Annotated in this window: 56 protein-coding genes (2 of these 56 running past the window's edge); 21 read left to right on the forward strand and 35 right to left on the reverse strand. The window is 70.6% G+C overall.

All coding sequences use genetic code 11. From position 1 onward, the window contains the following. Window positions 1-122 carry the 3' portion of a glutamate--cysteine ligase gene (locus tag R9Z33_RS19595; protein ID WP_318648245.1) on the forward strand. 1,222 nt of this gene lie to the left of the window's left edge, so the window shows 122 of its 1,344 coding nt (coding positions 1,223-1,344); its start codon lies beyond the left edge, outside the window; the stop codon is at window positions 120-122. 64 nt (window positions 123-186) lie between these two features. Then, window positions 187-627: a hypothetical protein gene (locus R9Z33_RS19600; RefSeq protein ID WP_318648246.1), complete on the forward strand. Its 441-nt coding sequence runs from the start codon at window positions 187-189 to the stop codon at window positions 625-627. A 21-nt stretch (window positions 628-648) separates the two neighbouring features. Here the strand turns inward: R9Z33_RS19600 and R9Z33_RS19605 are convergent, their stop codons facing one another. From R9Z33_RS19605 to R9Z33_RS19650, 10 genes are all read right to left on the reverse strand, one after another. After that, on the reverse strand, window positions 649-2,013 hold the full coding sequence (locus R9Z33_RS19605) for an alpha/beta hydrolase (protein ID WP_318648247.1): 1,365 nt from the start codon (window positions 2,011-2,013) through the stop codon (window positions 649-651). A gap of 150 nt (window positions 2,014-2,163) precedes the next feature. Further along, window positions 2,164-3,741 carry an ABC transporter substrate-binding protein gene (locus tag R9Z33_RS19610; protein ID WP_318648248.1) on the reverse strand — a complete coding sequence of 526 codons (1,578 nt, stop codon included), beginning with the start codon at window positions 3,739-3,741 and terminating at the stop codon, window positions 2,164-2,166. Window positions 3,742-3,819: 78 nt separating this feature from the next. Next, window positions 3,820-4,308, reverse strand: a complete 489-nt coding sequence (locus R9Z33_RS19615; RefSeq protein WP_318648249.1) for a F0F1 ATP synthase subunit B family protein — start codon at window positions 4,306-4,308, stop codon at window positions 3,820-3,822. Next, complete coding sequence (locus R9Z33_RS19620) at window positions 4,308-4,805, reverse strand: F0F1 ATP synthase subunit B family protein (protein ID WP_318648250.1); 498 nt, start codon at window positions 4,803-4,805, stop codon at window positions 4,308-4,310. Before R9Z33_RS19620 ends, R9Z33_RS19615 begins: the two co-directional genes overlap by 1 nt. A gap of 103 nt (window positions 4,806-4,908) precedes the next feature. Then, window positions 4,909-5,133, reverse strand: a complete 225-nt coding sequence (locus tag R9Z33_RS19625) for an ATP synthase subunit C family protein (RefSeq protein ID WP_213615086.1) — start codon at window positions 5,131-5,133, stop codon at window positions 4,909-4,911. Window positions 5,134-5,181: 48 nt separating this feature from the next. Further along, entirely contained in the window at window positions 5,182-5,937 is a 756-nt protein-coding gene (locus R9Z33_RS19630; RefSeq protein WP_318648251.1) for a F0F1 ATP synthase subunit A, read from the reverse strand. A gap of 24 nt (window positions 5,938-5,961) precedes the next feature. Beyond that, window positions 5,962-6,261 (reverse strand): AtpZ/AtpI family protein, encoded by a 300-nt coding sequence (locus tag R9Z33_RS19635; RefSeq protein ID WP_318648252.1) that lies wholly within the window; start codon window positions 6,259-6,261, stop codon window positions 5,962-5,964. A 99-nt stretch (window positions 6,262-6,360) separates the two neighbouring features. Next, window positions 6,361-10,302, reverse strand: coding sequence for a chromosome segregation SMC family protein (locus R9Z33_RS19640; protein ID WP_450104029.1), 3,942 nt, complete (start codon window positions 10,300-10,302; stop codon window positions 6,361-6,363). A 74-nt stretch (window positions 10,303-10,376) separates the two neighbouring features. After that, entirely contained in the window at window positions 10,377-10,988 is a 612-nt protein-coding gene (locus tag R9Z33_RS19645) for a DsbA family protein (RefSeq protein WP_318648254.1), read from the reverse strand. Window positions 10,989-11,051: 63 nt separating this feature from the next. After that, complete coding sequence (locus R9Z33_RS19650; protein WP_318648256.1) at window positions 11,052-11,492, reverse strand: DUF721 domain-containing protein; 441 nt, start codon at window positions 11,490-11,492, stop codon at window positions 11,052-11,054. Between the two features lie 29 nt (window positions 11,493-11,521). Here R9Z33_RS19650 and R9Z33_RS19655 point away from each other — a divergent pair, with 29 nt between their 5' ends. Next, a complete protein-coding gene (locus tag R9Z33_RS19655) occupies window positions 11,522-12,556 on the forward strand; it encodes an A/G-specific adenine glycosylase (protein WP_318648257.1) in 1,035 nt (344 codons plus the stop codon). Between the two features lie 38 nt (window positions 12,557-12,594). Here the strand turns inward: R9Z33_RS19655 and R9Z33_RS19660 are convergent, their stop codons facing one another. Continuing rightward, a complete protein-coding gene (locus R9Z33_RS19660; protein ID WP_318648258.1) occupies window positions 12,595-13,482 on the reverse strand; it encodes a cache domain-containing protein in 888 nt (295 codons plus the stop codon). A 334-nt stretch (window positions 13,483-13,816) separates the two neighbouring features. Between R9Z33_RS19660 and R9Z33_RS19665 the strand changes: the two genes are divergently transcribed. Further along, complete coding sequence (locus R9Z33_RS19665; RefSeq protein ID WP_318648259.1) at window positions 13,817-15,964, forward strand: ATP-binding protein; 2,148 nt, start codon at window positions 13,817-13,819, stop codon at window positions 15,962-15,964. Between the two features lie 131 nt (window positions 15,965-16,095). Continuing rightward, window positions 16,096-16,266, forward strand: a complete 171-nt coding sequence (locus R9Z33_RS19670; RefSeq protein ID WP_318648260.1) for an NUDIX hydrolase — start codon at window positions 16,096-16,098, stop codon at window positions 16,264-16,266. A 46-nt stretch (window positions 16,267-16,312) separates the two neighbouring features. On the opposite strand, the gene R9Z33_RS19675 is transcribed toward R9Z33_RS19670, so the two are convergent. Beyond that, a complete protein-coding gene (locus tag R9Z33_RS19675; RefSeq protein WP_318648261.1) occupies window positions 16,313-17,896 on the reverse strand; it encodes an MBL fold metallo-hydrolase in 1,584 nt (527 codons plus the stop codon). Between the two features lie 95 nt (window positions 17,897-17,991). Here R9Z33_RS19675 and R9Z33_RS19680 point away from each other — a divergent pair, with 95 nt between their 5' ends. Next, on the forward strand, window positions 17,992-18,726 hold the full coding sequence (locus R9Z33_RS19680) for an LOG family protein (RefSeq protein WP_318648262.1): 735 nt from the start codon (window positions 17,992-17,994) through the stop codon (window positions 18,724-18,726). 3 nt (window positions 18,727-18,729) lie between these two features. Here the strand turns inward: R9Z33_RS19680 and msrP are convergent, their stop codons facing one another. From msrP to R9Z33_RS19700, 4 genes are all read right to left on the reverse strand, one after another. Then, entirely contained in the window at window positions 18,730-19,674 is a 945-nt protein-coding gene (gene msrP / locus R9Z33_RS19685) for a protein-methionine-sulfoxide reductase catalytic subunit MsrP (protein ID WP_318648263.1), read from the reverse strand. A gap of 82 nt (window positions 19,675-19,756) precedes the next feature. Next, window positions 19,757-21,370 carry a DUF6311 domain-containing protein gene (locus R9Z33_RS19690; protein ID WP_318648264.1) on the reverse strand — a complete coding sequence of 538 codons (1,614 nt, stop codon included), beginning with the start codon at window positions 21,368-21,370 and terminating at the stop codon, window positions 19,757-19,759. A gap of 50 nt (window positions 21,371-21,420) precedes the next feature. Next, window positions 21,421-21,771: a hypothetical protein gene (locus tag R9Z33_RS19695; protein ID WP_318648265.1), complete on the reverse strand. Its 351-nt coding sequence runs from the start codon at window positions 21,769-21,771 to the stop codon at window positions 21,421-21,423. Between the two features lie 247 nt (window positions 21,772-22,018). Then, on the reverse strand, window positions 22,019-22,288 hold the full coding sequence (locus R9Z33_RS19700) for a DUF3297 family protein (protein WP_318648266.1): 270 nt from the start codon (window positions 22,286-22,288) through the stop codon (window positions 22,019-22,021). Window positions 22,289-22,374: 86 nt separating this feature from the next. Here R9Z33_RS19700 and hutU point away from each other — a divergent pair, with 86 nt between their 5' ends. Next, entirely contained in the window at window positions 22,375-24,039 is a 1,665-nt protein-coding gene (gene hutU, locus R9Z33_RS19705) for a urocanate hydratase (RefSeq protein ID WP_318648267.1), read from the forward strand. 11 nt (window positions 24,040-24,050) lie between these two features. Further along, window positions 24,051-25,298 (forward strand): glycosyltransferase family 4 protein, encoded by a 1,248-nt coding sequence (locus tag R9Z33_RS19710; RefSeq protein ID WP_318648268.1) that lies wholly within the window; start codon window positions 24,051-24,053, stop codon window positions 25,296-25,298. Window positions 25,299-25,451: 153 nt separating this feature from the next. On the opposite strand, the gene R9Z33_RS19715 is transcribed toward R9Z33_RS19710, so the two are convergent. Both R9Z33_RS19715 and R9Z33_RS19720 read right to left on the reverse strand, forming a co-directional pair. Then, on the reverse strand, window positions 25,452-26,579 hold the full coding sequence (locus R9Z33_RS19715) for a CaiB/BaiF CoA transferase family protein (RefSeq protein WP_318648269.1): 1,128 nt from the start codon (window positions 26,577-26,579) through the stop codon (window positions 25,452-25,454). Window positions 26,580-26,609: 30 nt separating this feature from the next. Beyond that, window positions 26,610-27,563: a Bug family tripartite tricarboxylate transporter substrate binding protein gene (locus R9Z33_RS19720; protein WP_318648270.1), complete on the reverse strand. Its 954-nt coding sequence runs from the start codon at window positions 27,561-27,563 to the stop codon at window positions 26,610-26,612. A gap of 160 nt (window positions 27,564-27,723) precedes the next feature. Here R9Z33_RS19720 and R9Z33_RS19725 point away from each other — a divergent pair, with 160 nt between their 5' ends. Both R9Z33_RS19725 and R9Z33_RS19730 read left to right on the forward strand, forming a co-directional pair. Continuing rightward, window positions 27,724-28,170 (forward strand): hypothetical protein, encoded by a 447-nt coding sequence (locus R9Z33_RS19725; RefSeq protein WP_318648271.1) that lies wholly within the window; start codon window positions 27,724-27,726, stop codon window positions 28,168-28,170. Further along, window positions 28,167-28,508 (forward strand): RidA family protein, encoded by a 342-nt coding sequence (locus tag R9Z33_RS19730; RefSeq protein ID WP_318648272.1) that lies wholly within the window; start codon window positions 28,167-28,169, stop codon window positions 28,506-28,508. Before R9Z33_RS19725 ends, R9Z33_RS19730 begins: the two co-directional genes overlap by 4 nt. Before the next feature lie 171 nt (window positions 28,509-28,679). Here R9Z33_RS19730 and R9Z33_RS19735 read toward each other — a convergent pair whose 3' ends face one another. The 6 genes from R9Z33_RS19735 to R9Z33_RS19760 all read right to left on the reverse strand — a co-directional run bounded on the left by R9Z33_RS19735 (window position 28,680) and on the right by R9Z33_RS19760 (window position 34,236). After that, window positions 28,680-29,849 (reverse strand): acyl-CoA dehydrogenase family protein, encoded by a 1,170-nt coding sequence (locus R9Z33_RS19735; RefSeq protein ID WP_318648273.1) that lies wholly within the window; start codon window positions 29,847-29,849, stop codon window positions 28,680-28,682. A 51-nt stretch (window positions 29,850-29,900) separates the two neighbouring features. After that, on the reverse strand, window positions 29,901-30,674 hold the full coding sequence (locus R9Z33_RS19740) for an O-methyltransferase (protein WP_318648274.1): 774 nt from the start codon (window positions 30,672-30,674) through the stop codon (window positions 29,901-29,903). A gap of 57 nt (window positions 30,675-30,731) precedes the next feature. After that, window positions 30,732-31,709, reverse strand: coding sequence for a Bug family tripartite tricarboxylate transporter substrate binding protein (locus R9Z33_RS19745; RefSeq protein ID WP_318648275.1), 978 nt, complete (start codon window positions 31,707-31,709; stop codon window positions 30,732-30,734). A gap of 102 nt (window positions 31,710-31,811) precedes the next feature. Next, the gene (locus R9Z33_RS19750; protein ID WP_318648276.1) at window positions 31,812-32,780 is read right to left on the reverse strand and encodes a Bug family tripartite tricarboxylate transporter substrate binding protein; all 969 of its coding nucleotides are present in this window, start codon (window positions 32,778-32,780) and stop codon (window positions 31,812-31,814) included. Window positions 32,781-32,788: 8 nt separating this feature from the next. After that, window positions 32,789-33,745 (reverse strand): Bug family tripartite tricarboxylate transporter substrate binding protein, encoded by a 957-nt coding sequence (locus R9Z33_RS19755; RefSeq protein WP_318648277.1) that lies wholly within the window; start codon window positions 33,743-33,745, stop codon window positions 32,789-32,791. Beyond that, window positions 33,742-34,236, reverse strand: coding sequence for a GlcG/HbpS family heme-binding protein (locus R9Z33_RS19760; protein WP_318648278.1), 495 nt, complete (start codon window positions 34,234-34,236; stop codon window positions 33,742-33,744). Before R9Z33_RS19760 ends, R9Z33_RS19755 begins: the two co-directional genes overlap by 4 nt. Before the next feature lie 173 nt (window positions 34,237-34,409). On the opposite strand from R9Z33_RS19760, the gene R9Z33_RS19765 reads away from it, so the two are divergent. Next, window positions 34,410-35,102, forward strand: coding sequence for a CBS domain-containing protein (locus tag R9Z33_RS19765; protein WP_318648279.1), 693 nt, complete (start codon window positions 34,410-34,412; stop codon window positions 35,100-35,102). Window positions 35,103-35,165: 63 nt separating this feature from the next. Further along, entirely contained in the window at window positions 35,166-35,375 is a 210-nt protein-coding gene (locus R9Z33_RS19770) for a hypothetical protein (protein ID WP_318648280.1), read from the forward strand. Window positions 35,376-35,411: 36 nt separating this feature from the next. Here the strand turns inward: R9Z33_RS19770 and R9Z33_RS19775 are convergent, their stop codons facing one another. From R9Z33_RS19775 to bhcR, 6 genes are all read right to left on the reverse strand, one after another. Beyond that, entirely contained in the window at window positions 35,412-36,617 is a 1,206-nt protein-coding gene (locus R9Z33_RS19775; protein ID WP_318648281.1) for an ABC transporter substrate-binding protein, read from the reverse strand. Next, window positions 36,614-37,570, reverse strand: a complete 957-nt coding sequence (locus R9Z33_RS19780; RefSeq protein ID WP_318648282.1) for a branched-chain amino acid ABC transporter permease — start codon at window positions 37,568-37,570, stop codon at window positions 36,614-36,616. Before R9Z33_RS19780 ends, R9Z33_RS19775 begins: the two co-directional genes overlap by 4 nt. A 4-nt stretch (window positions 37,571-37,574) precedes the next feature. Further along, the gene (locus tag R9Z33_RS19785) at window positions 37,575-38,447 is read right to left on the reverse strand and encodes a branched-chain amino acid ABC transporter permease (protein WP_318648283.1); all 873 of its coding nucleotides are present in this window, start codon (window positions 38,445-38,447) and stop codon (window positions 37,575-37,577) included. 2 nt (window positions 38,448-38,449) lie between these two features. Continuing rightward, window positions 38,450-39,154 carry an ABC transporter ATP-binding protein gene (locus tag R9Z33_RS19790; protein ID WP_318648284.1) on the reverse strand — a complete coding sequence of 235 codons (705 nt, stop codon included), beginning with the start codon at window positions 39,152-39,154 and terminating at the stop codon, window positions 38,450-38,452. After that, window positions 39,144-39,923: an ABC transporter ATP-binding protein gene (locus R9Z33_RS19795; RefSeq protein WP_318648285.1), complete on the reverse strand. Its 780-nt coding sequence runs from the start codon at window positions 39,921-39,923 to the stop codon at window positions 39,144-39,146. Before R9Z33_RS19795 ends, R9Z33_RS19790 begins: the two co-directional genes overlap by 11 nt. A gap of 111 nt (window positions 39,924-40,034) precedes the next feature. Beyond that, window positions 40,035-40,898 (reverse strand): HTH-type transcriptional regulator BhcR, encoded by an 864-nt coding sequence (gene bhcR, locus R9Z33_RS19800; RefSeq protein WP_318648286.1) that lies wholly within the window; start codon window positions 40,896-40,898, stop codon window positions 40,035-40,037. Between the two features lie 159 nt (window positions 40,899-41,057). Here bhcR and gcl point away from each other — a divergent pair, with 159 nt between their 5' ends. From gcl to R9Z33_RS19815, 3 genes are all read left to right on the forward strand, one after another. Further along, window positions 41,058-42,839, forward strand: a complete 1,782-nt coding sequence (gene gcl, locus R9Z33_RS19805; RefSeq protein WP_318648287.1) for a glyoxylate carboligase — start codon at window positions 41,058-41,060, stop codon at window positions 42,837-42,839. An 89-nt stretch (window positions 42,840-42,928) separates the two neighbouring features. Further along, the gene (locus R9Z33_RS19810; protein ID WP_318648288.1) at window positions 42,929-43,882 is read left to right on the forward strand and encodes a Bug family tripartite tricarboxylate transporter substrate binding protein; all 954 of its coding nucleotides are present in this window, start codon (window positions 42,929-42,931) and stop codon (window positions 43,880-43,882) included. A gap of 6 nt (window positions 43,883-43,888) precedes the next feature. Beyond that, window positions 43,889-44,290 (forward strand): VOC family protein, encoded by a 402-nt coding sequence (locus R9Z33_RS19815; protein ID WP_318648289.1) that lies wholly within the window; start codon window positions 43,889-43,891, stop codon window positions 44,288-44,290. 6 nt (window positions 44,291-44,296) lie between these two features. Here the strand turns inward: R9Z33_RS19815 and R9Z33_RS19820 are convergent, their stop codons facing one another. Together R9Z33_RS19820 and R9Z33_RS19825 are read right to left on the reverse strand one after the other, a co-directional pair. Beyond that, the gene (locus R9Z33_RS19820; protein ID WP_318648290.1) at window positions 44,297-45,862 is read right to left on the reverse strand and encodes an ABC transporter substrate-binding protein; all 1,566 of its coding nucleotides are present in this window, start codon (window positions 45,860-45,862) and stop codon (window positions 44,297-44,299) included. A 51-nt stretch (window positions 45,863-45,913) separates the two neighbouring features. Next, window positions 45,914-46,378: an Hsp20 family protein gene (locus tag R9Z33_RS19825; RefSeq protein WP_318648291.1), complete on the reverse strand. Its 465-nt coding sequence runs from the start codon at window positions 46,376-46,378 to the stop codon at window positions 45,914-45,916. A 136-nt stretch (window positions 46,379-46,514) separates the two neighbouring features. On the opposite strand from R9Z33_RS19825, the gene def reads away from it, so the two are divergent. The 3 genes from def to truA are packed head-to-tail and all read left to right on the forward strand — an operon-like array spanning window position 46,515 to window position 48,784. After that, window positions 46,515-47,051 (forward strand): peptide deformylase, encoded by a 537-nt coding sequence (gene def, locus R9Z33_RS19830; protein WP_318648292.1) that lies wholly within the window; start codon window positions 46,515-46,517, stop codon window positions 47,049-47,051. Further along, window positions 47,044-47,964: a methionyl-tRNA formyltransferase gene (gene fmt, locus R9Z33_RS19835; RefSeq protein WP_404830618.1), complete on the forward strand. Its 921-nt coding sequence runs from the start codon at window positions 47,044-47,046 to the stop codon at window positions 47,962-47,964. The genes def and fmt overlap by 8 nt, the downstream gene beginning before the upstream one ends. Window positions 47,965-48,022: 58 nt before the next feature. Next, the gene (gene truA / locus R9Z33_RS19840) at window positions 48,023-48,784 is read left to right on the forward strand and encodes a tRNA pseudouridine(38-40) synthase TruA (RefSeq protein WP_318648293.1); all 762 of its coding nucleotides are present in this window, start codon (window positions 48,023-48,025) and stop codon (window positions 48,782-48,784) included. Between the two features lie 15 nt (window positions 48,785-48,799). On the opposite strand, the gene R9Z33_RS19845 is transcribed toward truA, so the two are convergent. From R9Z33_RS19845 to dapD, 3 genes are read right to left on the reverse strand one after another with little or no spacing between them, the layout of a single operon-like run. Continuing rightward, window positions 48,800-49,378 (reverse strand): hypothetical protein, encoded by a 579-nt coding sequence (locus tag R9Z33_RS19845; protein WP_318648294.1) that lies wholly within the window; start codon window positions 49,376-49,378, stop codon window positions 48,800-48,802. Then, on the reverse strand, window positions 49,366-50,499 hold the full coding sequence (dapE, locus tag R9Z33_RS19850) for a succinyl-diaminopimelate desuccinylase (protein WP_318648295.1): 1,134 nt from the start codon (window positions 50,497-50,499) through the stop codon (window positions 49,366-49,368). The genes R9Z33_RS19845 and dapE overlap by 13 nt, the downstream gene beginning before the upstream one ends. Further along, the gene (gene dapD, locus R9Z33_RS19855; protein ID WP_318648296.1) at window positions 50,492-51,316 is read right to left on the reverse strand and encodes a 2,3,4,5-tetrahydropyridine-2,6-dicarboxylate N-succinyltransferase; all 825 of its coding nucleotides are present in this window, start codon (window positions 51,314-51,316) and stop codon (window positions 50,492-50,494) included. Before dapD ends, dapE begins: the two co-directional genes overlap by 8 nt. Window positions 51,317-51,460: 144 nt before the next feature. Here dapD and R9Z33_RS19860 point away from each other — a divergent pair, with 144 nt between their 5' ends. The 3 genes from R9Z33_RS19860 to R9Z33_RS19870 all read left to right on the forward strand — a co-directional run. Beyond that, the gene (locus R9Z33_RS19860) at window positions 51,461-52,120 is read left to right on the forward strand and encodes an invasion associated locus B family protein (RefSeq protein ID WP_318648297.1); all 660 of its coding nucleotides are present in this window, start codon (window positions 51,461-51,463) and stop codon (window positions 52,118-52,120) included. 63 nt (window positions 52,121-52,183) lie between these two features. Next, window positions 52,184-53,998, forward strand: coding sequence for a CocE/NonD family hydrolase (locus R9Z33_RS19865; protein ID WP_318648298.1), 1,815 nt, complete (start codon window positions 52,184-52,186; stop codon window positions 53,996-53,998). 5 nt (window positions 53,999-54,003) lie between these two features. After that, on the forward strand, window positions 54,004-54,980 hold the 5' portion of the coding sequence (locus R9Z33_RS19870; protein ID WP_318648299.1) for a Bug family tripartite tricarboxylate transporter substrate binding protein. Its footprint extends 4 nt past the window's final position; only the first 977 of its 981 coding nucleotides appear in the window; the start codon lies at window positions 54,004-54,006; its stop codon lies beyond the right edge, outside the window.

Here is a 54,980-nt window from a genome sequence, read left to right on the forward strand (position 1 = left end):
ACCTCACGCCGCTCTGGGAGATCGTGGAAAGCGGCATGACCCAGGCCGACCGCATCCTGGAGATGTTCCACGGCCCCTGGCAGGGCGATGCCCGCCAGGCGCTGCCCTTCACGGAGCTTTGAGGCGGCGCAAGGCCGGGGCGGGCGCCCCGGTCTAGCCTCGGCGGACCCTGCCGAGGAGCCTGCCATGCCCGTCCTGTCCGTCGCCGATCTCTTCGCCGCCAAGGCCGCCGCCCAGGCACGCCGCCAGGCCGAGGAGGAGGCCGCGCGCGAGGCCCACCAGGCCGAGCTCAAGGCCTTCGCCGAGAAGCTGATGACCTATCAGATCACGGAGGACGACAAGCAGCGCGCGCTGACCAAGATCCGCCGCGCCTTCGAGAATGGCGAGAAGGAGGTGATGCTGATCCGCTTCCCCTCCGACATCTGCGAGGACCAGGGCCGGCGCATCAACAACCGGCTGGAGGGCTGGCAGGAAACGCTGCCAGGCGTCCTCAAGCACGTGCATGAATGGTGGGAGAAGGAGCTCGCCCCGGGTGGCTTCACCTTCGGCGCCCGGGTGCTGGATTATCCAGGCGGGATGCCCGGCGATATCGGCCTCTTCATCGGCTGGCCCGACCAGCTGGGCTGATCGGGCCAGTGGGCCCCGGGCCTATTGCAGCTCGGCGCAGCCATTGGGTGCGGCGGTGCCCGCCAGGCGATCGGCCATCCAGCGCAGATACATCGGCTCCGCCACGCCGGGTGTGGTGAAGTGCGACTGCGCGCCGGGCAGCTGCACGCGCGAGACATTGCCGCCCATCCCGCACATCTGCCGCTGATAGGCGGCGCCCATGGCAGGCGGGACGGTCGTGTCATGCGTGCCCCAGTAGATCACCACCGGCGCCACCGGGCGCACCGGCGCCACGCTGCCCGCCACGAAGGCCCGTGCCCAGTTCAGCAGGTTGCCCGGCTGCTCGCTCAGCAGGGAGCGATAGGTGGTGCCATAGGCGAAGTTCAGCGTGTCGCTCAGCACGTGCATGCATTTGCGACGCATCAGGCCATCCAGCACGCGGGCGCCATCGGCCGTGAAGATGTCCGTCATCTGGACGTTCGGGAAGGCGGCCGCGGCGCCCCAGATGCTCATGGACATGTGCGCGAAGTCGAAGATGTTGGAGGAAAAGCCGCTGACCAGGCCCTGCACGAAGGCGGAGGCGCCTGCCTCGGTCATCTCGCCGGGCGGCACGGTGGCCGAGATGACCTCGGGCGCCATGGCCACGAAGCCCTGCATCCGGATGCCGTCGAAGGCCGTGCCGCGCCGGGCGATATAGTCGCCGAGGCTCGCCGCCGCGACAGCGGCGCCGCCGCCCTGAGACCAGCCGTAGATGATCGCCCGCCGATCCGGCCCGGAGAGGCCCATGGCGCCCGCCGCGCGGATGGCGTTGATCGCATCCCGGCCATTGGTGGCCGCGATGGCGTATTGATGCGCCCCCGGCCCACCCTGGCCCTGGTAGTCGGTCGCGACGACGACATAGCCGCGCTGGATCATGGTCTCGACGCCGGGCACGCCGTAGTCGTTCCAGGAATTGCCCGAGGGCATGAAATACTGGTTCAGACCCTGCGCCGGGTCGAGCATCTGCGAGGGGCCGCAATTGGCCGCCGTGCCGGTCGTGCCATGCGCCCAGGAGATGATGGGCCGCCCGGCCTGCGGCATCTGCCCGCGCGGGGTGATGACGAGGGCGGTGGAGATGGTCGGCCGCTCCTGCACGTCGGAGGAGACATAGGCGATGCGCCAGGCCTGGGCATTGGGGATGGAGGTCGCCACCGACTCGCGCTGCAGCACCTCGCCCAGCTTACCGCGCGGGGCCAGGCCCTGGGCGCGCTGGTAGAAGGGAGGAAGCGCCACCGGCAGCGGGACGGCGGGGCGCGCGGCCTGGGCCGGGCGCGGGGTTCGCGCGGGGGCCTCTCCCTGGGCCCAGGCGAGCCCCGGGGCCATGGCGAGAAGCCCGGCCGAAAGCAGGCGGGCGAGCGAGGATGACATGCGGCTTTCCTTCCGGTGATGTGGCGCGGGCCTCCATTCCGGGGGAGGCCTTGCCCGCATCATGCACGGACGGCGCGGCATGCGTATTGTGATTGATCAATCCGCGCGGAACGAAAACCCGCGCCGCCGGTGGGCGGCGCGGGCCGGGCTTCAGTTCCCGATGCGGACCGAGCGCAGCGGGAAGCCGTTATCGGCCTGCTGCACCAGCGTCACGTTGTTGCGCGCCGCCCAGACCACCTGCTGCTGGTGCAGCGGGATATAGGCCACGTCCGACTGCAGCAGGCGCGTCGCCTGGGTGATCAGCTCCTGCCGGCGGGCGGGCACGGTCTCCACGGCGATCTGGTCCACCAGCGCGTCAAAGGCGGGGTTGGAATAGCCGCCATTGTTGAACACGCCGCGGGTGCCGTCCCGCGTGCCGGCCAGGTTGAACAGCGCGTTGTGGGCGTCATAGGTGTTGGGCGTCCAGCCGAGCAGGTAGAAGCTCGTGTTGTAGCGGGGCGCATTCACCTCGGCGAAGAAGCGGGCGCGGGTCTGCGCCGCCAGCGTCACGCGCACATTGATGCGGGCCAGCATGGCGACGACGGCGGTGCAGATCGCCTCGTCATTCACGTAGCGGTCGTTCGGGCAATCGAGTGTCACGCCGAAGCCATTCGGGTAGCCCGCCTCGGCCAGCAGGCGGCGCGCGGCCTCGAGGTCGAGCGGCAGGCGTGTGTCATTCGCCTCCAGGAAGCCGTTCACGCCGGGGCCGAAGATCTGCCCCGCCGGCCGCGCCTGGCCGCGCATCACGCGCGTGGTGATCGCCTGGACATCAATGGCCTGGTAGATCGCGCGGCGCACGCGCACATCCTGGAAGGGATTGCGCCCGCGCACGTCGCTCTTCAGCAGTTCGGCGCGGTTCTGGTCCATGCCGAGATAGATGGTCCGCAGTTCCGGTCCCTGGATGATCCGCATGTTCGGCGTGCGGCCGATGCGCTCCATGTCCTGCGGCGGCACGGTATAGACCATGTCCACCTCGCCCGAGAGCAGGGCGGCCACGCGCGTTGCGTCATTGGCGATGACGTTGAACTCGACGCGCGTCAGGTTGTGCGTCGGCGTGTCCCACCAGAGCGGGTTGGGGGCCAGCACGGTGCGGCGATCGGGCTCCCGGCTCACCAGCACGAAGGGGCCGGTGCCCATGGCGTTGCGGGTGGCGAAATTCTCCTCGCGCGAGGTGAGGTCGGCCACGCGCTGGGCGCCGTGCCGCTCCAGCCAGGCCTTGCTCATGATGCCGAAGCTGGTGAGTTCCTCCGGCAGGATGGGGCTGGGGACGCGGGTGATCAGGTCCACCGTGAAGTCGTCCACGCGGCGCACCTCGGCGACCGCCGCGAAGTAGGAGGTGATGTTGGAGCCGGGGCCGCGCGCGCGGGCAATGGAGAAGACCACGTCATCCGCGGTGAAGGGCGAGCCGTCGGAGAAGCGGACATTGCGGCGCAGGTGGAAGCGCCAGGTCAGCGGGTCCACCTGCTCCCACCGCTCGGCCAGCGCCGCTTCCAGGCGCAGGTTGCGGTCGCGCCGGATCAGCGGCTCGTAGATGTTCGCGTTGAAGGTGAGGAGGAAGGTCTCGGACCGCGTATAGGGGTCCATCGAGTTGACGTCGCCGTCATTGGCCCAGCGGAAAAGATTGGCCTGCGCCGGGGCGAGGCCGAGGCTCACGGCCAGCGCCGCCGCAGCCAGGAAGGGACGGAACATGCAACTCTCCCGAAAACGAAAATGCCGGCACAGGCTAGCCCCGTGCCGGCATCGTGACGAGTGGGAGAGGGCCTGAAATCAGGCGGCGCGGAAGGCCACCGGCAGGCTGGCGACGGCGTTGTCGATCAGCGCAGCATCGGCCGTGGCATCGTGGCGGGCCACGATGATGTCGCGCACGGCGGCGGTCGCGATCTCGGCGGCGGCGTTGCGCACCTCGGTCACAGCGCTCGCCTCGGCGGCGGCGATGCGGTCCATCGCCATGCGCTCGCGGCGCTTGGCGGCGGCCTCGGCCTCGGCGCCCGCGGCCGCGGCGAGGCGCTGGGCCTCGGCCTGGGCGCGCTCGATCATGGCGGCCGCCTCGGCGACGGCGGCCTCACGCTCGGCGGTGGCCTGGGCCAGCATGGCCTCGGCCTCCTCGCGCAGGCGGCGGGCTTCGTCGAGTTCGGCGCGGATGCGCTCGCCGCGGGCGTCGAGCATCGCCGTCGCCCGGCTCCAGGCCATCTTGCCGAAGAGGACGACGAAGATGACGAAGCTGGCGGCAACCCAGAACTTGGGATCTTGCAACATCAGCGGCCTCCCTGGCTCGCGGCGCGGTCCACGGCGGCGGTCACGTCGTTGGCCGGGGCGGTGATGGCGAGGCGGTTGAGCATGGCCGTCGCCGTCTCGCCAGCGACTTCGCGCAGCGCGCCCATCGCCTGGTCTCGCGCGGCGCGGACCTGTTGTTCGGCCTTCGCCACCTGGGCGGCAAGGCGGGCATTGATCTCGGCTGCCTGGGCGGCCGACTTGGTCTGCGCCTCGACCATGGCGGCCGAGATGGCGGCCTGGGCCTCGGCACGGGCGGCAGCGGTGGCCGCCCGGATTTCGGCAAGGGCGGCCTCACCCGCCGCCTGCGCGTCGCGCGCGGCGTCGAGATCGGCCGCGATGCGCGCAGCGCGTTCATCCAGGACCGACGCCACCTGCGGCAGCGCGTAGTTCTTCAGGACGAAGTAGAGGAAGCCAAAGATGATCAGCAGCCAGACCAGCTTGCTCATCATCAGTGGGTTGGCAAAGTCGAGCTGCGGCATGGCGATATCCTGGGGCTCAGAAACCTGGGGCTCGGAAGCCTGGGGCCCTGGGCCCGAAGCAGGGAAACGAAGGGCGGGGCCGCAAAGGCCCCGCCCGACGCGCTCAGGCGAACAGGATGAGGAAGGCGATCAGCAGCGCGAAGAGCGCCACGGCTTCCGTCAGCGCGAAGCCCAGAATGCCGATCGGGAAGACGGCGTCGCGGGCGGAGGGGTTCCGCGCCACGCTGGTGATCAGCGAGGAGAAGATGTTCCCGATGCCCAGGCCAACGCCGAACAGCGCGATGACGGCGATGCCAGCCCCGAGGGCCTTGGCGGCAGCAACTTCCATGTTCTCAATCCTTCTGTTTGCTGAGAAGCAGGTGGGGACGGCCCGTGCTCAGTGCAGGTGCACGGCGTCGTGGAGGTAGATGCAGGTGAGGATCGCGAACACATAAGCCTGCAGGAACGCGACCAGCACTTCGAAGCCGACCAGCGCGACGTTGATCGCGAGCGGCATGACGGCGATGAACGGACCGACCGCGCCCAGGCCCGCCAGCATCACCACGAAGGTGGCGAAGACCTTCAGCATCACGTGGCCCGCCACCATGTTGGCGAAGAGACGGATGGAGAGGCTGATCGGGCGCGAGAGGTAGGAGACGATCTCGACCGGAATGATGATGGGCGCGAGCCAGATGGGCGCGCCCTCGGGGAAGAAGTAGCCCAGGAACTTCTTGCCATGCAGCGAGATCGCGACCGCCGTGATGAGCACGAAGACGATCATCGCCATGACGAAGGTCATGCTGATGTGGCTGGTGTAGGTGAAGGCGTAGGGGAACAGGCCCAGCATGTTCCCGAACAGGATGAACATGAACAGCGTGAACACGAAGGGGAAGAAGCGGCGGCCTTCGTCGCCGATCTGCGCCAGCACCATGTCGTCGATGAAGCCATAGGCGCTTTCCGCCAGGCTCTGCATGCGGCCGGGCACCACGGCGCGGTGCCGCATGCCCCAGGCCATCAGCGCGACGATCAGGGCGCCGGAAATGAGCATGTAGAGGTTGGACTGCGTGAAGCCGACCGAGCGGCCGACGGCACCGAGCGCGGGCGCCAGATCGAACTGACTGAGCGCGTCAATCGCTTTCCCCTCAACGGCCACCGCGCACCTCCAGCTAAAGACAGATCAACCCTTGCGAGCGCCGGACCGGGGATTGAACAGGCGATACACGTTCAACACGCCGGCGGCGGCCCCCAGGACGAAGAACACGAGGAAGAGCCAAGGCCAGGTGCCAAGCCACCGGTCCAGCATGAAGCCAAGCCCCACACCGACCACCAGCGCGGAGACGACCTCCACACCGGCCCGGAGACCAAACCCCCAGGCGGAATTCGGGAGGCCGCCTTGTCCAGCCTCCGGCTTGTCGAGACCTTGGCGGTCCCGTGCGGCCTTGAGGCGACGCTTCAGCGAATCCCGGTTGTCCACCATGGCTCCTTCCCTCAGTTTTCATCTGGAAGGCGAGGCTGCCTCTATGGCGGCGCAGCATGACTGTCAAGCGCGCGCGGCCCCGGAAAGCGACGCCGAAAGCTACCCTTCCGCCATCGCCACGGCCTCGCCCAGGTCCACGGAAAGCAGGCGGGAAACGCCGCGTTCCTGCATGGTGACGCCGAACAGCCGGTGCATCCGCGCCATGGTCAGCGCGTGATGGGTGACGATGAGGAAGCGCGTCCCCGTCTCGGCCATGCTGTCCAGCAGGTCGCACAGGCGCTCGACATTGGCGTCGTCCAACGGCGCATCCACCTCGTCCAGCACGCAGACGGGCGCAGGGTGGCAGCGGAACACCGCGAAAATCAGCGAAAGCGCGGTCAGTGCCTGCTCGCCGCCCGAGAGCAGCGAGAGGGCGGAGAGCTTCTTGCCCGGCGGCTCGGCATAGATTTCGAGCCCCGCCTCCAGCGGGTCCTCGCTGCCGACCAGCGCCAGATGCGCCCGCCCGCCGCCGAAGAGCTTGCTGAACAGCGCCCGGAACTCGCGGTCCACCTGGTCGAAGATGGCGCGCAGCCGCTCCCGCGCCTCGCGGTTCAGGTGCCCGATGGAGCCGCGCAGCTTGGCGATGGCCGAGCCCACCTCCTCGCGGTCGCGCTGGATGCCGGCGATGCGGGCCTCCAGCTCCTCCAGCTCGGTCTCGGCGCGGAGGTTGACGGGGCCCACCTCCTCCCGCTCGCGGATCAGGCGCTCGGCCCGCCTCCGGGCGCGTTCCTCGGCGGCGTCGGAAATATCCTGGGGCGGGGCCGGCAGCTCGGCCGATTCGCCCAGGCGCTCCAGAATGCGGGCCGCCAGCGCCTCGCCGGCCTGCAACGCCGAGTCCCTCGCGGCCTCGGCACGAAGGGCGGCCTCGCGCGCCTGGACCAGCGCGGCCTCGGCGCCGCGGCGCACCTCCTCGCGGGCCCGGGCCTGGCCCTCGGCGCCGTCGAGCTTCGCGCGGGCTTCCGCATGGGCGGTCTCGGCCGCCTCGAGCCGGCGGGCGGCCTCGGCGGCGGCGCCCGCCACCCGCTCGGGCAGGGCCTTGGCGGCTTCGCGGCGGGCGAAGGCCTCGGCGCGGCGCGATTCGAGACCGGCGAGGCGCGCCGCGGCGTCCTGCAGGCGCTGCGCCCAGGCGGCGCGCTCGGCCAGCGCGGCCTCGCGCCGGGCCGCGAGGCCCTCGCGCTCGGCCTTGAGCGCCAGGGCCCGTCCGCGCATCTCGGCCGCCTTGCCTCGGATCCCGGCGAGCGCGAGCCGCGCCTGGTCCACCTGCGCCCGCGCCTCGCCGAGATCGGGCAGGGCCTGGCGGGCGGCGCGGGCGGCGGCCAGCGCCGCATCCGCCTCGCCCGATTCGGCGGCGATCCGCTCCTGCTGCGGGATGAGGGCGGCCAGCTGCGCCTGGGCCGCATTGTGCCGGCTGCGCAGGCTCGCCTGCTCCGAGCGGGCGCGGGCCAGCGCCGCCTCGGCCTGGCGGCGGGCCTCGCGGGCGGCGGATTCGGCGGCGAGCGCACGGCGGGCCGCCTCGGCTTCGGCCTCGAAGCCGACCACGGCGGGGCTGGCCGCCAGCACGGCCTCGGCCTCGGTCAACGCGGCCTGCGCCTCCGCGGCTTCGTCGGCCAGGCGCTGCGCCTGGGCGGCGTGTTCGGCGAGACGGCGCTCGGCCGCGGCGAGCTGGGCGGCGAGTTCGGCGACGCGGGCCTGGGCTCGGGAATGGGCGGGTTCGGCCGCGTTGCGGGCGGTGCGGGCCTGCTCCTCGGCGGCCTGGGCGCGCATCTCGGCCGCCGCCGCGGCAGCGCGGGCCTGTTCGGCGGCGCGGGCGGCGGGGGTGGCCTCCGCCAGCCGCGCCTCGGCCTGCCGCAGCCGGGCCAAATTCTGCAGGCGCGCCGCCCCGGCCTTGGCGGCGCCGGGCGCCAGCACATAGCCGTCCCAGCGCCAGAGCGCGCCGGAACGCGCCACCAGCGCCTGCCCGGGGCGCAGCGCCGCCTGGAGCGCCGCCCCATCCTCGACCAGGCCGATCTGCGAAAGGGCGCGCGCCAGTTCCGGCGGCGCGCCGACCAGCCCGGCCAGGGCCTCGGCGCCCTCCGGCAAGGGCGGCGCGGCTTCCAGGGGCGGCAGGGCGCGCCAGAAGCGGTTGGCGCCGGAACCGCGCCCGCCCTCCAGCCCCTCGCCCAGCGCGGCCCCCAGCGCCGCCTCCAGCCCTTCGGGGATGGTCAGCGTCCGCGCGATCGGCTCGGCCTCGCCCGCCGCATCGCCGGTGGCGGCGCGCAGCCCCTGCAGCTCGGCCTTGAGGCGGGATTCGGCGGCCTGCGCCGTCGCCTCGGCGGCGCGGGCGGCGGCGGCCTCGCGGGCGGCTTGCTCGCGCGCGGTGCGGCCGGCGGCGAGGCGGGATTCGGCCTCGCGCAGCGCCGCCTCGGCGGCGGCGGCGGCCTCGCGCGCGGCGGGCAGCAGGGCGGCATCGGGCATGGGCGGGGCCGCGCGCCGCGCTGCCTCCTCGCGCTGCCGGGCGGATTGCAGCCGCTGGGCGGCCGCGTTGCGGGCGCGCTCGGCCGCCCCGCGCTCGATCTCGGCGGCGCGGGCGGCATCGCGCGCGGCATTGGCGCGGCGCTCCGCCTCGGCCCGGGCGCGCTCCGCCGCCTCGAAGCCGGTGCGGGCCTCCTCCAGCGCGACCTCGGCCGCGGCCAGGGCCGCATCGGCCGCGTCCAGCGCGGCCCCAGGCACGCTCTGCGCCTCGGCCGTCGCGCGCTGGGCCAGGATCTGCGCGAGCTGCTCGGCCAGGCGCCGGGCGCGCTGGTCGCTGAAGGCCAGCTCCGCCGCCAATTGATTGGCCCGGGCGGCGAGCGAGGCGGCCGCCTCCGTCGCCGCCTCATTGGCCGCCTCCGCGGCGGCGAGCTCGCCCTCGAGCCCGGCGGCCTCGGCCTCCGCCGCCTCGATCCGGGCGGGCAATTGCGCCTCGGCCGAGGCGAGGCCCGCCGCCTCGCGCTGGGCGCGGGTCTCGGCGGCGCGGGCATCGCGCTCCACGCCGGCGGCGTCCTCGAGGTCGGCGAGCAGTTGGGCCAGCGCGGCCTCGGCCTCGGCCAGCGCCTCGGCGGCGCGGCCCGCTTCGGCGGCGATGTTCTCCGCCTCGACGCGGCGGCGTTCCAGCAGGGTGCGGGCCACGCCCTCCTCGGCGCGCGGCGCCTCGATGGCCGACAGCGCCGCGGCATGCAGGCGCACCGCCTCCTCGGCCGCGGCCTCGGCATGGGCGAGCGCCTGGGCGCGCCCGGCCTGGTTCTCGCGCGCCGCCTCGATCGCCGCCTCGGCGCGGGCGACGAGGATGGCGAACCATTCGCCCTCCGCATCGCGCACCAGGCCCGAGAGGTTGCGGTAGCGGTTCGCCTGCCGCGCCTGCTTGCGCAGCGCCTCCTGCTGGAGGTTCAGCTGCGCCAGCAGATCCTCGCTGCGGCCGAGATTGGTCTCGGCCTGGCGCAGCTTGAGCTCCGCCTCATGCCGCCGGGCGCGCAGGCCGGCGATCCCCGCCGCCTCCTCCAGCACCGAGCGGCGTTCCTCGGGCTTGGCGCCGATCAGCGTCGCCACACGGCCCTGGCTTACCATGCCCGAGGCGCGCGGGCCGCTGGCGAGGTCGGCGAACATGGTCTGCACGTCGCGCGCGCGGACCTCGCGCCCGTTGATCCGGTAATGGCTGCCCGAGCCGCGTTCGATCCGGCGGATGACCTCCAGCTCGGCCGCCTGGTCCATGGGCGCGGGGGCGACGCCTTCCGCATCCTCCAGGCTCAGCACCACCTCGGCGAGGTTGCGCGCGGGGCGGGTCGCGGTGCCGGCGAAGATGATGTCATCCATCTCGCCGCCGCGCAGGCTGCGGGCCGAGCTTTCGCCCATGGCCCAGCGCAGCGCCTCGACGACGTTGGACTTGCCGCAGCCATTGGGGCCGACAATGCCCGTCAGCCCGGGCAGGACGGGGACCTGCACGGGCTCGGCGAAGCTCTTGAAGCCGGCCACGCGCAGGCCGGTCAGCGTGGCGGAGAGCCGGCGTGGGGTGGGAAGTTCGCCGGAGAGATCCGGCGCCGCTTCGCTCACGTTCCCATCAATCAAGTACGGGGCGCGTCCTGCACCAGACGGGCGAACTGCTCGAAGGGCAGGTTGCCGCTGTGCAGGCGGCCGTTGAAGGCGAAGGAGGGCGTGGCGCGGATCTGGAACTCGCGCTCGGCCGCCATGCGGCTCTCCAGGATGCCCCGGCGCAGCGCCTCATCCGCCAGCACGGCGTCGAAGCGCGCGCGGTCCATCCCGGCGAGCGCGGCGATCCGGGCCAGTTCGTCGATCTGGCGGCCCTGGGCGAAGGCCCAGCGATCCTGCGTCTGGAAGAGCGTGGCGATGAAGGCCTCGTAGCGGTCCTCGGGCAGGGCGCGCGCCACGGCGGCAGCGGCCAGCGCCACGCCATCCAGCGGGAAGTCGCGCCAGACCATGCGGATGCGGCCGGTGTTCACCAGCTCGAGCTTCACGCGGGGCCAGACCTGGTTGTGGAAGGCCGCGCAATGGCCGCAGGTGAGCGAAAAGAATTCGAGGACCGTGACCGGCGCCGTCGCCTGGCCGGTGCTGCGCGCGCCGAGGCGCGGATCGGCCGGCTGGGCCGCCCCTTGGGCCAGCGCCAGCCCGGGCGCGCCGGCGGCGATGATTCCGAGACTGCGACGGGTGATCTGCATGGCCTGCCTCCGGCTCTGTTCACTGCCCCTAGAGATGGCGCAGGGGGGGCGGGATGTCCACCTTCACGGCTTGCGGGCGAAGACGCCCTGGGCCAGCCGCTCCAGCGCGAGGCGAAGCTCCTCGCCGGGCACGGCCTCCAGGCTCTTCTCCACACGCGGCGGCAGCGGGCCGGGGGCGGGGCGCCGGGGTCGCGCCGCCTCCACGCGCGGCGCCCGCTGCACGAAGGCGAGCTTGCGGACCGCGATCCGCCCCAGATGCGCGTTGATCCGCTGGATCAGTGCCGGCGCCCCCATGCCGAGCTCCATCGCGGCCGGCCCGGTGCAGGCGAGCGTCAGCGTCCCCGCTGAAATCCGCACGGGTTCGGCCATGCGGGCGATCTCGGGGCCCACCACCTGCGGCCAATCGGCCAGGATCTGCGCCGCGTCCGGGCTGCGCTTGCGGAAGGCCGGGCGGGTCAGGCGCGGGATCAGCGCGCCCAGCTCCTGCGGGCCCCCCCTGGACACGAAAGGGGTGGGCGTCTCTGACTTGGCCAATGACATCTCCCTTGGGCGCACATCCCTCCGCCGCCGAACTGCTCGCCTGGTATGACCGCGCGGCCCGGCGCCTCGCCTGGCGCGATGCGGCGCCCGACCCATACCGCATCTGGGTGAGCGAGGTCATGCTCCAACAGACGACCGTGGCGGCGGTCGGCCCGCGCTATGCCCGATTCCTGGCCCGATTCCCGGATGTGGCAGCGCTGGCGGCGGCCGATTGGTCCGAACTGGCGGAGGAATGGGCGGGCCTCGGCTATTACGCGCGCGCCCGCAACCTGCATGCGGCGGCACGCGCCATCATGGCCATGGGCGGCTTCCCCACCGATTCCACCGGCTGGCGCGCCCTGCCCGGCATCGGGCCCTACACGGCCTCGGCCATCGGCGCCATCGCGCTGGGCGAGCCTCTGGTGCCGCTGGATGGCAATGTGGAGCGGGTGGTGGCGCGCCTCTTCGCCATCGAGACCCCCCTGCCCGCCGCCAAACCCTTACTCGGCCGCCTCGCGGATGGCTTCACAGCCCAGCCCGCCATGCGCGCCCGCCCCGGCGATTTCGCCCAGGCGCTGTTCGACCTCGGGGCCACCATCTGCACGCCGCGCAGCCCCGCCTGCGCCATCTGCCCCTGGCGCGAGGGCTGCCGGGCGGCCGCGCGGGGCATCGCGGGCGAACTCCCCCGCAAATCCCCCAAGGCCGCGCGCACCGCGCTGCACGGCGTGCATTTCGCCCTGCTGGACGAAGCCGGCCGCCTGCTGCTGGAGCGCCGGCCGGAGAGCGGCCTGCTCGGCGGCATGCTCGCCCTGCCCGGCACCCCCTGGCGCGCCGAACCCTGGGCGGATGCCGAGGCGCTGGCCCACGCGCCCCGCACGGACCTCGACTGGCAGGCGCGCCCGGGCGTGGCGCAGCACGGCTTCACCCATCGGGACCTGACCATGCGGGTGATGCTGGCGCGCGTGCCGGAATTGCCCGAGGGCGTGCCGCTCGACCAGGCGACCCGCAGCCTGCCGAGCGCCATGAAGAAGTTGCTGCCGCTGCTCTGACGCGCGGCGCAACCGCAAGGGTGGGCCAGGAGGCGCCTCTATCGAACGACAGCCGCCCCCGAGCCGGGCACCGTCTCCGCCGCCACCAGGACCAGCAGCCGCAGCGCGCCTTTGGTCCCCGGCACATAGGTGGTGGCGACGGTCATGTTCGGCTGGCCTTCCGCGCCCGTGAGGCGAGATAGCCTGGGCGAACCCTCGCCCGATTGGCCCGGCTCCGCGGCCATCGGGAAGGGCGGCAGCACGGCACGCAGCGGCTCGGCCGGCGGGATGCCGCCATCCTGCGCCGGAATGCCATCGCCCCGCACATGGATCACGATGTTGCCCAAGCGGTCCACCAGCATGATCTGGGCGCGTTGCGGCAAGGCCATCGGGCGGAGAAGGTCGACCAGCAGCGTCACGCCGACCGCCCCGCCGTGCACGCCGATCGGCGTGCCGGCCGGGGAGCGGATGGGCTGGCCGAAATGCAGGGTCCCCCCGCGCAGGATCTGCGTCGCCGCCTCCCACTCGCTGACGAAGAACTCGTTCTGCTGATAGGTCTGGGCGAAGAAGGAGCGGCGCCCGACATTCACCAGGCGCTCGGGCGTGCCGGCGGTCGAGCAGATCAGCCAGCCATCCCCGCGGGAGACACCCAGCACCATCTGCGGTGGCAGGCCCTGGCGGACCGCCAGCAACAGCTCCGTGCAGGGGCGGTGATCGAACTCGCGCACCGGGGTGACCGTGCTGATCGCCTGCATCATGAGGCGGATGCCGTCGATGAAGCCGCTCACGCGCCCGGTCGCGTCGCGCGCAAGCCGCTCCGCCAGATCCCGGTCCGCGGCCTCGGCCTGGACCCGCCGCTCCGCGTTCCAGGAGAGGCCCTTTGAAAACCATCCGACAGCCCCGGCCCCCAGCGCCACGGCGACCAGCAGGATACTCAACCTTTTCATGATTCCTCCGTGGGGGCGCGGGAAGAGATCGTGTTGGTCGACCTCACCAGCCCACGCCTGACGTCGTTGAGGAATATAGACGATGAATGCAGAGCGTTCACTCAGGCTTTGTATAGTTTTGTTGCTCATCGACAATTTTTCATAGTTTAAATTGAAAAGAACTGGGGATCACTTTATTTGTCGGGCTCCAGAAATTGGACGCACCAATCCCCCGTCATTTCTGCCAACTGCCCGGATCATCCCCCGACGATTCCGACGGATCGGTCTGTCTGCGGCATGGCGGACTGTCACAGAGGCTTCCAGTGAAGGTCCAGATCGAGCGGCGCGCCCCCGCGTGAACCTTGCGGACCGCCTTCAGGCCGTCAGCATCCTGCCCACGCTTCGCGGCGCGGCGGGCATATTCGCGCGCCCGATCGGGATTTTTTCGCTGCTGCTCATCCTCGCCGCCGGCATCATCACGGGCGACAGCGTGCTGGAACGCAGGGCGCGCATCGAAGCCACCGAGAGCGCGGCGCGCGAACTTGAGAGCGTCTCCCTCATCCTCGCGGACCGCCTCGACCGCTCGCTCGAAGTCGTTGAACTCGTGCTGAGCGCGATGGTGGACCAGGTGATGCGCAACACCTTCGTCACGCCGGATGATTTCGCGGCGACCGCCACCGGCATTGCCGTCCATGACGAGTTGCGACGGCAGGTGCAGGGCCTGCCGCAGATCGAGGCGCTCGAGCTCTTCGACGCGCGGGGAGAGCTGCTGAATTCCTCCCGCGTCTGGCCCGTTCCGGAGCTCAGCCACGCCGACCGCGACCATTACTTCACCCTCCGCTCAGTCCCGGGGCGGCGCGCGCATCTGGGCGAGCCGAACATCGATCCGATCACGGGCCAGCGCACCATCCCGATGGGCCGACGGGTGAACAACCTCGATGGTGTCTTCGCGGGCTTCGTCGTGGCGAGCCTGCACGCCAGCTTCCTCGAGGCGCTGCATGAAGCGGCGAACCAGCATGTGGGTCAGGTGCAGGTCTTCCGGACCGATGGCATGCAACTGCTGGGCGGCGACCTGCACGACACGTCCTTCGAGCTGGGTCGGGCCATCGCGCGCGCGGCGCGCCAGGGGCCGATCCCCCAGCAGATGGAGTTTTGGCTGCAACCGCCCGATGGAAGCGGCGCGCGCCTCGCCGTCGCGCGCTGGGCGGCTCGCAGCTCGACCGTGGTCGTGGTGAGCCTGGAGCAGCGACGCATCCAGACGGGGGCGGACCGCTTCGTGCATCTGCTCCATTGGGCGGCGGCGACGCTGCTGCTGCTGACCGGGCTGCTGGGCCTTGTCGTCCTCGCGGCGCTCCGTGCGCAACGGCGCCTGGCCGAAGCGCAGCTTCGCGGCGCGGAGGCGGAGCGCCAGCGCCTTGCCGCCGCGGCGGAGATCGGTGCGCTCGTCGGTGTGATGCCGGTCATGCTGATGCATCTCAAGCCCATCCCTGGCGGCTGGGAGCCCAGCCTCGTCACCGGGGCCGTGGGCAGCGTGACGGGGCTCTCCGCCGCCGACATCACCGCCGCCTGGCTGGAGGCGACGCTGTTCGCCGAAGGCCGCGACGACATGGAGGCCGCGCTCGGGCGCGCCCTGACGGAAGGCGAAGCCGTGGTCGAGCGTCGCCTGCAGAATGTGGATGGCGGCATTCGCCTGATCGAGCTGCGCCTGCGCGCCGTCGGCAGGGGCGAGACCGGGCCAGAGGTCATCGCCGTGGTCACCGACGTGACACGCGAGCGGCGGGTGGCCGCCCAGCTTGCACATGCGAGCAAGCTCGCCACGCTGGGCGAGGTGGCCACCGGGATGGCGCATGAGCTGAACCAGCCGCTGGCGGCCATCAGCCTCGCCGCCGAGCTCATGGAGCGGCTGCTCCCGCCCCCGCTGCTCGCCGATCGCGTGCAAGCGAAGCTCACCATCATCATGCAGATGGTGGAGCGCGCCTCACGCATCATTGATCACATGCGCGTGTTCGGGCGTGCCGATCCAGGCCCCTTCGCAGCGGTGGACGTGCAGGAGCTGCTGGAGGCCGCGCGCCCCATGTTCGAGCTGCGCCTGCGCACCTCGCTCGCACGGCTTGATGTCTCGTTTCCGCCTGATTTGCCGCCCGTCCGCGCGCAAGCCAGCCTGCTCGAGCAGGTGCTGCTGAACCTCATCGTCAACGCCTGTGACGCCCATGCCGAGGCAGGGCAGCCAGGCCCGGGCCAGGAGCGGCGCATCCGCATCACCGCCGAGGCCCAGGGCGCGTCCGTGCAGATCGCCATCCAGGACAATGCGGGTGGCATCCCGGAAGCGGTCCTGCCGGATATCTTCCAGCCGTTCTTCACCACGAAGTCTCCGGGCAAGGGCACCGGCCTCGGCCTCTCGATCAGCTACGGAATCATCACGGAGCTCGGCGGCCAGATCCAGGCGCGAAACGCCGAGGGCGGGGCCTGCTTCCTGATCCATCTGCCAGCCGCCAACGCCTAGCCGCGGCGGCTGGCGCAGAGGGACGCGGGCCGAGGCTGAGGAGCGCGTCCCAGGCCATGGCCGCGAAGGGGATGAGCTTCGTCGGCTGACTCGAGATCCTCGAGGCGAAACACGCGCTCAACCCGCCCGACGTGCCGCTCGGCGAGGGCGTGGCGCAGCACGCCTTCACCCGTCGTGACCTGACCATGCGCGTGCTGGTGGCGCGGATGGCGGCGCTGCCCGCGGGCACGCCGCAGGATGCGGCCGCGCGGAGCATGCCGCGCGCGATGAGCAAGCTGCTGCCGCTGATCCCGCCTCTCTGACGGCCTGCTCTACCGCTCCGGTGCTTCCACCTTCGCGGATCCGACGCTAACCCAGCGCCGCGCGCAGCTTCCCGATCAGCGCCGCGCGGCTGGCCTCGTCGCCCGCCTTCTCGATCGCCTCCTCGATGCCGAGCAGCAGCGCGGCCCGCTCATTGTGCCAGTCCGGCCGGCCCACATTCTCGGGATGCGCGCGGCGGCCCGGGCGGGCCGGCAGGCGTTCGGGGATGGCGTGCGGCGCGAGGCGGAAGCCCTCATCCAGCACCGGGCGGATGATGCGCGCAGGGCTGAGGCCGGGGACCACGCCCGCCATCACCTGCATCGCTTCCGGCTCGCCATGCACGAGGAAGAGGCCGCCCTTCACCGGGCCGCGCGCGGCGATCCAGCGCAGCAATTCCGGCTGGTCGGCATGGCCGGAATAGCCCTCCACCATGGCGATGCGCGCCGCCACCTGGATGGTCTCGCCCTGGATGCGGACGCGCCGCGCGCCATCATGCAGCAGGCGGCCCAGCGTGCCCTCCGCCTGGAAGCCGACCAGCGCGACGACGGCGCGCGGGTCCCATAGCCGCGCCTTCAGGTGATGGCGGATGCGCCCTGCCTCGCACATGCCCGAGCCGGCGAGGATGATCTGGAAACCCTCCTGCCGGGAGAGCCGGCGGCTCGCCTCGCCATCCACGACATGCTCCAGCCGGTGCGAGGTGAGCGCATCGCGCAGCACATGCCCCGCCTCCGTGTCCATCGCATGCCGGGCGAAGACCTTGGTGGCGCGGGTGGCGAGCGGGCTGTCGAGGAAGATCGTCGTCTCCGGGATCGCGCCCGATTGCATGAGGGAGACGAGGTCCATCACCACCTCCTGCGCGCGCTCCACCGCGAAGGTCGGGATCAGCAGCGGGCCGCCGCGGCGGGCGGCGTCCCGCACGATCTCGGTGATGGCGGCGCGGCGCGCGGCTTCGTCCACCGGGGGGCGGTCCTCGTCGCCATAGGTGCTCTCGCAGATCAGGTGGTCCACGCCGCCGGTCTGGCTTCCCACCGGGCCGGTCGGATCGGGCTGCATGGCGCTGATGTCGGGCCCGATATCGCCCGAGACGAGGACGCGCATCTCGCGCTCGAATTCCAGCTCGATGGAGGCCGAGCCCAGCATGTGGCCCGCATTCCACCAGCGCGCGCGCAGCCCCGCGACCGGCGTCACCCATTGGCCGTAGCTGACGGGCGTGAAGGCGGCGAGCGTGTCCTCGGCATCGGCGGCGGTGTAGATCGGCTCCACCTCGTCGCGCCCGCGGTGGCGGTTGCGGCGGTTGAGCATCCGCACCTCGCTCTCCTGGATATGCCCCGAATCCGGCAGCATGCAGGAGCAGAGCTCGATGGTCGCTGCCGTCGCGTGGATGCGGCCGGCGAAGCCCTGCTTCACGAGGCGCGGCAACAGACCGGAGTGGTCGATATGCGCGTGCGTCAGCAGCACGGCGTCGATCTCGCGCGGATCGAAGGGGAAGGGCTCGTGGTTCAGCGCCTTCAGCGTCTTCGGGCCCTGGAACATGCCGCAATCCACCAGCACCTTCTGCCGCCCCCATTCGAAGAGCAGGCAGAGACCCGTGACGGTGCGCGCGGCGCCGCAGAAGGTGAGCGTGACGGCCATGGCCTCTCTTCCCTGATGATCGCGCTTGGAGGGCGATCTTGTGGCGCGCATCATGCGCCCCATCCGGCACTTTCTCCAGCCGGGAGGAACGGCCCATGACAGAAGACGAGCCCCATTCCGCCGCCTATCGCCTGGCGCTCTTCGACCGCGACTTCCTGCTCAGCCCCGCCATGCGCGGCGTGCGCCTGCAGGTGGAGTTCACCAAGGCGGATGACATCCTGCGCTCGGCCGGCATCCGCTCCACCATCGTGGTCTTCGGCAGCTCCCGCCTGCGCGAGGACGGGCCGGGCCGCCAGGCGCATTGGTATGCCGAGGCGCGGCGCTTCGGGCGGATCACCTCCGAGCGTGGCGGCGCCCTGCATCCGGTGGCCGGCGCGCGCGACCATGTGATCGCGACCGGCGGAGGGCCCGGGATCATGGAGGCGGCCAATCGCGGCGCGCATGATGCGGGCGCGCCCAGCATCGGCTTCAACATCCGCCTGCCGCATGAGCAGGTGCCCAACCGCTACACCACGCCCGACTTTACCTTCCAGTTCCACTATTTCGCGCTGCGCAAGATGCATCTCGCCATCCGCGCCCGCGCGCTGGTGGTCTTCCCCGGCGGCTTCGGCACGCTGGACGAGCTGTTCGAACTGCTGACGCTGCGACAGAGCCAGCGCCTGGGCCATGTGCCCATCGTGCTGGTGGACGAGGCCTATTGGCGCCGCATCGTGAACTGGGATGCGCTGGCCGAGGACGGCATGATCGACCCGGGCGAGCTTGATCTGCTGCGCTTCGTGGAAGATGCCGAGGCGGCCTGGGCCGCGCTCGACATCCGCCCGCCGCGGTGACCGTCAGGCCCAGAGGCGCTCGCGCTGCAGGTTGGTGTAGAGGCCGGCCACGAACTCGCCATAGCCGTTGAAGAGCCGCGTCGGCACGCGCTCGCCCGAGCCCAGCAGCCGTTCCGTCGCCTGGGACCAGCGGGGATGCGCGACCTCGGGGTTCACGTTTGCCCAGAAGCCGTATTCGGAGGGCTGGATCTTGAACCAGAAATTCTCCGGCCGGCGATCCGTCAGCGTGATCCGCACGACGGACTTGCCCGACTTGAAGCCGTATTTCCACGGGAAGACGACGCGGAAAGGCCCGCCATTCTGCGCCAGCAGCGGCTTGCCATACATGCCGACGGGCATGAAGGTCAGCTCGTTCATCGCCTCCGCGATGGTGCAGCCCTCGACATGCGGCCAGGGATACCAGCTCTGGCGCAGGCCCGGCATCACCGCCGGAAGCTGCGCGGTGGTGAAGGAGACGTAGCGCGCATTGGCGGTGGGCTCGACCAGCTTCAGCAGTTCCGAGAGCTGGAAGCCGGTCCAGGGCACGGTCATCGCCCAGGCCTCGACGCAGCGCAGGCGATAGATCCGCTCCTCGATCGGCAGCATGCGGATCAGGTCGTCCACGCCATAGGTGGCGGGCTTCGCCACCATGCCGTCCACCTGGATGGTCCAGGGGCGCATCGGCATGCGGCTGGCTTCGCGCACGATGTTCTTGCTCGTGCCGAATTCATAGAAATTGTTGTAGGTCGTCGCCTCGCGCTCGGGCGTGATCTCGCGCTCGGGGCGATAGCGCAGGTTGCGCTGGTGCTCGGGCAGCGGCGGCACCACGCCGGCCGCCTGCTGCGCGAAGGCCGTGCCCGGCAACAGGGCGGCGCCCGCGCCCATCAGGGCCCGGCGGTTCAGCACGAGGTGCTCCGGGGTGACCTGGCTTTCCGGGATCTCGTAGCCACGGCGGCGGCGGATCAGCATGGGGATGGCTCCTGGCGCATGTTCCACGCCCAAGGGTGGGCATCAGACCTTCTTCGTCAAGGATCGCGCGAAGGTTACGCCTTCACCACCAATCGGGTGCGAGCACGTGCAGCCCGTTCGCCTCGACGATGCGATCCCGCCCCGGACGGAGCCCGGCCTGGGCCAGGGCCAGGCTCTCCGCGTCGCGCAGCACATAGAGCACGCCGGGTTCGGGTCGCCCCTCCGCGAGGCGGGCCGCGACATCCGCGCGCAGGGCCGCCACGCGCCGGCCGTCGCTGCGCGCGAGGTAGATGGCATCCGTCGCCATGCGGTGATGCGCGGCGAAGACCGCGACCTCCTCCCAGGCCACCCCCTGGTTGGCGGCGGGCACGGCGCGGATGGCGCGATAGCGCGTCGCTGCCTCGGCCCAGAAGGGGTCGGAGAGGCGCAGCGGCACCTCTGCCGGCATCGGCGGGAAGAAGTAGGCCAGGCGCGCGACGCCCGGCCGCAGATCGGCCGCCTGCACGGTGAGCAGCGCCGCCAGGACGAGGCCCGACCAGCGCGGGCCGCAGAGCCGGACGAGGCCCGCAAGGCCACCCAGCATGGCCGCATAGGCGACGGGCCAGAAGAAGCGCTCGGAGGCGCGCAGCGCGCCCAGCCACTCCACCACCCGCACCGGCAGCGGCAGCAGGGTGATCTGCGAACCGCCGATGGAGGGCCGGTGCGTGATGGCGAAGGCCAGCATGGCGAGCAGCACCACCAGCAGCGGCACATGCCGCCAGCCGGGCCGGAGCCAGGCCAGGAAGGGCAGCAGCAGCAGGGCGCCGAGGCCCGGATAGCTGCTCGCGACCTCCAGATGCGCCGGATCGGGCAGGTCGGGCAGGAAGCGGCCCCAATAGGCGGGATCGAAGGGCGCCAGCAGGTCGAGCTGCATGGCGCCATACATCTGCCCGCCATGCCCGGCGCGCAGCAGGAAGAAGCCCGCGGCCCAGAGGCCGATCAGGCCCGCCGACAGCACCATCGCCGCCTCGGTCCAGTTGCGCCGGCGCCACCAGTCGGCGGCCCAGAGGCCCAGCACCATGGGCAGCAGGTAGGAATGGATGAGCGAGGCGGCCAGCACCAGCGCCGTCCAGCGCCAGCGCCCCGCGCCCTCCAGCACGAACCACAGGCCCCAGAGGAGCAGGAAATGCGCGCCGAGCGCGAAATGCCCGCCCAGCCGGTTCAGCAGCATGGGTTGCAGCACGAAGAGCATGGCGCCTGCGAGGCGCGGCAGCGGCGCCTCGGTCCAGCGCCCGATCAGCCGCCAGGCGAGCCAGCCCTGCAGCGCACCGCAGGCGACCAGCCACAGGCCCCAATACTGGCCGATCTCCACCACGCCGCGCAGCGCCTTGAACAGGAAGGCCAGCAGCGGGATCGCATCGGCGTAGAAGATCGAGGAGGAGAGCTCCATGCCGAAATTCGGGCTGATCCCGGGCGGCATGCCCCAGGGCGCGTCCCGGAAGAAGGTCCAGCCCAGCCAGTACTGCACCGGATCGGGCCCGAGCCGGCCGGACAGCATCCAGCCCGTATGCCAGGGCGGCACGATGCCCGGCCCGAAGACGCCCAGGATCACGCCGGCCCCGAGGAGGGCGGCGGCCGTGGCGCCGATGGCGGCATGGAGCGTAGGAGGGGACAGCGGCTTCTCTTTCCCGGCGTGGAGGCCGGGAAGAAGCCTCAATCATGCGGCCACATGATGGCGAAGCGGCACGCCAGCCGGGCCGGGCCGCGTCAGCCGGGGCCTTCGGCCTTCAGGATGTCGCTCAGCGGGATCACGGCCGGCTCGCCCAGCACCTTGAAGGCGACATTGCCCTCATCCTCGCCATTCCAGGCGCGGCTCAGGACGGCACCGATCACGGGCAGCCAGGAGGATTCGGCCAGCGACTTGCTGATATGCGCGACGAGCGTTCCGCGATCGTCATGCATGGCGGTGACGTGCCGAACCCAGACGCCCTCGCCCAGGCTCGATTCATCGTCCGGCGCCTCGCGCGTCAGGATACGGAGCAGCTCCCGCACACGGCCATCGGTCCGCGCCAGGCGCTCCAGGCGCCAGGGCTCCTCACTCGCATTATGGGCGGTCATGGTCGGATAGACTGGACGCAACGCGATGTTCCTCATCCCGGAGCTGCGGGGGCCGCAGCATGGATGCGCCCTTCCACCCTTCTGGCGGGGAGTTCACTCCACAAGACAATCCTGCATGCCGTGGCAGCCACAGCAAGATGATTCTTGGAAGCCAGGTCATGAAACGCCTGTGCAGAACGTTCCAAATCAGGAACTTCTGAGACGACACATCCCCTGGAACGCAGTCCCGCAAGATGCGGGGGCGGCGTCAGCCCTTCGGATGCGGCCGGTCCCGGAAATAGGGGATGACCTCGCCCTGCATCTTCATGGTCAGCGGCAGCCCGTTGCGGCCGACCTGCTTGCCCATGACGAGGCGCACCCAACCCTCGCTCACGCAATACTCGTCCACATTGGTGCGCTCGACGCCCTTGAAGATCACGCCCACGCCCCGCTCCAGGGCCTTGGCATCGTGATAGGGGCTCTTGGGATCGGCCGCGAGGCGATCGGGGGGCGTATCGGGGAGTTCTGCGTCGGACATGCGGCTTCCTACCCCCGAACGGGGGAAATTGGCCAGCGGCGCGCCTTCCGATTATGTCTGGCAGTTCAACCAGAACCGGTGCCGCCATGACCCGATTCCGCAACGCCCCCGCGATCCGCAGCCCACGCGGCCTCGACATCACCTGCCGCCAATGGACCACCGAGGCGGCGATGCGGATGCTCATGAACAACCTCGATGACGAGGTGGCCGAGCGCCCGGGCGAGCTGGTCGTCTATGGCGGCATCGGCCGCGCGGCACGCGACTGGGACAGCTATGAGCGCATCGTGGCCGCGCTGAAGACGCTGGAGGGCGACCAGACGCTCTGCGTGCAGTCGGGCAAGCCGGTCGGCGTCTTCCGCACCCACCCCGACGCGCCGCGCGTACTGATCGCCAACTCCAACCTCGTCCCCGCCTGGGCCAATTGGCAGCATTTCAACGAGCTCGATCGCAAGGGGCTCATGATGTACGGCCAGATGACGGCCGGCTCCTGGATCTACATCGGCAGCCAGGGGATCGTGCAAGGCACCTACGAGACCTTCGTCGAGGCCGGGCGCCAGCATTTCGGCGGCTCGCTCGCCGGGCGCTGGATCCTCACGGGCGGCCTGGGCGGCATGGGCGGCGCGCAGCCCCTGGCGGGCGTCTTCGCCGGCGCCTGCGTGCTCGCCGTGGAATGCCAGCCCTCCAGCATCGAGAAGCGGCTGGAGACGAAGTATCTCGATTACCGCGCCGATGACCTCGACACCGCGCTCGACATGATCCGCACCGCCTGCGCGGAGAAGCGCGCGATCAGCGTGGGCCTGCTCGGCAATGCCGCCGAAATCTTCCCCGAGCTCGTCCGCCGCGGCGTGGTGCCCGACATCGTGACCGACCAGACCAGCGCGCATGATCCGGGCAATGGCTACCTGCCCGCCGGCTGGACGCTCGCCGAATGGCAGCAGAAGCGCGAGAGCGACCCGGCCGCCGTCTATGCCGCCGCCAAGCACAGCATGGTGCAGCATGTGCAGGCCATGCTCGACTTCCAGAAGATGGGTGCGGCCGTGCTCGACTACGGCAACAACATCCGCCAGATGGCGAAGGATGAGGGCCTGGCCAATGCCTTCGACTTCCCGGGCTTCGTGCCGGCCTATATCCGCCCGCTCTTCTGCCGCGGCATCGGCCCCTTCCGCTGGGCCGCCCTCTCCGGCAACCCCGAGGACATCGCCAAGACCGACGCCAAGGTGCGCGAGCTGATGCCGCATGACACGCATCTGCACCGCTGGCTCGACATGGCGCAGCAGCGCATCGCCTTCCAGGGCCTGCCGGCGCGCATCTGCTGGGTCGGCCTCGGCGATCGCGACCGCATCGGCCTCGCCTTCAACGAGATGGTGGCACGCGGCGAAATCGGCCCCGTCGTCATCGGCCGTGACCACCTGGACAGCGGCTCCGTCGCCAGCCCCAACCGCGAGACGGAGGCGATGATGGACGGCTCGGACGCCGTCTCCGACTGGCCGTTGCTGAACGCGCTGCTCAACACCGCCTCGGGCGCCACCTGGGTCTCGCTGCATCACGGCGGCGGCGTGGGCATGGGCTATTCGCAGCATTCGGGCATGGTCATCGTCTGCGACGGCACGCCCGACGCAGCGCGGCGCCTCTCGCGCGTGCTGTGGAACGACCCGGCCACCGGCGTGATGCGCCACGCCGATGCGGGCTACGAGATTGCGCGCGACTGGGCACGCCAGAAGGGGCTCGACCTGCCCGCCATCCTGAAATAGCGCCGCCACCGGTGCAGCTGCTTTTCTTCCACCAGAACTTCCCCGGGCAGTATCGCCACCTCGCGGTGGCGATGGCCCGGCGGAAGGGCACCAAGGTCATCGGCCTCGGCCAGACCGAGACGCCAAGCCTGCCTGGCATCACCCAGCTGCGCTACAAGCCGCCCGAGCCCGGCAAGACCACGCCACACCCCTACCTGGTGCGCACCGAAGGCCATATCCGCCACGGCCAGGCCGCGGCCCGCGCCGCGCTCGAGCTGCGCAGGAAGGGCTTCCGCCCCGACATCATCTGCGCCCATCCCGGCTGGGGCGAGGGGCTGTTCCTGAAGGACGTCTTCCCCGAGGCGAAGATGATCCTCTACTGGGAATACTTCTTCCGCTCCAAGGGCGGCGACATCGGCTTCGACCCGCCCGGCCGGGCCATCAGCCTTGACGAGGCGGCGCGCACCCGCGTGCAGAACACCATCCAGCTCATCCAGCTCGACGCCGCCGACTGGGGCATCTCGCCCACGCGCTGGCAGTGGTCGCGCTATCCAGAGTGGGCGCGAAGCCGGATCTCCGTGATCCACGAGGGGATCGACACCGCCATCGCCTCACCGCGCGGCCAGGCGAGCTTCACCCTGCCCGATGGCCGCACGCTGACGCCGGAGGACGAGGTCACGAGCTTCGTCGCGCGCAACCTCGAACCCTATCGCGGCTTTCCGCAATTCATGCGCGCCCTGCCCAGCTTCCAGAAGCTGCGCCCCAAGGCGCAGGTCGTCGTGGTCGGCGGCGACGGCGTCTCCTACGGCCGCGCCCCCGCCGAGGGCGGCTCCTGGCGCGAGGTGATGCTGCGCGAACTCGACGGGCGGCTGGACCTCAGCCGCATCCATTTCGTCGGGCGCGTCCCCTATGCCCAGCTGCTCAACCTGTTCCGGCTGACGCGCGCGCATCTCTACCTGACCTACCCCTTCGTCCTCTCCTGGTCGATGCTCGACGCCATGGCCTGCGGCGCCGCCATCCTCGGCTCCGCCACCGCCCCCGTGCAGGAAGTCATCCAGGACGGCATCAATGGCCGCCTCGTGGACTTCTTCCAGCCCGATGCCATCGCCGAAGCCCTGGCCGGCATGCTCGCCAACCCCGAGGCCCAGGCCCCGCTCAAGGCCGCCGCCCGACGCCACGTCGAAACCCACTACGACCTGCACGGCATCTGCCTGCCCCGCCAGATCGCCCTGCTCGACGCCATCGCAGCCGGCCAGCCAGCGCCGGATTTCCAGGGCTGAGCACGCCTGCGCCGATGGCGCAGGGCGCCCCTGCCCCCTGCCTTCACAAGCTCCATTCCTGATGGGGTCCACGGAGCCCCGCCCCTGGCGGGGTGAGGTTAGGAGAGGGGCGGCGCCCCTCTCCAACTCACGCGCGCGCCGAGCGCAGCCCGCTCAACCGGCGAATTCCGCGCGGATGGCGGCATCGTGTTCGCCGAGGCGTGGGACGGGGCCAAATGCGCGGGGGCCATCGCTGAAGCGTGCGGCCGGGGCGGCAAGTGGAATGGGCCCTTTTTCCGTCTCGACGGTGATGCGGCGCAGCGCCTTGTGGGTGGCGAGGCCGGCGACGTTGTTGACGAAGCCATAGGCGGTGTTGGCGCGCGTCAGGCGTTCGACGCAGGCGTCGCGGTCAAGGGATTTGAAGACGCCGGCGATGTGGGCGTCCACCATCGGGCGCTGGGCGACGCGCTCGACGTTGATGCGGAAGCCTTCGCGTTCGGTGAGGCTCTTGTCGTGCAGGAAGTGCTCGGCGAACTGCGCCCATTCACGCTCGTTCTGGATCGAGATGAGGATGAGCGAGCCGTCCTTGGTCTCGAAGGCGCCATAGGGGCAGAGCGAGGGGTGGGCGAGGCCGATGCGCTGCGGTTCCTTGCCCGTGCCCTCGAGGTAGAGGAGCGGCACGTTCATCCAGTCGGCCATGCCGTCGAAGAGCGAGACGGCGATGCCCTTGCCGCGGCCGGTGATGCCGCGCTCGATGATGGCCTCGAGCACGGCGGCGTGGGCGTTCATCCCGCAGGCGATGTCGCAGGCGGAGACGCCGACGCGGCCCGGGCCCTCGGGCCGGCCAGTGACGGAGGTGAGGCCGCTTTCCGCCTGCACCAGCAGGTCATAGGCCTTCATGCCGGCATATTCGCCGTCCTCGCCATAGCCGCTGATGTCCACGGTGATGAGGCGCGGGTGCTTGGCGCGCAGTTCGGCGGAACCGAAGCCGGCGCGGGCCATGGCGCCGGGGGCGAGGTTCTGGATGAACACGTCGGCCTTGGCGAGCAGACGCGCCAGCAGCGCCTTGTCCTCGGGCTGCTTGATGTCGAGGCGCAGGCTCTCCTTGCCGCGGTTGAGCCAGACGAAATAGGTGGAGAGGCCCTTGCAGGCCGCGTCATAGCCGCGGGCGAAATCACCTTCCGCGCGTTCGATCTTGATGACGCGCGCGCCGGCATCGGCGAGCTTCATCGAGCAGGTGGGGGCCGCCACCGCCTGTTCCATCGAGACCACCAGGAGGCCGGCCAAAGGTTTCCCGCTCACGTTTCCTAACCCTCTCATTTCAAAGTCTTGTCATGGCATGCGCGCCGTGCGGATGAAGGCGCCCCAGCGGGCGTGCTCGGCGCGGATCAAGGCGGCGGCCGCCACCGGCCCGTGCTCCGTGCCCTCGGGCGTGATGACGGAATCGGCGGCGAGGCCGCGGGCCAGCATCTCATCACCAAGCGCGGCCTCCAAGGCCCGGGCCAGATGTTCGATGACGTCCGCGGGCGTGCCGGCGCGCAGCGCGAGCATGTTCCAGATGGCGAGGTTGGGGAGCGCGAGGCCGGCCTCGGCCGCGGTCGGCACGGTGGCGAGCTCGGGCAGGCGGTGCGGGTGCAGCACCGCGATGGCGCGGGCGCCGAGATGCGTCGCGGGGATGGCGGTGATGGCCTGGTCCACCATCACGTCGAGCAGCCCGGCCTGGAGGTCATCGAGGGCGGGGCCGCCGCCCGCATAGGTGACGAGCTCGCCGCCATCGCCCAGCGCGCGCATCAGCATGACGCCGCCGATGAACAGCGCGCTGCCCCGCCCCGCGCTGCCGATGGACAGCGGCCCCGCCTGCGCCCGGCGGCGCAGGGTCGCGGCGTCGGTGATGCCGGAGGCGGCGCTGGCCAGCAGCACCATGGCATTGGTGCCGATCAGCCCGATGGGGGCGAGATCGGCCAGCGGGTCATAGGCGAGATCGGCGAAGAGGTGCGGGTTGAAGGCGAAGAGGCCGGGATTGCCGATGATGAGCGTGCGGCCATCGGCGGGCCGCGCCAGCAGGTTGCGCATCGCCCGCTGGCCGCTCTCGCCTGCCATCACCTCCACCGTGACCGGGGCGCCCAGCCGCTGGGCGAGGACGGGCGCGATGAGGCGGCCGAGGCGGTCGGTCGCGCCGCCCGGGGCGAAGGGGATCAGCAGGGTGACGGGCTCGGCCGCGCACGCGGGGCGGGCGGCGGCGAGGGCGAGACCCGCCAGCATGGCGCGACGTGTCAGGCGTGGCATGGCCCCTCCCTGCTTTCCGGCGCCGCCGGATGGCCCCATAGTGCGGTGAGACTGCCACTGCCGGGCCAAAAGGTTAAGCTTCCCGCCATGCCGAGCCATCCCGCGCGGCGGGCGATGATCGAGGAACCACGACCATGCCCATTTCGCAGCGCCCCGCGCCATGACCGCCTCCTGGGGGGAGAAGTATCGCGCCGCCAAGCCCGCCCGGGTGACGGTGCTGGACAAGCCCTTCGCCGGCATCCCGGAAGGTGCGCGGCTCTTCATCGCCTCGCCCAAGGTGATCGACGCCTATCTGCGCGCCATCCCGGCCGGGCGGACGAAGGATGTGGCGGCGATGCGCGATGCGCTGGCGAAGAAGAACAAGGCCGAGGCCACCTGCCCGACCTCGACCGCGATCTTCCTGCGGATCGTGGCCGAATCCGCGCTGGAGCGCGTGGCGGCGGGCGAGGCGCCGGCCGCCGTCTCGCCCTTCTGGCGCGTGGTGGAGCCAGGTGGCGCACTGGCGCAGAAGCTCTCCTGCGGGCCGGACTTCATCGCCGCGCAGCGCGCGCTGGAAGCCGCCGACCGACCCGCGAAACCGACACGAAAGAAGGCCAGCCCCGCATGATCACCCGCATTCCCGGCAAGGTGGCCAGCCGCAGCCGCGCCGTGATCCACAATGGCATCGTCACCACCGTCGCGACCTCGCCGGTGAAGTCCGCCTCGATGCTGGAGCAGGCGCGGCTGGCGCTGGCGGCGATCGACCAGAACCTGGCCGATGCCGGGACCAGCAAGGCGAAGATCATCACGGCGATGGTCTATCTGGCCGACATGTCCCGCAAGGGCGAGCTGAACCAGGCCTGGGACGAATGGGTGGACATGGCGAACCCGCCGCAGCGCGCCTGCCTGGGCGTGGCGCTGGAGGGCGCGGATCTGGTGGAGATCGTGGTGACGGCGGCGGTGTAGCGCTGCCGCGCCCCTGCCCCGTCAGCGCAGAGCGGCGCGTCCAGTACGAACGCCGCCCCACAAGAATGCGGCCGCACAGCGGCCGCCGCGCCCAGGCGGACCTTCCAAGTCGCGCATGCTACGCGGCGCGAAGCCAAGCGCGCGGAGCGCGCGCCCGGCGCCTGAGGGCGTTCAATAGCTCCGCGGCATGCCCAGCACATGCTCGCCGATATAGCTCAGGATGAGGTTCGTGCTGATCGGCGCCACCTGGTAGAGGCGCGCCTCGCGGAACTTGCGCTCCACGTCATATTCCTCGGCGAAGCCGAAGCCGCCATGGGTCTGCACGCAGGCTTCGGCCGCGGCCCAGGCGGCGTCGGCGGCCAGCATCTTGGCGGTGTTCGCCTCTTCGCCGCAGGGCAGCCCAGCCTCGAACTTCTCCAGACCCTTGTGCAGCAGGGCTTCCGCCGCGCGCATCTGGGCATAGGCCTTGGCGATCGGGAATTGCACGCCCTGGTTCTGGCCGATCGGCCGGCCGAAGAGCACGCGCTCCTTCGCATAGGCGACCGAGCGGTTGGTGAACCACTTGGCGTCGCCGATGCTCTCGGAGGCGATCAGCAGGCGCTCGGCGTTCATGCCGTCCAGGATGTATCGGAAGCCCTTGCCCTCGACGCCGACGAGGTTCTCCGCCGGAACCTCCATGTTGTCGAAGAAGACCTCGCAGGAATTGTGGTTCATCATCGTGCGGATGGGCCGGATGGTCAGGCCGTTCCCCAAGGCCGCCCGCATGTCCACGATGAAGGTGGAGAGGCCGTCGGTCTTCTTCTGCACCTGGTCCTTGGGCGTGGTGCGGGCGAGCAGCAGCATCAGGTCGCTGTGCTCGGCGCGGCTGGTCCAGATCTTCTGGCCGTTCACGATGTACTTGTCGCCCTGGCGCACGGCGGTGGTGCGCAGGTTGGTCGTGTCCGTGCCGCTGGTCGGCTCGGTCACGCCGAAGGCCTGCAGGCGCAGCGTGCCCTCGGCGATGCCGGGGAGGTAGCGCTGCTTCTGCTCGGGGCTGCCATGCTTGAGGATGGTGCCCATGATGTACATCTGCGCGTGGCAGGCCGCGCCATTGCAGCCCTCGGCGTGGATCGTCTCCAGGATCGCGGCCGCCGCGGAGAGCGGCAGGCCGGCGCCGCCGAATTCCTCGGGGATGAGGGCGCCGAGATAGCCGGCCTCGGTCAGGGCCGTCACGAATTCCGTGGGGTAGCCGCGGCGGGCATCGAGTTCGCGCCAGTATTCACCGGGGAAGCGGGCGCAGAGCTTGCGGACCTCCTCGCGGATCTCGGCATGGGGGTCGGCGGAAATCAGGGCTTGGTCCATGGGGCGTCTCCTTGCCCGATGGATTAGGCCCCGATCCGGCCCAGGGCAAGGCTACCAGCCGAGGTCGCCCTCGCCTTTCGCGCGCTCCACATTTTCGGAGAACGCCGCGAGGTCGCGGGTGAAGATGGCGGTGCACCATTCGATCTTGTTGACGGGGCCCGGGCCGTAGAAATCGATGCGGTGGAAGCCCTGCTCCCGCAGGAAGCGATAGGCGGCGTTGTATTGCCAGCGATCGGCATTGTCGAAGACCAGGAAGCCCCCCGGCTTGAGGTGGCGGGGCGCCAGCCAGGCGGCGAAACAGCGGGCCATGCCATCCACCACGATCACGTCGAAGCGCCCGGGCCCATGCGCCTCGATCTCGGTGGCATAGGCGGCGAAATCCTCGGTGAGGAGGCCATGCATGACGTTGTGGCCGTCATCATGGCTGACGGGCAGGTCGGGCGCGGTGGCGAGGAAGCGCTTGAGCAGCGCGCGCTGCTTCGCGGGCAGCGCCGCGCCGCGCTCGCGCGTGATGATGTTCAGGTGACCGGGCCCCACGGCGGCCACGCGCCCAGCCCAGCCCGCGTCATGCTCGACGGAGATGACCTCGGCCACCCGTGCCGCCCACCAGAGCGAGGAACCACCGCAGCCATATTCGAAGACACGGAACTCCGGGCGGACCAGGCGCGCGAGCTGCCGCAGCGCCGGATAGGTGATGTAGGGCACATAGCCCGCATGGTCGCGCGGGGTGCCGTCCAGGCTGGCGAACCAGCCCAGCCGGTCGAGATAGCCGCGGGCGAAGTGATAGACGGTCTCGTTCACCGCCGCGTGATGCTGGATGCTCATCCTGGGCTCCGGGTTTGGCCGGAGGATGAGCGACCGATGCTTAACGCAAGGTAAGCATCAATCCGCCGTGGCGCCCGAGAGCCGGACCACCTCGGTCCAGCGCGCCATGTCCTCGCGCAGGAAGGCGGCGTATTCGGCACGGCTCATCGGCGCGGGCTCGGCGCCCGCCGCGCGGATGCGCTCGCCGATCACGGGGTCGCGCAGCATGGCCTGCGTCAGGCGGTTCAGCGCCTCCAGCACCGGCTCGGGCGTGCGGGCGGGCGCCACGAAGCCGAACCAGGCGCGCACGTCGAAGCCGGGCAGCACCGTCTCGGCCAGCGTCGGCACGTCGGGGGTGAAGGGCCAGCGCTGCGGCGTGGTGACGGCGAGCAGCTTGATCCGCCCCTCGCGCACATGCGGCAGGTAGAGCGGCACGTTGTCGATCACGACGCCGACCTGCCCGCCCAGGAAATCCACGACGAGCGGCGCCGATCCGCGGAAGGGGACGTGCACCATCTCGATGCCCGCGCGCAGCTTGAAATACTCCTGCGTCACATGGCCCGAGGTGCCATTGCCCGGCGAGCCGCAATTCAGCCGTCCCGGCTGCGCCTTGGCCAGGGCGATCAGCTCCGCGATCGTGTTCACCGGCACCGAAGGGTGGACGAAAATCCCGTTGGCGACGACGGAAATGGCGCTGATCGGCGCGAAGTCCCGCAGCACGTCGTAGTTGAGCCGCCCGGCCCGCAGCGCGGCACCCGCCGTCATCGAGATGGAGGTGGAGAGGAAGGTGTGCGCGTCATCGGCACGGGCGGTCTGTTCATTGGCCAGCGTGCCGCCGCCGCCGATGCGGTTCTCGACCACGACGGGCTGGCCCAGCACGGGCCCCAGCCGGTCGGCCAGCATGCGGGCATAGATGTCGGGCAGGCCGCCCGGCGGAAAGCCCACCAGCATGCGGATGGGCCGCGCCGGCCAGCCGGGCACGCCCGAACCCTGGGCTTGCACGGTGACGGGCAGCAGGGCGGAGGCCGCCAGCGCGTGGCGTCGGGTGAGCATCATGTTCCATCTCCCGAAAGAGGGGGGATCGGACCACGGCGCGGAACGCCACGAAAGCACAATCTGCGCGCCGCCGCGTGTCGCGGCGGCGGAGATGCCCGTTCCTCAGTCAGCCTGGATGCGGAATTCGCGCACCAGGCCGCCCCATTGGGCGATCTGCCGATCGAGGAAGGGGCCGAACATCGCCTTGTCGCCCAGCACCACGCGGGCCTGCTGGGTTTCCGTCATGGTGCGGTTCACGCGTTCCTCCTGGAAGGATTCCTTGAGGGCCGTGAACATGCGCGCCTGGATGGCGTCCGGCGTGCCATGCGGCGCGAAGACGCCCCACCAGGCCTCCGCCTCCAGCCCGGCGAAGCCTCCCTCGACGGCGGTCGGCACCTGGGCGAGCGCGGGCAGGCGCTCAGGTCCGAACTGCACGATGGGGCGCAGCGTGCCGCCCGCGATGTGCGGCGCGACCACGGCCGCGCTGCCGATCATCATCTCGACATGCCCGGCCACCGTGTCGTTCACGGCGAGGCCGCCGCCACGATAGGGCACATGCGCCATGCGGATATTGGCCCGCGAGCCGAGCAGGATCATCGTCAGGTGGCCGATCGTGCCATTGCCGGTGCTGCCGTAGCTCACCCCATCGGGGCGGGCGCGGGCGGCGGCCACCACATCGGCCAGGCTGCGATAGGGCTTGTCCGGCCGCGTCGCGATGACGTAGGGCGCGCCGCCGATCAGCATGACGGGATCGAGATCCCGGGTCAGGTTGAAGGGCAGGTTGGGCAGCAGGGCGGGCAGCGTCGCGTGGCTATCGAAGGTCAGCAGCCAGGTCTGGCCGTCGGGCCGCGCCGTCGCCACCACCTGCGTGCCGAGCGAGCCGGCCGCACCGCTGCGGTTCTCGATGACCACCGGCACGCCGAGGCGCTGCGAGAGGCCAGGTGCCGCGAGGCGCGCCACCGCATCCGTGCTGCCGCCCGGCGCGAAGGGCACGACGATGCGGATGCTGCCCGAGGGCCAGGTTTGCGCTTGCGCGATGGCGGGCGCGGCCAGGGTGGCGCCGAGGACGGCGCGGCGTGTGATGCGGTTCATGTTTCCCCCTATTCCAGTCGGGCGCCGGTGGCGGCCACGATGGGCCGCCACTTTGCCTGTTCGGCGGCGATGTAGTCGCGGCTCTGGTCGGGCGACAAGCGCCCCCCCACCTCGAAGCCCGCCGCCTCCAGCTCGGCGCGGAACTCGGCGACGGCCAGCGTGGCGGTGATGGCCGCGGCCAGCCGCGCGCGGATCGGCTCGGGCGTGCCCGCGGGCAGCATGACGGCGAGCCAGACGGCGGCCTCGAAGCCGGCGAGGCCCAGCGCCTCGGCCACCGTCGGCACCTCGGGCACGAGCGGGCTGCGCGCGGTGGAGGCCACGGCCAGCATGCGGGCGCGGCCGGCGCGGTGCTGCTCCAGCGTGGTGGCGACCGTGTCGGTCAAGGCATCCAGGTGGCCACCCAGCAGATCCGCCATGGCGGGCGCGCTGCCGCGATAGGGGACGTGCTCGATGTTCACGCCGGCTTCGCGCTTGAACAGCTCGAAGGACATGTGGAGGTAGCTGCCGGTGCCGGGTGAGCCATAGCGCAGCGCGCCGGGCCGCGCGCGCGCGGCGGCGACCAGGGCGGGCAGGCTGTCCGCCACGCCCGGCCGCACCACGAAGGCGACGGTGGCGGCCCCCGGGATGGCGACGGGCAGGAAATCGCGCAGCGGGTCGAATTGCGGGCGCTCGGCCAGCAGCGGGTAGAGGCCGAGGGTGCTGGCGGTGCCAAAGAGCAGCGTCTGCCCGTCGGGGCGCGCGCGCGCCGCCTCCAGCGTGCCGATGGCGCCTGCGGCCCCCGTGCGGTTCTCGATCACCACGGGCTGGCCGAGCTCGCCCGGGAGGCGGGCGGCGAGGCGGCGGGCGAACACGTCGGTCGCGCCGCCCGGCGGGAAGGGCACGATCATCCGCAAGGGCCGGTCCGGCCAGTTCTGCGCGAGCGCGGGCGTGGCGAGCGTGGCGGCGAGGAGGGCGCGGCGCTTCACAGCCCGGCCTCCCGCCAGCCCGGCGCCGGCTCATCCGGATGCGCGCCAAGGCCGGCCGCGCGGATGCCCATGATCGCGGCGTATTCGTCCCGGTCGGAGGCATCGCCCGAGACGCCCACGGCGCCGATCGCCTCGCCCGCCGCATTCAGAATGAGTACGCCGCCGGGCACGGGAATGAACCGCCCGTCGCTGGCGGCGGCGATGGCGGCCTGGAAGGCCACCCGCTCCTTCAGCCGGTCGCGCACGACGCGGCTGCCGATGCCCATGCCAAGGGCCGCCTGCGCCTTGCCGCGCGCGATCTCGAAGCGCAGCACGCCGCAGCCATCCTCGCGCTTGAAGGCCACGAGCTGCGCGCCGGCATCCAGCACGACGACGGCGAGCGGCAGCAGCCCCGCCGCGCGCGCCGCGCTGAGCGTGCCGTCCAGCACCGCCTCCGCCTCGGCGAGGCGCAGGGCCGACGCGACAGGGACCAGGAAATAGCCTTCGGCCATGGGCACGCATCCTCCAGCGTCTTGTTGCGCGGAGCCTATCGCATCGCGGCCGCGCGCGGGAGGGCGCGGCTTGATCCGGCGCAAGGCGGAGGGCGCCCGGATTTCCTAAACAGATTGCAACGCGCCGCCGCAGCAACGGCCACAGGCGCGCAACGCCGGAAGGACACGCACGCATGAAATCCAAGGACCTCATGACCACCAACCCCGTGGTCATCGCCCCCGACACCCCGGTCGCGGCCATTGCGGAGCTGCTGGCCGCGCGCGGCATCTCCGCCGTGCCGGTGGTGGATGCGGAGGGCGTGCCGCTGGGCGTCGTCACCGAGGGCGACCTGATCCGTCGCCTGGCCGATCGCCCGCCCGGCCCGCTCAGCTGGTTCCTGCAGCACTTCGGGGATTCCACGCCGCTGATCGAGCGCTTCGCCAAGGCGCATGGCAAGACCGCGCAGGATGTGATGACGAAGGAGCTGTTGACCGTCAGCGAGACGGAATCGGTGGAGCGCGTCGCGCAGCTCATGGAGCAGCATCACATCCGCCGCGTGCTGGTGGTGAAGGGCAACCATCTGGTCGGCATCATCAGCCGCGCCGACCTGCTGCGCGCGCTGCTGCGCGGCGAGGTGACGCCGCAGCAATCGCATGACGACCATACGATCCAGGTGGCGCTGGCGAAGGCGATGCGCGCCCAGCCCTGGGTGGACACCTTCTGGGTCTATCCTTCCGTGAAGACGGGGACCGTCACCTTCCACGGCTTCGCGCGCAACGACGCGACGCGCCAGGGCCTCGCCATCATGGCGCGGGCCATCCCGGGCGTGGTCGCGGTGCAGGACAAGATGGCGCCCATGCCGCTGATCCTGCGCGCGACCTTCTAGCGCGGGCATTCCCAAAGGCAGGTCCCGCCCCATATCGAACAGGCAAAAGAGATGGGGCGAGACATGCGGGACGAGACGACAGAGCAGCGTGAGGTGACGATCGCCGGCAAGTTCCTGGGCCTCGGGATCGTCGGCTGCACCGTCATCTATTGCATCTTCCTCGAGAAGTTCGGCACGCCGGAGGCGCAGGCGAACATGCTCTGGTACCTGTTCGGCGCACTGGCGGCGGGCATCATCATCCCGCTCCTTTTCTGCCGCCGCCCCCTGCGCTGAGCCGACGGCAGAAGGGGCGGCAGAGGGCGCGCCGCGTCAGACGTTCGCGCCCTCGATCACATTGCCGAAGCGCACCCAGCCGGAGCCATCCCAGCGCTGCAATTGCATCTGCCGGATGACGTTGAAGTTGGTCGGCTGGCTCTGCACCTTCACGCCCGGCAGCAGCGTCGCGATGTCCATCGGCGCGATGTTCGTCGCCTGGCGCATGATGTTCTCGCGGCTGAAGTCGTTGCCGCATTGCCGCAGCACCTGGATCATCGTGGTGCCGACGCCGTACCCATAGGTGAAGTTGTTGTCGGTCAGATCGGCGCCGGGGATGAAGCGTTGCATGAAGCCGCGCCATTCGTTCATGCCGGGATCATTGGCCCAGGCCGGGTCGCTCTGGTCCTTGCGGTAGTCGGAGGTGATGAGGCCGACGCCCCGCTCACGGCCCGCCGGTTCCATCACGGCGCCGACCGAGACGGAGACATTGGTCATGAACATCATGGGCCGCCAGCCGATGTCATGCACGCGGCGGATCGCCTGCGCGGCGAAGCGCGGGATGACGCCGCAGATCAGCACATCCGCGCCGCTCGCCTGGAGCTGGACGATCTGGCTGTCCACCGTCGGGTCGGTCGCCTCGTTGGTGGCGACGCGCACCATGGAGCTGAAGCGCGCGCCCAGCACGTCGCGCACGCCGTTCAGGTAGTCCCGCCCGAAATCATCATTCTGATGGAGCAGCGCGATGCGCGCATTGGGTCGCGTCTCCAGGATGTGCTTCGCGTAGATCTGCGCCTCGACGCGGTAGCTGGGCTGCCAGCCGATGGTCCAGGGGAATTCGCGCGGATTGGCCCATTTGTCGGCGCCGGTCGCGAGGAAGAGATGCGGCACGCGGCGCTGGTTCATGTAGCGATGGACGGCGTTGTTGGTAGGCGTGCCGAGCTGGTTGAAGGTGAAGGCCACGCGGTCCTGCTCCACCAGGCGGCGCGTCTGCTCCAGCGTGCGCGGCGGCGAATAGGCATCGTCATAGACGGTGAAGTTCACGCGCCGGCCGGCGACGCCCCCCTCCTCGTTCAGCCGGCGGAACATCGCCGTGAGGCAGGTGGAGATGACCGAATAGGCCGAGGCGGGCCCCGAAAGCGAATTGGTGCTGCCGATGCGGATCTCGTTCGCGGTGACGCCCGGCGCCTCCTGCGCGGGGGCGATGTTGGGTGCCGCCAGCGTGGCGCCGGAGGCGATGAGAAGCGTGCGACGCGTGGTCATGATGGTTCCCTCCCAGGAATGACGCGTTTCTTGGTGGTGAGGCGGCGGACCAGCCCGGCCACGCCGTCCGGCAGGACGAAGAGGAAGAGGATGAGGATGGCGCCATAGATCACGCCGGGCGCCGAGCGGCTGATGGCTTCCGCGAGATTGGGCACGAAGAGCACGAAGAGCCCGCCAAAGACCGAGCCCAGGATGGAGCCGACACCCCCCACCACCATGCCGACGAAGAGGCTGATGGAGAGGATGAAGGTGAAGCTGTCCGGCGCCACGAACTCCACCACCGCGGCCGAGAGCGAACCCGCAATGCCGGTGATGATCGCACTCACGGCGAAGGTACGCGTCTTGATGCTGGCGAGGTCCATGCCCATCGCCTCGGCGGCCGTCGGGTTGTCGCGCACCGCCATCATGGCGCGGCCGATGCGCCCGCGCAGCAGGTTGGCCGTAAGCCAGTAGCAAAGGCCCGCGACGATGAGGGCCACGAGGTACATGTACTGGTCGGACGTCAGCTTCAGCCATTCCGGCGCCTCGGGCTTCAGCAGGAAGAGCCCCTGCACGCCCCCGGTCCAAGCCTCGACGGCCTTGTGCTTCAGGATCTGCGGCACGGCGACGGCGAGCGCGAAGGTGGTGAGCGCCAGATAAAGCCCGCCCAGGCGCAAGGCCGGAAAGCCCACCCCCCAGCCCACCGCGCCGCAGACCAGGGCGGAGACCGGCAGCGTCGCCCAGAAGGACCAGTCGAGCAGCGACATGGGGATGGCCGTCGCATAGGCGCCGACGGCGAAGAAGGCGCCATGCCCCAGCGAGATCTGGCCATTATAGCCGGTGACGATGTTCAGCCCGAGCACGGCGAGCGCCATGATGACGGCCTGGGTGAGCTGGAAGAGGTGAAACCCCTCCAGCAGCCAGAGCGGCAGCAGGGCCAGGACCAGTCCGGCGGCGAGGAGGAGCGGCCGCATCCGCTCAGACCCGGCTGAAGACGACGCGGCCGAAAAGGCCGGAGGGCCGCACGACCAGCACGCCGATGATGATGACCAGCGCCACGGTGAGCTTGAGCTCCGTCCCGACCACATAGGCGCCGGCCAGGTTCTCCAGAACGCCCACCATGAAGCCGCCGATGACCGCGCCGCTCGGATTGTCGATGCCGCCCAGCAGGGCGCCCGCGAAGGCGTAGAGCAGGATGCCCAGCATCATGTTGGGGTCAAGGAAGACGGCGGGGGCCACCATCATCCCCGCCACCGAGCCGATGGCGGCCGCCAGCCCCCAGCCCAGCGCCAGCATCCAGCCGACGCGGATGCCGACCAGCCGCGCCGAGCGCGGATTGTAGGCGGCGGCACGCATGGCGAGGCCGAGCGAGGTGTGCGCGAAGAAGAGATAGACCAGGATCAGCACGGCCAGCGTCACCGCCGTGCTGCCCAGTTCATGCGCGGAGACGAGGCCGCCGAAGAGCAGCCCGTCGCTCTGGAAGGGAGTCGGGAAGGCCTTGGTGGTGTGGCCGAAGATCCAACCCGTGGCATTGCTGATGATGAGCAGCATGCCGATGAAGACCCCCACATGCGTCAGCACCGGTGCGTTCTGAACCGGCCGCATCAGAATGCGCTCCACCAGCGCGCCGATGACGAAGGAGACGACCAGCGTGGCGAAGAAGGCGGCCCAATAGGGCAGCCCGGCCTGGATCATGGTCAGCGCGATGAAGGTGGAGAGGGTCGCCATCTCCCCTTGCGCGAAGTTCACGTGATGGGTCGCCTGATAGATCATCACCAGCGCGAGGGCGACCGAGGCGTAGATGCCGCCTGTCGCGATGCCGGCGATCAGCTGATGGGCAAATCCGTCCATGCTCAATACCCCAGATAGGCGCGGCGGATGGCCTCGTCCTGCCGGATCTCGGCGGCGGGGCCCGAGGTCACGATGTGCCCCGTCTCGATCAGGTAGGCGCGGTCGGCGAGTTCCAGCGCCAGGTTCGCATTCTGCTCGACCAGAAGGATGCCCACGCCGCTTTCCTCGCGGATGCGCCGCATGATGCCGAAGATCTCCTGCACGATGAGCGGCGCGAGGCCGAAGGAGGGCTCGTCCAGCAGCAGCAGCTTCGGCCGCATCAGCAGCGCGCGGGCGATGGCGAGCATCTGCTGCTCGCCGCCCGAGAGCGTGCCGGCCTGCTGCTTCCAGCGCTGCCTCAGGCGCGGGAACCACTCCCACATGCGCTCGAAATCGGCCTGCACCTGGGCATCCCGCCGCGTATAGGCGCCGAGCTTGAAGTTTTCCTCGACGGTGAGTTCCATGAAGGTGCCCCGCCCATCGGGAACATGCGCGACGCCCAGGCGAGCGATCTCCTCCGTCGCCATGCCGGTGATGCGCCGGCCTTGGAAGATCACATCCCCTTCCACGCGGATCATGCCGCAGACGGCGCGCAGCGTGGTGGTCTTGCCCGCGCCGTTGGCGCCGAGCAGCGCGGTCACGCTGCCCTCCTCCACCACGAAATCCAGGCCGTGCAGCACCTGGATGGGGCCATAGCCGCCGTGCAGCTTCTTCACCTCAAGCAGCATGCGCGTCGTGCCCGTCACCCAAATAGGCCCGGATCACCTCCGGGCTGGTGCGCACCTCATGCGGCGTGCCGTCGGCGATCTTCTTGCCGAAATCCAGCGCCACCACCTTGTCCGAGACCCGCATCACCAGGCTCATGTGATGCTCGACCAGCAGGATGGAGAGCGCGAAGCTCGCGCGGATCTGCTCCAGCAGCCGCGCGAGCTCATCCACCTCGCCATGGTTGAGGCCGCCCGCCGGCTCGTCCAGCAGCAGCAGCCTCGGCTGGGAGATCAGCGCGCGCGCCATCTCGACGCGCTTCTGCGTGCCGAAGGGCAGGTCCGCCACCGGCACATCCGCCACATCCTCGAGTGACAGCAGGCCCAGCAGCTCATCGGCGCGGCGGGCGGCCACGCGGTCCTCCTCGCGCGCGGCGGGCAGGCGCAGCGCATGGGCCAGGAAGCCGGCGCGGCCTTGGGAATGGGCACCCGACAGCACATTCTCCCGCACCGACATGCTGCGGAACAGCGCGAGGTTCTGGAAGGTGCGGCCCAGGCCCAAGGGCGCCATGGCGTGGCGCGGCAGGCCCGTGGTGCTGGTGCCCGCGAAGGTGACGCTGCCCTCGCTTGGCCGGTAGATCCCGCTGATGATGTTGAAGAGCGTGGTCTTGCCCGCGCCATTGGGCCCGATCAGCCCGCAGATCTGGCGCTCCTCCACCGCGAAGGAGACGCCGGCGACCGCCGTGACGCCGCCGAAGCGCATCACGACATCGCGCACGTCAAGCAGCGACAAGCGCCGCCCCTGGACTGGTGGGACGCATGCTGTCCTCCCTCCGCCGCTCCGCGGCCGGATGTTTCTTGGAGCGGAATGCAGCCCGAAATCGCGCGAGGCCGCAAGGAGAATTCACGCGGCGCGAACGGCCTCGGGGAGGATGCCGCCCATGGCCTGGGTCAGCGCCGCCGCCGCGCTCCGCACGCGCGGCCCCATGGCGGCGACCTTCGCGTCATCCATCCGCACCGTGGGGCCGGAGATGGAGACGCCGCCCACCGGCTCGCCGAATTCGTTGAAGACGGCCGCCGCCACGCAGCGCATGCCAAGGTTGCGCTCCTCGTCATCCACCGAGAAGCCGCGCGCGCGGATGCCGATGAGATCGGCGATCAGGCTCGCGCGCGTCGCATGCGTCTTGGGCGTGAAGACCTCGAGCGGCAGGCGCTTGAGCAGCGCGTCACGCTGCCGCGCCTCGGTGAAGGCGAGGATGGCCTTGCCGATGCCCGAGGCATGCAGCGGGCTGCGCGTGCCGGGGCGGAAGAAGGCACGGATGGCTTCGTGCGTCTCGACCTGGCTCACGAAGACGACGCAATCCTCGTCGGCCAGCGCCAGGTTCGCCGTCTCACCCGATTCCAGCATCAGGTCCTGGATGATCGCGCGCCCCTGCTCGGCCAGCTTGCGCCGGCGCAGGAAGCCCGCCCCCATGCGGAAGGTCTCGATGCCGATGAACCAGAGCTGGTCCGCCTCGTTGAACTCCACCATGCCGTGCGCCTGCAGCGTGGTGAGCATGCGGTAGGCGGTGGAAGCCGCGATGCCCGATTGCTGCGAGATCTCGGTGAGCGAGAGGCCGTTGCCGGCGGAGAGGAGCTTCATCAGCGCGATGGCGCGATCCAGCGACTGGACCGAGGCGGCCTCGCTCGGCTGGGCCGTGCCGCGGGGGCGCCCGCGGGAGCGCTTTTCGCCGGCGGGCCTCGCAACCCCGGAAATATTTTTTGCCATCTGGAAAACCCCAAGCGCGATGGAAAACCTTAATCGGTTCCGGCTCAGTGTGTTAGACCTATTTTTCCGCATTGCAAAATAATATTCTGAAAAAATTGCACCAAAAGGCGGCAGCTGTCATTCCTCCCTGGTCGCAACGACCTCGCAGGGGATGAACTCATGGCCAAGATGCGCGCAGTGGATGCAGCGGTTCTCGTGCTGGAAAAGGAGGGCGTGGACTGCGCCTTCGGTGTCCCCGGGGCCGCGATCAACCCCTTCTATTCCGCGATGAAGAAGCGCGGCTCCATCCGCCACATCCTGGCGCGCCACGTCGAGGGCGCCTCGCACATGGCCGAGGGCTATACCCGCGCCAAGGCCGGCAATATCGGCCTGTGCATCGGCACCTCCGGCCCCGCCGGCACCGACATGATCACCGGCCTCTACTCCGCCCAGGCCGACAGCATCCCCATCCTCTGCGTCACCGGCCAGGCGCCGCGCGCCAAGCTGCAGAAGGAGGATTTCCAGGCGGTGGACATCGCCGCCATCGCGGGCCCGGTGACGAAATGGGCGGTGACGGTGATGGAGCCCTACCTCGTGCCCATGGCCTTCCAGAAGGCCTTCCACCTCATGCGCTCCGGCCGCCCGGGCCCGGTGCTGATCGATCTGCCGGTGGACGTCCAGGTCGCCGAGATCGAGTTCGACATCGAGACCTACACGCCGCTCCCCGTCTACAAGCCCGCCGCCAGCCGCGCCCAGATCGAGAAGGCGCTGACCATGCTGAACGAGGCGGAGCGCCCGCTGATCGTGGCCGGCGGCGGCATCATCAACGCCGATGCCTGCGCCGAGCTGGTGGAATTCGCCGAGATCACCGGCATCCCCGTCATCCCGACGCTGATGGGCTGGGGCGCCATCCCCGATGACCATGACCTGATGGCCGGCATGTGCGGCCTGCAGACCAGCCACCGCTACGGCAATGCGAACATGCTGGCCTCCGACTTCGTGCTCGGCATCGGCAATCGCTGGGCGAACCGCCACACCGGCAGCGTGGACAAGTACACCGCCGGCAAGAAGTTCATCCATGTGGACATCGAGGGCACGCAGATCGGCCGCGTCTTCGCGCCCGACTACGGCATCGTCTCCGACGCCTTCGCCGCGCTCGACCTCTTCGTGAAGGTGGCGATCGAGTGGAAGACGGCGGGCAAGCTGCGCGACCGCAGCGCCTGGGCCGCGGAATGCCTCGCGCGCAAGCACTCCATGCTGCGCGAGACGCATTACGACCAGGTGCCGCTCAAGCCGCAGCGCGTCTACCAGGAGATGAACGAGGCCTTCGGGCGGGACACCTGCTACGTCACCACCATCGGCCTCAGCCAGATCGCGGGCGCGCAGCACCTGCGCGTCTACAACCCGCGCAACTGGATCAATTGCGGCCAGGCCGGCCCGCTGGGCTGGACGCTGCCGGCGGCACTCGGCGTGCGCGCCGCCGATCCGGACCGCGAGATCGTGGCCCTCTCGGGCGACTACGACTTCCAGTTCCTGATCGAGGAGCTGGCTGTGGGCGCCCAGCACAAGCTGCCCTACCTGCATGTGGTGGTGAACAACTCCTACCTGGGGCTGATCCGCCAGGCGCAGCGCGGCTTCGAGATGGATTTCGAGGTCTCGCTCGCCTTCGAGAACATCAACATGGAGCATGACGAGAACCTGGCCGGCTACGGCGTGGATCACGTCGCCGTGGCCGAGGGCCTGGGCTGCAAGGCGATCCGCGTGAAGAGCCCGAACGAGTTCAAGCAGGCCTTTGCCGATGCCAAGGCGCTGATGCAGGAGCATCAGGTGCCGGTCGTGCTGGAATTCATCCTGGAGCGCGTGACCAACATCCCGATGGGCACCGAGCTCGACAACGTCAACGAGTTCGGCGGCGCGCTGGACGCTGCGCCGGCAGCGAAGGAGATGGCGGCGGCGAAGTGAGCCGCCCGCTTTCTTCTCGCTCTTGCCAGGCGGGGTGATAGGCTCCCAGCCACGCGCACATCCATGCGGCGCGAGATCTGGGAGCCTCCATGCGCCGTATCCTGCTCGCCACGCTGCTCGCCCTCGCGCTGGCCCCGCCCGCCTGGGCCTGGCCGGACCGGCCGGTGCAGATCATCGCGCCCTTCGGCCCGGGCACCTCGGTGGATATCGTCGCCCGCATCCTGGCCCCCAGGCTGCAGGCCGCCTGGGGCCAGCCGGTGGTGGTGACCAACGTCACCGGCTCGGCCGGGATCATCGGCGTGGATCGCGCCGTGCGGGCGACGGATGGGCACACGCTGCTGCTCTCGGCCGATGCCGCCATCGTCGTGCGCGTCAGCATGGCGCCCCGCCCGCCCTATGATCCGCGGCGGGACCTGGCGCCCATCTCCCTGATCGGCCGCACGGCCAACATCCTCGTCGTCGCCAACAGCCTCCCGGTGCAGAGCCTCGCCGACCTCGTGGCGCTCGCCCGCGCGCGGCCCGGCACCCTCACCTTCGGCCATGCGGGCAACGGCACCTCGCAGCATATCGGCGGCGAGATGCTGGCCCAGATGGCGGGGCTGGAGCTTACCGGCGTCGCCTATAACGACCCCGCCGCGCAGATCCAGGACGTGCTCACCGGCCGCGTCACCATGTCCTTCCAGAGTGGCGTGGTCGCCCTGCCGCGTGTGCGTGACAATGCCTGGCGCGCGCTGGCCGTCTCCTCCCCGGCCCGGATGCAGGTCGCGCCCGAGCTGCCGACCGTGGCCGAACTTGGCTATCCCGGCTTCGACGCGGTGGCCTGGCTTGGCATGCTCGCACCCGCCTCCATGCCGCCCGCGCAGATCGCGCAGGTGCATCGCGCGGTGGTGGCCGCGCTCGCAGAGCCCGAGGTCCGCGCGCGCCTGCAGGAGCTGGGCGTCGAGCTCGCGGGCAGCTCGCCCGAGGAGTTCCGCGCGATGATCGAACGTGAAATCCCCCGCATGGCCGGCGTGCTGCAACGCGCCGGCATCCGCCCGGAGTGACGCCACATGCCGCTTGGAGCCCTCAATCACTTCACCGTCTATACGGTGGACCTCGCGCGCACGCGGGATTTCTGGCGGGACGTGATGGGGCTGACCGATGGCGACCGGCCGCCGCTCGGCTTCCCCGGCCATTGGATGTATTCGGCGGGTGCCCCCACCGTGCATCTCGTCGGCCCGCGCGAGGGCGATGACGGCAAGCCCGCCCGCCGCACCCAGCCGACCGGCCAGCTCGACCACATCGCCTTCAGCGCCACCGGCCTCGCCGAGATGCGCGAGCGGCTGCGGCGGCACGACATCCCCTTCCGCGAGATGGTGGTCCCGCGCGACGGGCAGACGCAGCTCTTCTTCCACGACCCGGACGGCGTCGGGATCGAGCTGAACTTCACGGCCTCGGAGGCCGGGAGCTGAGGCGCGCTACTGCGGCCGGACGCCCATGGCGATGGTGCGCTCATCCATGCGCGGATCGTGGCGCAGCCCGCGCCGCACCGCCCAGGTGTTGAGATACTGCACGAGCTGGATCACCGGGCGCTCCTCGGCGAACATCTTCACCGCCTCCTGCCACATCGCCTCGCGCCGCTCATCATCCATGGTGGCCGAGGCCTCGGCCGTGAAGGCGTCGAAGCGCGGGTTGGAATAGCGGGCGTTGTTGTTGGCCCCCGTCAGGCGCTGCCGGTCATGGGTCGAGACGATGTTGACCAGGAAATTCGACGCCTCGCCGGTCGAGCTGCCCCAGGCGCCGATCTGCATGCCGAATTCGATGCGCGCGCGGCGCGGCACGAAGCCGGTCCAGGGCAGCGCATCCACCTGGGTCCGCACGCCGATGCGCGTCCACATCTGCGCGACACCCTGGGCGAGGCGCGCATCATTGGGCCAGCGGTCATTGGGGGTGGAGAGCGTCAGGCGGAAGCCGTCCGGGAAGCCTGCCTCGGCCAGCAGGCGGCGCGCGCCATCGGGATCGAAGGGGTCGGGGCGGACCTGCGGGTTGTAGCCGAAGGCGCCCGGCGGCAGCCATTGCGCGGTGGATTGCGCGGCCCCCTCCATCACGCGCTCGACCAGCGCGTCGCGGTTGATGGCAAGGCTGAGCGCGCGCCGCACCCGCGGATCCTTGAAGGGATTGGCGGCGAGCGGCTGGCCGGCATTGTCCGTGACGCCGGGCGGCGCGCCCTCGCGCGAATAGTCGGGCGCCATGTAGACGGTGCGAAGGCTCGGGATCTCGGTCACCGTCACCCGGGGATCGCGCCGCAGCCGCGCGAGGTCGCTGGTCGGGATCTGCTCGATCACGTCCACATCGCCGGCCAGCAGGGCCGCGGTGCGCGAGGCATCGTTCAGCAGCATGCGGTAGCTCACGCGCGCCCAGGGCTCGGCCCCGCCGAAATAGGCGTCGTTGCGCGTCATCTCCACGCGGTCGCCCGCGCGGAAGGAGACGAAGCGATAGGGCCCGGTGCCGATGGCAGCACGCCCGCTGTTGAAATCCTCCGTCGCCGCCCCCTCCGCGGCATGGCGCGCGATGATGGAGACCGAGGCGAGGTCGAGCGGCATGAGCGGATGCGGCGCGCGCGTGTGCAGGCGGATCAGATGCGGGTTCACCACCTCGACGCGCTCGATGGCGCGGAGGAAGCCACCGAAGCCGCCCGGGCTGTTCGGCACATTGGGCACGCGGGCGAAGGTGAAGACCACGTCGTCCGCCGTGAAGGGCCGGCCGTCATGCCAGGTGACGCCCTGGCGCAGCTCCAGCTCCCAGATGGTGTCCGAGACGGGGCGCCAGGCGGTGGCGAGCGAGGGATGCGGCCGTGCCCGGCCGTCGCGCTCGATCAGCCGGTCGAAGATGTGCATGGTCAGCGCGTTGTTCGGGCCGACATTGTGGAAATGCGGGTCGATCGTCGTGACCGGCGCACCGGAGCCGATGCCGAGCGTCTGTGCCTGACCATGCACCGAAATGCCGATCGCCGCCGCGAAGACCGCCGTGACCCACTTGCCCATCATCACCTCCCGCTGTTGGGCGGAAGGCTAACACCGGGGCAATGCGGCCGGCTACTCTTCCTCGCGCCGCACGCGGCTTTGCACCACGGGGCGGCTCGGCCCCGCGCCCTGGCGGCTGATGGGGATGGAGCGGACCTTCACCTCCGGCATGGGGCGCTGGAGATCGATGTGCAGCAGGCCGTTGTCCAGGAAGGCGCCCTCCACCTCGATCCCCTCGGCCAGCACGAAGGCGCGCTGGAACTGCCGCGCCGCGATGCCGCGATGGATGAAGATGCGCCCCTCCGAGTCGTCCCGCTGGCGCCCGCGGATGACAAGCTGGTTGTCCTCCTGCGTGATGGCCAGGTCATCCATCGAGAAGCCGGCGACGGCCAGGGTGATGCGCAGCCGCGCCTCGCCCGTCTGCTCGATGTTGTAGGGCGGATAGCCCTCGGCGTTCTTCTGGACGCGGTCGAGCATCTGTTCGAGGTGGTCGAAGCCGAGAAACAGCGGCGAACCGAACACCGAAGATCGAGACATGCAGCCTCCTGCCGGGAGCGAGGACCGTCCCGCGCCCCGTTGTGGCGGCGCCGGACAGGCCAAGACTTGGCCCGGCCCGGGCCGGCTTGCAAGGTCCGTTGCCAGTGCGGGGGCCAGGCGCTACCTCACGCCCATCATGAGCGACGAAAAACTCCCCATCCTGCTGGTGCCCGACCCCCGGCTGCGCCTGAAGTGCCGCCCGGTGGGCGAGGGCGACGGCGATGCGGTGCGCGCCCTGGCCCCGCGCATGCTGGCCACGATGTATGCCGCGCCCGGCATCGGGCTCGCCGCCCCCCAGGTCGGCTCGGACCTGCGCCTCTTCGTGCTGGATTGCGGCGGCAAGGACACGCCGGAGCCAATGGTGCTGGTGAACCCCGAGATCATCGCCGAGAGCAAGGAGCGGGGCCTGCGCGAGGAGGGCTGCCTCTCCCTGCCCGGCCTCTATGCCGATGTGGAGCGGCCGCAGCGCATCAAGATCCGCTGGCGCGAGCTGGACGGTACGCGCAAGGAGATGGAGGCGGACGGCCTGCTCGGCGTCTGCATGCAGCACGAGATGGACCACCTGAACGGCGTGCTGTTCGTGGACCATCTCTCGGCGCTGAAGCGCAACATGATGCTGCGCAAGCTCGCCAAGGAACTGAAGAACAAGGCGCGGGACGCGGAGGGTGGGTAGGCCCCTCCGCATCGCGTTCATGGGCAGCCCGGACTTCGCGGTCCCTGCCCTTCACGCGCTGCACGCGGCCGGGCATGACATTCGTGCCGTCTATACCCAGCCGCCCAAGCCCGCCGGGCGCGGCCAGCAGGAAACCCCCTGCCCCGTGCATCGCGCGGCGCTCGCCCTCGGCCTTGAGGTCCGCACGCCGGCGCGGGTGAAGCGGGATCCGGCGGCGCACGGGGCCTTCGCGGCGCTCGACCTCGATGTGGCGGTGGTGGCGGCCTATGGGTTGATCCTGCCGCCGGCCATGCTCGAGGCTCCGCGGCGCGGCTGCCTGAACATCCATGCCTCGCTGCTGCCGCGCTGGCGCGGCGCCGCCCCCATCCATGCCGCCATCCTGCACGGCGATGCCGAGAGCGGCGTGACCATCATGCGCATGGAGGAAGGCCTCGACACCGGCCCCATGCTGCTGCGCGAGGCGGTGCCGCTCACGCCCCGCAGCACCACGCCCGAACTGCACGATGCGCTGGCCGAGATCGGCGCGCGGCTCATCCTGCGCGCGCTGGAGGAAGCGCCGCCCGAAACGCCGCAGCCGGCGGAAGGCGTGACCTATGCCGCCAAGCTCACCAAGGCGGATGGACTGCTGGACTGGACCGAGCCAGGCGCCACGCTCGATGCTCGGGTGCGTGCGATGAACCCCTGGCCCGGCGCCTATTTCCAGCATGCGGGCGAGGTGCTGCGCGTGCTCTCCGCGGAACCGGTGGCAGGCACCGGCGCGCCGGGCACGGTGCTTCCGGGGCCGGGCCTCGTCGTCGCCTGTGGCAGCGGCGCGCTGCGCCTCACCCGCCTGCAACGCCCCGGCCGTGCCGCGATGGATGCCGATGCGCTGCTCCGCGGCTACGCCCTGCCGCCCGGCACGCAGCTCGGCTGATGCCGAAGCCTTTGCCTGGCCGGCAGCCGCCACGCCAACCCTGCCGGCAGCTCGGCTGATGCCGAGCTATGCCCTCCTCGTCGAATATGACGGCACGGGCCTGGTCGGCTGGCAGCGCCAGCCCAACGGCCTCTCGGTGCAGCAGGTGATCGAGGAAGCCGCGTCCCACCTCAATGCCGGCGTCGCGCCGCTCGCGACGGCGTCCGGCCGCACCGATGCGGGCGTGCATGCCGAGGGGCAGGTGGTGCAACTCGCCGTCAGCGCCGAATTGCCGCCGGTGCGGCTGCGCGCGGCGCTCGACTTCCACACCCGGCCGCATCGCATCGCCATTCGGGGCGCGGCCTTCGCGGCCGAGGGCTGGTCGCCGCGCTTCTCGGCGGTGCAGCGCCATTACCGCTATCGCGTCCTCAACCGCGCGGCCAAGCCCGCGCTGGAGGAAGGGCGCGTCTGGCATGTGCCCCTCCCGCTCGATGCCGGGGCGATGCACGCGGCGGCGCAGCTCCTGCTCGGCCGGCATGATTTCTCGGCCTACCGCGCCGCCTCATGCCAGGCGGAATCGCCGCTGCGCACGCTGGAGCGGCTGGATGTGGTCCGCGTGGGGGAGGAGGTGCAGATCCTCGCCTCGGCGAGGAGCTTCCTGCACCATCAGGTCCGCAACCTCGTCGGCACGCTGCATGAGGTGGGGCTGCGCCGCCGCCCGGTGGAGTGGCCGCGCGCGGTGCTGGACGGGCGGGACCGCCGGGCGGGCGGCCAGACCGCACCGCCCCAGGGCCTCACCTTCCTGCGCGTGGATTTCCCGGAGCCGCCTGAGTGGTCTTGACTCGACCGGCTCTGATCAGGTGCCGGCGATGCGGCCTGTGACGCCGCCGATGAAGAGGCCCAGCGCCAGGTCCAGCACCACGAACATCACCGCCGTCATGCTCTGCACGCCAAGGGCCGTGCGCGCCACGAACCATTCGAGCCACATGGCATAGCCCACGGCGGCAAGGCCCAGCGCATTGCCCACCCAGGCAGGCAGGCCCAGGGCGGGCGGCACCAGCAGGACCACCAGCAGCAGGTACTGGACGATGTTGCTCCAGTTCCAGGCCGCGATGAATTGCGGCCATTGCTCGGTCCGCTTCGCCTGCTCGGCCAGGATGCGCGAGGCGAGCGCGAAGGCCACCCAGCCCAGCACATAGCCCACCAGCTCACCCGCCAGCGCCACCGCCACGCCGGCTGGCGGCGGCGATTGCAACCACCAGGCGATCAGGCGCAGCGCGATGAACAGCGGCAGGCAGACCAGCGCGGCCACGAAGGAATGGCGCGCGGAGTCCATCCCCGGCGGAATGAGCAGCAGCCCCTCCGCCCGGCCGCGCGCGAAGAGCCAGGCCGATGCCAGCCCGTTGACGATGCTGGGCGAGCTCAGCGGAGGCACTCCTCGATCACGGCGCGGTAGACGCCGGCCAGCGCGCGCAGCTCGGCCACCGGCGCGCATTCGTCGCGCTGGTGCAGCGTGGCGCCCACGGCGCCCAACTCCGCCACCGGGCAGTAATGGGTGATGAAGCGCGCATCGGAGGTGCCGCCGCCGGTGTCGAGCTTCGGGGTCACGCCCGTGCTGCGCTCGACGGCGCGGCGCAGCGCCTCGACGAAGGGGCCGGGCTCGGTGAGGAAGCTCTCGCCCGAGACCTGCACGCGCATCTCGTGGTCCGGCGCATGCTCGGCCAGAACGGCCTCGAGATGCGCCGTCAGCGCGGCCGAATTGTGCTTGTCGTTGAAGCGGATGTTGAGGAAGGCGCGCGCCTCGGCCGGGATCACGTTGGTGGCGCTGTTGTCCACCTGGATGCCCGTCACCTGCAGCGTCGAGGCCTCGAACCACTCGCTGCCCTGGTCGAGCGGCGTGCTGGTGAGCGCATGCAGCACGCGCGTCAGCCGATGCACCGGATTGTCGGCCAGCTGCGGATAGGCGCTGTGGCCCTGCTTCCCGCGCACCGTGATCCAGGCATTCATGCTGCCGCGCCGGCCGATCTTGATGGTGTCGCCCAGCACGGCTTTGGACGTGGGCTCGCCCACCACGCACATGTCGGGCGTGTGGCCGTTCTGCGCCATCCATTCGAGCACGCGGCGCGTGCCATCCACCGAAGGCCCCTCCTCATCGCCCGTGATGAGCAGCGAGAGGGAGCCCGGATGGCTCGGGTTCGCGTCGAGGTAGTCCGTCAGCCCCGCGACGAAGGCGGCGATGCCACCCTTCATGTCGCAGGCGCCGCGGCCATACAGCATGCCGCTGCGGATCACGGCGGCGAAGGGGCTGTCGGCCCAGGCGGCCTCGTCGCCCGGCGGCACCACATCGGTGTGGCCCGCATAGCAGAGATGCGGGCCCTCCGTGCCGCGCCGCGCGAAGAGGTTGTCCACCTCGTTGAAGCGCAGCCGCGTGCAGGTGAAGCCGAGCGGCCGCAGCGCCGCCTCCATCGCGTCCAGCGCGCCGTCATCCGCCGGCGTCACGCTCCGGCAGCGGATCAGCGCCTGCGCCAGCGGAACCGGATCGGTCGTGTCAGTCACGCAGCAGGTCGTTGATGCTGGTCTTGGCGCGGGTCTGCGCGTCCACCCGCTTCACGATCACGGCGCAGTAGAGCGACGGGCCGGGCGAGCCGTCCGGCAGCGGCTTGCCGGGCAGGCTGCCGGGCACCACCACCGAATAGGCCGGCACGCGGCCCACGAAGATCTCGCCGGTCGCACGATCAATGATCTTCGTCGTCGCGGACAGGAACACACCCATGGAGAGCACCGAGCCCTGCTCGACGATCACGCCCTCCACCACTTCGGAGCGCGCGCCAATGAAGCAGTCATCCTCGATGATGACGGGGTTGGCCTGCAGCGGCTCGAGCACGCCGCCGATGCCGACACCGCCCGAGAGATGCACGTTCTTGCCGATCTGCGCGCAGGAGCCGACGGTGGCCCAGGTGTCCACCATGGTGTTGGCGCCGACATGGGCGCCGAGATTCACGAAGCTCGGCATCAGCACGACGTTGGGTGCGATGTAGGCGGAGTGCCGGGCCACGGCGCCGGGCACCGCGCGGAAGCCCGCTTCCTTCCAGCGGTTCGGGCCCCAGCCGGCCCACTTCAGCGGCACTTTGTCGTAGGCGCCGGCGGCCGTGTCCATCGGCGCCGAATCGGTCAGCCGGAAGGAGAGCAGGACGGCCTGCTTCAGCCACTGGTTCACCTGCCAGCCGGCCGCACCCTTTTCCGCCACGCGGGCCTCGCCGCGATCGAGCATCTCGAGCGCCGCCATCACATCATCGCGGGCCTGCCCCTGCGTCGTGGCGGAGAGCGTGTCGCGCTTCTCCCAGAGGGCTTCGATGCGGGCTTGCAGGGTCATGGTGTGCGGGCTCCTTCGATGTCGCGCAGAGGCTTCGCAGCGGGGGGCCGGGGTGTCAATCTCGGGCGTCGCATTCCCCGGCCAGCTTTCGGCGCCGGGCCGGGTGCTGCTACATCAGCCCAGGCCCTTCGCAGGAATTTCAGCATGGCATCGCTTCCGTGGAACCTCCTTCTCGCCCCGGCCCTGGCGCTGGGCCTGGTCGGCGCGGCCCAGGCGCAGCCGGCGCGCCCCGCGCCGCAGCAGGCCCCAGCCCCGGCGCCCGCCCCCACGCCTGCTCCGGCGCCCGCCGCCGCGCCCGCACCCAGCGCGCCGCCCGCCGCCGACCTGCCCGACCGCACCCAGGCGAATTTCGGCGACTGGCTGATGCGCTGCGAAACCCAGCGCCCGCAGGGCCAGCCCGTGCTGCGCGTCTGCGAGACGGCCATCGCCATGACCGACCAGCGCGGCCAGACCATCGCCCAGGTCGTCCTCGGCCGCATCGGCCGCACCGACGCCTACCGCATGCTGGTGCAGCTGCCGGTCGAGCTGCGGGTGGACCAGGCCGCGCGGCTGGTGCTGGACCCGGCCGCCACGCCGGCCGAGGCGATCAACCTGCCCTTCCGCCTGTGCAGCGCCTCGCGCGGGGGCTGCTTCGGCGAGACCGAGGCCCTGGCGCCCGTGCTGATCAACCGCTTGCGGTCGCGCGGCGAGGGCCAGGGCCGGCTTGATTTCCGCGACAGCGCGGGGCGCGAGGTGCAGATCCTCTTCAGCTTTCGCGGCTTCGGCCAGGCGATGGATGCATTGGCACGCGAGACGGGCGGCTGACGCCGCATTGACGCGAGGCACCCGCATGCCAAGCTCCCCGCCTGCTTCCGGGGACCACGACACTTGGCCGATGCCGATCTGAACAGCGCCGCCTGGCGCGTCCCGCCCAGCCGCTACTGGGCCTCCCGACCGGCGGAGTTCACGCTGCCGGGCAAACCCCTCTCCCGCTACGTCACGATGCGCGACGGCTGCCGCCTCGCCGTGGATGTCTGGCTGCCCCAAGGGGCGACGGGGCCCGTGCCGGCCATCCTGATCCACACCCCCTACTACCGCCGTTTCGCCATGCGGCCCGGAGGCGAGGGCGAATCCTGCCCCAACGCCGCCAAGTTCCGCGACGCCTTCGTGCCGCGCGGCTATGCGCTGGTCGTGGTGGACATCCGCGGCACGGGGGCGAGCTTCGGCACGCGCGACAGCTTCCGCTCGCCGCGCGAGCGCGAGGATGCGCGCGCGATCAGCGACTGGATCGTGGCGCAGGACTGGTCGGATGGGCGCATCGGCGCCACCGGCATCTCCTATCCGGGCGCCGCCTCGGACTTCCTCGCCAGCACCGGCCATCCGGCGGTGCGCGCCATCATCCCGCTCTTCGCCGTCTGGGACACCTGGGCGGATCACTACTATCCGGGCGGCGTGTTCCTGAACCGCCTGGCGCAGGTCTATGACGAGCTGATGGTCGCCATGGACCATGACCGGCGGGACCTGCTGGGCAAGGTCAGCTACTTCTCCAACCCCGACCTCGCCGGCCCCGCGCCGGTGGATGAGGACGCGGATGGCACCCTGGTGCGGGAGGCGGTGGCGCAACATCTCGGCAATTTCCGCATGCCGGATTTCATCACCGACCTCGCCTTCCGCGAGGAGGCGCTGCCCTATGACCCGAGCTTTTCCTCGGCGCAGATCAGCCCCTATGCCGTCTCGCACGAGATCCCCAAGGATGTGGCGATCTACGCCGTCTCGGGCTGGCTGGATGGCGTGGGCTACGCCAATTCCGCGATCGCCCGGTATCTCACCATGCGCGGCAACCCGACGCATCTGCTGCTGGGCCCCTGGGACCATGGCGCGCGCTGCAATGTCTCGCCCTGGCGCGGGCGCATCGAGCCGGAATTCGCGCTGCTGGGCGAGATGCTGCGCTTCTTCGACGAATACCTGATGGGCCGTGAGACGGGCCTGCGGGACGAAGCGCCGATCCACTACTTCTCCATGCATGGCGAGACGTGGAACGCGGCCCGGCAATGGCCGCCCATCCCGGAGACGACGCGGCTGCATTTCAGCCCCGGCGCACTCGGCACCGCGCCAGGCAGCAACGCCGTGGCCGAGCACCCGAGCGACTTCGCCTGGGGCTCCGGCGGGGGCACGCGCTATGAGCGCATCGCCGCCATCAACGCGCTCGACTACCACACGGACTGGACCGAGCGCGTGGCGGAGCTGCCCGGCTACGACACCGCGCCCTTCACGCAGGACATGGTGCTGAGCGGACATGTCATCGCCGACCTCACCATCGCCTCCAGCGAGGCCGATGCCTCCATCCTCTGCTACATCTCGGAGATCGAGGCCGATGGCACGGCGCGCTACGTGACCGAGGGCCTGCTTCGCGCGCTGCACCGGAAGGAAGCGCCAAACCCGCCGAACTACCAATCCACCTGGCCGTTCCGCAGCTTCCACCGCGCCGATGCGAAGCCGCTGACGCCCGGCACGGCCGAGCGCATGCGGATTCCGCTGCTGCCCACCTCCTGGGTGTTCAAGGCGGGCTCGCGGCTGCGTTTCTCGCTGGCCGGGACGGATGCGGATCACATCAAGCAGATCCCGCATGGGCGGCCACCGGTGCTGAGCCTGCATCTCGGCGCCTCGGCGCTCGACCTCCCCCTCAAGCCGTATCAGGAGTGACCCGCATGCGTGCCACCCGCCGCGCCCTGCTCACCTTGCCTCTCCTTGGGCCCCTCCTTGGGCCGCTCGCCACCCCCGCGCTGGCGCAGCTCCCCGCGCGCCCCTTCCGCATGATCCTGCCGCAGCCGCCGGGCTCGGCGAATGACACGGTGGCGCGCATCATCGCGGAACCCATGGGCCGGGTGCTGGGCCAGCCCGTGGTGGTGGAGAACCGGCCGGGAGCCAATGGCATGGTCGCGATCAACCTGCTGAAGCAGCAGGCGCCCGATGGCTCGGCGATGCTGCTCTCGGGCGTGTCGCAGCTCTCCTTCAACCCACATCTCTATCCGAACCTGCCCTATGACCCGGTGCGCGACTTCACCTATGTCGCGCCCGTCACCGATGCGCCCTTCATCCTGATCGCGAGCAAGCGCTCGGGCATCACGAGCGTGGCGCAGCTGCTGGAACGCGCGCGGGCCGAACCGGCGCGGCTGACCTACGCCAGTGCCGGCATCGGCAATTCCACGCATCTCTCGGTCGAGATGATCGCCGACCGCGCGAATGTCCGCTTCACCCACGTCCCCTATCCCGGCACGGGCCAGGCGCTGACCAGCGTGATCTCGGGCGAGACGGACTTCATGATCATCGTCCTGGCCGTGGCCCTGGGCCAGGTGCGCGCCGGCGCGGTCTCGGCGCTGGCCCTCGTGGCACCGCGGCGCCTGCCCTTCCTGCCCGATCTGGTGACCCAGGCCGAGGCTGGCATCACCGCGCCGCTCATGCCGGGCTGGTTCGGCCTGGTGGGTCCGGCCGGGGTGCCCGAGCCGGTGGTGAACCAGGTGAATGCCGCGGTGCGCGCCGCACTGGCCGATGAGGGCGTGCAGCGGCGCCTGACCGATGTGGTGCTCGTCCCCATCCCCGGCTCGCCGGCCGATCTGCTCGCGCGCATGCGGCAGGACAGCGAGGTCTGGGGCCAGTTCATCCGCGCGCGCGGCTTGCGCCCGGA

Origin of the sequence: Sediminicoccus rosea, assembly GCF_033547095.1 — a bacterium.
Classification (GTDB): Bacteria; Pseudomonadota; Alphaproteobacteria; order Acetobacterales; family Acetobacteraceae; genus Roseococcus; species Roseococcus rosea.

Bases quoted from the DNA above. Each gene is read 5' to 3' on its own strand.
- R9Z33_RS19815 (WP_318648289.1), top strand. From the start codon at position 43,889: ATGCCGCTTGGAGCCCTCAATCACTTCACCGTCTATACGGTGGACCTC.
- bhcR (WP_318648286.1), bottom strand. From the start codon at position 40,898: ATGGCAAAAAATATTTCCGGGGTTGCGAGGCCCGCCGGCGAAAAGCGC.
- R9Z33_RS19620 (WP_318648250.1), bottom strand. From the start codon at position 4,805: ATGCCGCAGCTCGACTTTGCCAACCCACTGATGATGAGCAAGCTGGTC.
- R9Z33_RS19775 (WP_318648281.1), bottom strand. From the start codon at position 36,617: ATGACCACGCGTCGCACGCTTCTCATCGCCTCCGGCGCCACGCTGGCG.
- R9Z33_RS19605 (WP_318648247.1), bottom strand. From the start codon at position 2,013: ATGTCATCCTCGCTCGCCCGCCTGCTTTCGGCCGGGCTTCTCGCCATG.
- R9Z33_RS19720 (WP_318648270.1), bottom strand. From the start codon at position 27,563: ATGCCACGCCTGACACGTCGCGCCATGCTGGCGGGTCTCGCCCTCGCC.
- R9Z33_RS19655 (WP_318648257.1), top strand. From the start codon at position 11,522: ATGACATCTCCCTTGGGCGCACATCCCTCCGCCGCCGAACTGCTCGCC.
- R9Z33_RS19790 (WP_318648284.1), bottom strand. From the start codon at position 39,154: ATGCTGCTTGAGGTGAAGAAGCTGCACGGCGGCTATGGCCCCATCCAG.
- dapD (WP_318648296.1), bottom strand. From the start codon at position 51,316: ATGACCCTGCAAGCCCGCATCGAAGCCCTCTGGGAGAAGCGCGACACG.
- R9Z33_RS19735 (WP_318648273.1), bottom strand. From the start codon at position 29,849: ATGGACCAAGCCCTGATTTCCGCCGACCCCCATGCCGAGATCCGCGAG.
- gcl (WP_318648287.1), top strand. From the start codon at position 41,058: ATGGCCAAGATGCGCGCAGTGGATGCAGCGGTTCTCGTGCTGGAAAAG.
- R9Z33_RS19740 (WP_318648274.1), bottom strand. From the start codon at position 30,674: ATGAGCATCCAGCATCACGCGGCGGTGAACGAGACCGTCTATCACTTC.
- R9Z33_RS19725 (WP_318648271.1), top strand. From the start codon at position 27,724: ATGACCGCCTCCTGGGGGGAGAAGTATCGCGCCGCCAAGCCCGCCCGG.
- R9Z33_RS19780 (WP_318648282.1), bottom strand. From the start codon at position 37,570: ATGCGGCCGCTCCTCCTCGCCGCCGGACTGGTCCTGGCCCTGCTGCCG.
- R9Z33_RS19675 (WP_318648261.1), bottom strand. From the start codon at position 17,896: ATGGCCGTCACGCTCACCTTCTGCGGCGCCGCGCGCACCGTCACGGGT.
- R9Z33_RS19645 (WP_318648254.1), bottom strand. From the start codon at position 10,988: ATGCAGATCACCCGTCGCAGTCTCGGAATCATCGCCGCCGGCGCGCCC.
- R9Z33_RS19770 (WP_318648280.1), top strand. From the start codon at position 35,166: ATGCGGGACGAGACGACAGAGCAGCGTGAGGTGACGATCGCCGGCAAG.
- hutU (WP_318648267.1), top strand. From the start codon at position 22,375: ATGACCCGATTCCGCAACGCCCCCGCGATCCGCAGCCCACGCGGCCTC.
- R9Z33_RS19600 (WP_318648246.1), top strand. From the start codon at position 187: ATGCCCGTCCTGTCCGTCGCCGATCTCTTCGCCGCCAAGGCCGCCGCC.
- R9Z33_RS19785 (WP_318648283.1), bottom strand. From the start codon at position 38,447: ATGGACGGATTTGCCCATCAGCTGATCGCCGGCATCGCGACAGGCGGC.
- R9Z33_RS19860 (WP_318648297.1), top strand. From the start codon at position 51,461: ATGGCATCGCTTCCGTGGAACCTCCTTCTCGCCCCGGCCCTGGCGCTG.
- R9Z33_RS19745 (WP_318648275.1), bottom strand. From the start codon at position 31,709: ATGATGCTCACCCGACGCCACGCGCTGGCGGCCTCCGCCCTGCTGCCC.
- R9Z33_RS19700 (WP_318648266.1), bottom strand. From the start codon at position 22,288: ATGTCCGACGCAGAACTCCCCGATACGCCCCCCGATCGCCTCGCGGCC.
- R9Z33_RS19680 (WP_318648262.1), top strand. From the start codon at position 17,992: ATGACAGAAGACGAGCCCCATTCCGCCGCCTATCGCCTGGCGCTCTTC.
- R9Z33_RS19625 (WP_213615086.1), bottom strand. From the start codon at position 5,133: ATGGAAGTTGCTGCCGCCAAGGCCCTCGGGGCTGGCATCGCCGTCATC.
- truA (WP_318648293.1), top strand. From the start codon at position 48,023: ATGCCGAGCTATGCCCTCCTCGTCGAATATGACGGCACGGGCCTGGTC.
- R9Z33_RS19810 (WP_318648288.1), top strand. From the start codon at position 42,929: ATGCGCCGTATCCTGCTCGCCACGCTGCTCGCCCTCGCGCTGGCCCCG.
- R9Z33_RS19820 (WP_318648290.1), bottom strand. From the start codon at position 45,862: ATGGGCAAGTGGGTCACGGCGGTCTTCGCGGCGGCGATCGGCATTTCG.
- R9Z33_RS19660 (WP_318648258.1), bottom strand. From the start codon at position 13,482: ATGAAAAGGTTGAGTATCCTGCTGGTCGCCGTGGCGCTGGGGGCCGGG.
- R9Z33_RS19635 (WP_318648252.1), bottom strand. From the start codon at position 6,261: ATGGTGGACAACCGGGATTCGCTGAAGCGTCGCCTCAAGGCCGCACGG.
- R9Z33_RS19695 (WP_318648265.1), bottom strand. From the start codon at position 21,771: ATGACCGCCCATAATGCGAGTGAGGAGCCCTGGCGCCTGGAGCGCCTG.
- msrP (WP_318648263.1), bottom strand. From the start codon at position 19,674: ATGCTGATCCGCCGCCGCCGTGGCTACGAGATCCCGGAAAGCCAGGTC.
- def (WP_318648292.1), top strand. From the start codon at position 46,515: ATGAGCGACGAAAAACTCCCCATCCTGCTGGTGCCCGACCCCCGGCTG.
- R9Z33_RS19730 (WP_318648272.1), top strand. From the start codon at position 28,167: ATGATCACCCGCATTCCCGGCAAGGTGGCCAGCCGCAGCCGCGCCGTG.
- R9Z33_RS19825 (WP_318648291.1), bottom strand. From the start codon at position 46,378: ATGTCTCGATCTTCGGTGTTCGGTTCGCCGCTGTTTCTCGGCTTCGAC.
- R9Z33_RS19750 (WP_318648276.1), bottom strand. From the start codon at position 32,780: ATGAACCGCATCACACGCCGCGCCGTCCTCGGCGCCACCCTGGCCGCG.
- R9Z33_RS19760 (WP_318648278.1), bottom strand. From the start codon at position 34,236: ATGGCCGAAGGCTATTTCCTGGTCCCTGTCGCGTCGGCCCTGCGCCTC.
- R9Z33_RS19765 (WP_318648279.1), top strand. From the start codon at position 34,410: ATGAAATCCAAGGACCTCATGACCACCAACCCCGTGGTCATCGCCCCC.
- R9Z33_RS19615 (WP_318648249.1), bottom strand. From the start codon at position 4,308: ATGTTGCAAGATCCCAAGTTCTGGGTTGCCGCCAGCTTCGTCATCTTC.
- R9Z33_RS19610 (WP_318648248.1), bottom strand. From the start codon at position 3,741: ATGTTCCGTCCCTTCCTGGCTGCGGCGGCGCTGGCCGTGAGCCTCGGC.